We start from the raw sequence: 42,393 nt of genomic DNA, 5'->3' as shown, positions 1-42,393 counted from the left end.
CCCCTAACTCCTGCTTTAGCCTGACGTTTGGGAAATGGGTAAGAATTATGAATTATGAATTATAAGTTATGAATAATGAATTATGAGTTATGAATTATGAATTATGAGTTATGAATTGTATATTCATAATTCAGCATTAATAATCCATTAATTTCTCATTCAGCATTCATAATTCATAATTCATAATTTCTATGGTTTCCACCCAGCAAGCAAATTTGGGTAGGCAACAGGTTGAGGAAAGATATTTTTAAAAGCTAACTGTCGCTGTTGCGGCTTTTCACTAGCCATGTTCCAGAGGGTTTCATAGAAAAAGAAGGAAACTCCAGCAAACTTGCGTTCTCTCACTTTTTGTACTTGAGTCTGTATTTGTCGCAAGGGAACGTATTTGCCTTTCAATCCAGTAATAATTCCAATACTTACAGGAATGTGACTTCGGGCTGTTTTGACTTCTGGGTATTCTAATTCGCTAACAAAGACATTTAGGTCATTGCGATAGACTTGGATAACTAAATCTTCAACTAGCCCCATCCTTTCCCAACGCGCCCAATCTGCTAGGAAAAATTCGTAAGAGAAGCGTTGGGGATTTGGTGCTACTGAAACCAAGCATTTTTTCTTAGCTGCTTTGATAGCTGTAAAAACGCGTTTCATGTAGTCAGTAATTTTATTTGCTCTCCACTGTACCCATTCAGGGTCTTTTGAATTTTCTGGAGGAGCTTTTCCATTATGCTCTTTTTTGTACAATGCCACTGTATAGGGATCGTATCCCAATTCCGATGGTAAGCCAAAGTGATCGTCGAATTGAATGCCGTCAATATCATAGTTTTTAACGACTTCAACGATTAAATCTTGTGTAAATTGTTGCACCTCTGGAAGAAAGGGATTTAACCAAACTCGGTCATGGGTGCCTTCTTTCCAAATCTTGCTGCCATCTCGACGACTTGTAAGCCACTGCGGACGATTTTTGGCTAATTGTGAATCGGCTGGTGCCATAAAGCCAAACTCAAACCAGGGAATGACTGTTAAGCCTTTTCTATGACCGCCTTCAACAACTTCCTCGAGCATATCTCGACCTTGCAGTCCGGGGACTGGGTCTAGCGATCGCCCAATAACTTTTTGTGCTACCTTACTCGGATACAGGGTGTAACCCCAATTCCAAATAGTAGGATACACCGTATTGAAGTTTAAGTTTTTCAGAGTTTGCAGAGCACCTTGAAGCCGATTGCGATCGAACAACACGTCACTATCTATATTAGTTAACCAAACACCACGTAACTCAAATCTCTGCGAACGAAAATTATTTTGAGCGGATGCGGGAACTGACAACATCACCACCGTTACGACACTTAAAGCAACTAAGACTGAAAATAGTCCTCGGTTTATGCGAGACGACTTTAACCGTATAAATACTGTATTACACGAGTTAATTAAAAAGTTGTTTCTCATTGATTTTCTACTAACCATTATTTTTTTATCAATTGTTAAGTTTTGTTCCTATTACGAAATCCCTTATTTCTGTTGTGTATTTTAAGCTTGTAACAACATAAATTTGAATCAGTGTATGAGGTTAACACCTGTGCTTATTTTTTTTAAACCTTAGGAAGATTTACGCTTTTATAACGTTATTTTTCATACAAAATATTCAGTGCTTACCTAAATGTGGTTGAGATATTTTACTGGTAAATTTAGCTTATTAAAACACAATTTGGAACAGTCAATGATCGGCTTAGCTCATTCACAAGACAATAAAGTAAACGTTACAGTTCCCATTCAGAGGCTTGTTAGAGCAATTCAGGTTTCTCAAGGAGAGTTTTTATTGCTCTTAGCCTGCTGTCACTCCACTGTCAAGCAGACACAAATACTCCATTTATTAAAAGAATTTTGCCCGACAGAAATTAAAGAAATCGCTCTTCCACCTGCTTCTGAAACATTTTATACAACTGTGACCGAGCTACTTGGTTCTGCTCGACCTCAAGCTTTGATAGTCAAAGGTTTAGAATCGGTGGTTGCGATCGATCAACTACTAGTTTCAACAAACATAATGCGAGACGAGTTGCGAAAACGGTTTCAATACCCCTTGGTGCTGTGGGTTAATGATGAAATTTTACAAAAGCTCGTTTGGCTTGCGCCGGATCTGAAAAATTGGGCAGCTTGCACCATTAGATTCGATCTACCTGACGAGCAGTAACCGAGAAACTGTAGGGAATTGGTTGGTTGGCTGGGCTGTAATTGATAACTGAAAAACGTAAGGAACAAATAGCAAGTTCCCTTGCGTCCATAGCGATATCTGGTTGAGAAGATAAACAATACTGCTATCTCCAAGAGCGCTGCTGTGAGATGTCTGGATTTTCAACTGATAGCTACCAGTTATTAGTTTGCGCTTTTTGACTAATAACCACATAAAAGCAAGTAGGCGTTACGTGAAACGTCTCGACAATGATTATTGCTCGAATACTACCATGAGACACATCCCTAAAATTTATAATACCATGAAACAAGGGCAGATTGTAACTGCCTTAGTATTATCTAGTATTTTGTCTGTTGGAGGAGCGATCGCAGTGCCTGAAGGTGTAACTGCGTCTCCAGCAAAGGTTTCTGTAGCAAAATCAAATAAATCTCTAAAGCAAAATACTAAAAATAACGACCTGCCAACTTCAGTAGCTTCCGCAGTTAAGCGAGATGTCGCCAGTAAAAATCGCATCCCTATTAAAAATCTAGAAATCATTGATTACAGCCCGCGTATTTGGCGTAATGGATGCCTGGATTTACCCACCTCTAATGAACTTTGCACCCAAGCCAGAGTCCCTGGTTGGCAAGTCATCCTTTCTGATGGCAACCAAAACTGGACTTACCACACCAATAGCACCGGGCGTAACATCCGTTTGGCAAAGCAAGTTCAAAGTAAATTGCCAAATTCTGTCAAAAATGCCGTTCTACAAACTGCATCCAGACGCTTGGAATTACCAGTTGAGGAATTGGCAATTGTTCAAGTTGACAAAAGAACTTGGGACAATGGTTGTTTGAATTTAGCAAGGTCAGGTGAAACCTGTGCTCAAGCTGTAGTACCTGGTTGGCGTTTAGTTGTGAATGCAGCAGAACAAAGGTTGGTTTATCATACCAATACAACAGGTTCTGTTGTTAGGCTCAATCAAAGGGAAAGCAACATCGCAGGTGTGAGATTACCTCAAAGAGTCAGCAATGTTGTGTTGGAAGCTGCGTCGAATTATACAGGATTGGCAATTTCTCAACTACGCATTGTTAACGCCGAACAAGTGATGACTGATGGTTGTTTGAATCTGCCTCGTCCTGGTGAGACTTGTACCGAAGTTGGTATAAGAGCTTGGAAAGTGAGCGTAGCAACTGGTAGAGAAACTTTAGTATTCCATGCTCATCCCAATGGAGGAGAAGTTAGGCTAGACAACCAACAGTACAGTGAAACACCCAATGTTAATCTACCAAGACGTCTTGCTGAGAGAATTTTAGTGAGAGCATCAGAGCGTTCTGGATTACCAGTTTCACAGTTGCGGATAGTTGAAGTTGATAGACAGCAGTGGCCTGATAGTTGTTTGGGTATACCAGACCCGCTTGCTTTGTGTGCAGCAACTATTGTACCTGGTTGGAGAGTCACTGTGAGTGATGGTCAACAGGTTTTGATTTACCGTGTTGGGGAATCTGGTACTGCAATCTTTGATGAAAGAGCGAGCGCAATTGCTAATAACAATGGATTTCAACCCGTTCCAATACCACGCAGTGAATTGCCAAGACCGTTGGAACGCGGTATTGTTTTCCGACAAATTGCGACTGGTGGTATCGCTGGTAGAACCTATGAAACAGTTTTACTGGATGACGGGAGTTTAATTCGCGTTCGGATTGGTGATGCGAATGACTCCGAACGTAGCGTCCATCGCATTCCTTTGGAACAGGTACGGAGGTTTCAGCAGTTACTCAGGCAAGAAAGGGATGTGTTCAATAATTTGGACTATCCAGCAACTAGAGGTGGTGCTGATTACATTACTTATACTTTGACTAGCCCTAGGGGTTCTGTACGGTATAGTGACATCTCTCAAAACAGTTTGCCTGAAGATTTACGGCTTGTAGTTAGGGCTTGGACTCAGATGAATCGGGTTTACTGATTTTTTGCTACTTCGTTGCGTATCCCTCGTTCCCAGGCTGAGCCTGGGAATGCATCTTTTGAGGCTCTGCCTCAACTAGATCGGGCAGGAGTCCCAGACTGAATTCTGTACTCGAATCAGTGTGGGAGGAATGCCCGGTTTAAATTGTTGCGTCCTTCGACTGAATTCCAACTTGATTGAGAACTTGGAGGAGGACAGCGACAATTTAAACAATCTCCGGGGTTTGGGTCTGACACGTAGAAAAAAGAGCCAGCCTTGGGTTGGTTAATCTGTCTTCATAGTCGCGTACCTGTAGTAATAAGGCTGGCTCTTTTTTCAGGGGACAATGAAAGGGCTACGACACATAAACGCGTACTCCTTCTTACAAGCGTTACTGAGGACGGAGAAAATTGACCGATGCGTGACCAATTGTGGTCATAGATAGATCTTTTTTTGTTTTACCAGTATTTGTAAAACCACCTATCCACCCGTAAACGACATTCTTGTTGTCAGTAGTTTTAACGTAATCGCCAGACCTAAACCCAAAGGGCGTAATTGTTCCGCCAAGACGTGTTAATACACCCCCTTTTGAACGGTTTTCTTGATACAGTTTTCGTCTGAACAACTTCGGGCGAGTCATCACCAAGAATGGTGCAGGAGTTATCACGCACTCGCCCACCCAATGATGCCCGTAGGTATTAGTAGTATGAAATTTCTTGTACTCTATGAAAGCGCTTGATGCAAGGGCAATAGCGTCATTTGCATGAGTCTCAGGAGTTTGGTTAGACTTGTCTAGTTTATCTTTTACAAGCCCTAATTGGTTGCGGTATTTTTCAGTATCCCGTGAATCAACCTCCACTACTGGGGCAATGCTAGAAGCTTGCTTTCTGAACCATTCTTGCCCAACGGTCACAGGTGAAATGCCTTTACCATTTTTCTTGGTATTGCCTCCACAGGCTTCGTCTCTAATTTCTGAAATGGGAAGGATTTGTGACATTTCTGTGAGAATCCTCAGCTCCATTTCTCTGTTAGCTCTTACACTAGGTGGGAGCTTGTTTTGTCTGCGATTAGAGAATCTTTTCTGGCGATGGTTCCTCAGCTTAAAAGGTTTCTTGCGGTCAATTCTTTGACCTCTGCGAGTGCGTCTTAGTTCGGCACGCTTTGCCATCTTTCCGGTTACTGACTGACGGTCTTTACTATTCTTTTTAGATTTATAAAAACCAGGCAGACAAACGTGAAAAATGGCAATGGTTGCTAGCTTACTTTGAAAAGCTAAACCTGTAAACGCTTTCCCCCTATCAGTTCCTGCTACTACTTCTTGTGTTTTGTAGCCAGATGGTTCGCATAACAATTGAACGTAAAATACCCCTACTTGATTGCGCTTACCAACTGCTTTTCCAGACTGAATCCATTTACGCCCTCTCGCTGGTGTCGTTGGCATTAAGGGCAAGCCATTTGGTGACACAACTGGGACGCGAGTTACTACTTGATTTTTCTTTTTTGGCTTCATGGAGATAACCCAATTGCTTGTATTTATTACCTTCGTAAGTCCCTTTGCTCATTCCAGTAGGCGTATTTCTCTTTTCCACAAGAGCCAGCTATGTCATCCGAACTAGGGAAATATTCGGAGGTAGCAAACTACTGAAACTCAGAACCTGGTCATAACGAGATTTTGTCTCTCCCAAGTGAGCGTAACCAACTGTTACCCCTGCCTATTGGAAGCCTGAACCAAGTTCAGGTTTTCGGCAAGCCCACACTGTACCCCGAAGGCTGTCAGTGTGGGTAGTTGACGCCTAGAGGGTAGGGTGGGCTATACTGCACGTTTAAGGTTGATTGGCTTTAGCCCTACCTACTTGACTGGAGGCGGAGCCTCCGGTCAGGCATTCCCAGGCGGAGCCTGGGAACGAGAATGCTGAGTATGCAAAATACGGTTAATCTATCAAATATGTAAAGAATTAAGTAGAATCGGGTAACATAATATATTAATAGTTAATAATACTTGAAAAAATGAGCAACCAATCTGGACACGTTCATTACAGTTGGGTACAGACTTATAATTATGACAATATAGCTGCGGTACCGCAACAGGTACAAGCGAACGAATCAACGTTTTATTACTTTGCTTATGGTTCGTGTATGTGTCCTGTTGATTTAAAACGCTCTCTTGGTGAAAAAACGCATCCCTATGCGATCGGTCCTGGTATATTAGAGGGATATCGATTGGGGTTTTATCGCGTGTCTCCAACTCGCAATTGCGGTGTTTTGGATGTGGTAAAAGACTCTAAAACTAGTGTTAGAGGTGTGCTTTATCAATTACCTTGGCGCTTGAGCGATCGCTTGGATAAGCGAGAAGATGTACCACAAGGTGGTTACCGTCACGAATATGTGGATATTCACTGTGAAGGAAAAGTATACAAAAATGTCCGTACCTATGTTGTCGTTGATAAGCTTTCAGAAGAAGTTGCTCCTAACGACTGGTATTTTAATATCGTCCTCCGGGGTGCTGTCACTTGCGGCTTACCAGAAGAGTATTGCTGGAGTCTCTTTCACCATATGTATAAATTACAACAACGCCATCAAGGACGGTGCAGCGATCGCTTAGCGTTATGAAACTAAGAGTTCTCTGATTTTTCAGCACCATGAGTGTAGATGCCAAGTCCAGACAAAACTTCAGCTAAAGTATTTGCCTCGACAGGTTTGAGTAAATAAAAGTCAATGCCCAAGTCATAAGCACGAGGCAAATCCCGATTGCCAAAAGCAGTCAGAGCTATAATGGGTAAATCATTAAATTGTGGTTGTTTTTTTACCCATTTAAGCAAATCCAAACCTGACATACCGGGAAGTCTTAAATCCAGAACAATCAAAACGGGTAGGGGGTACACTGCTCGTTCTTGATATGGTTCAGATCCCTGCAAATAACAGATTGCATCTTCTGCTGTTTTGACAACATGAAGAGCAAATTCTTCTTGATTAATCTGACCAAATGCTCTTTGAAGGAGAAATTGGTCAGACAATTCGTCTTCTACAACTAAAACAGTCTTTTTCTGTAATGTTATCCCTGCCATTGACCGCTCACCTTAATACCTTCTCAGTAAAGGTTGCCACATTTTGTTGCTAATCGGCTCTAGCATAGGGTGATCGATTGAGGGTAACCCAATAAGTTCCAATTGCCTGGATCATTTCTAGTAAAGTATTGAAGTCAATAGGCTTAGTCAAATAAGAATTAGCTCCGAGAGCATACGCACGATCTATATCTACTTGTTCCTCAGAAGATGTCAAGACTACTACCGGCAAGTGCTTGACTGTTGATTCTCTCAGCCAACCAAGAACTTCAAAACCAGAAAGTCGGGGGAGTTTGAGATCTAGTAACATGAGCACGGGTAAGGGATAGCGCAAGCGATCCTCATAAGGCGCTTCTCCACTTAAATAAAGCACTGCCTGTTCCCCATCGTTAACCACTTCTAGAGCGATCGGCAAATTAGCTTTACGTACAGCTCTTTGCAATCTAAAAACATCAGCCGGTTCATCTTCCACAAGTAAAATTGTGACATTATTTGGACTGTTCACTGTTTCACCGCCTTAAATTTAACCCAAAAACGACTTCCTTGGTTGGGTACTGAATCCACTCCAGCCCATCCTCCCAAGCGTTCTGCACCTTTCCGCACAATAGCCAATCCAATTCCCGTTCCTGAGAAAATTTCCCAACTGTGCAGCCGCTCAAAAACTCCAAAAATCCGCTCCTGATACTGCGGCTCAATTCCAATTCCGTTATCTTCAATCCACAAGCGCACTCGTTCACCTTCCTCTTCTGCCCAAATACGTATTTGAGGTTTGACCCCAACCGCCACAAATTTAGCAGCATTTGATAATAAGTTAACAACTATTTGAAGTACAGTACCATGGTGACCGATGACAGCAGGTAATGGTTGTTCAACTTTGAGATTGGCTTCTCGTTTGCGTAGCTCCGATGTTAACAGGGTTTTAGCGTCTTCAACTACCTGTAGCAAATTGACTGGAACCAGTTTAATTTCTTCACGGCTCAAACGACTATAAGTGAGTAAATCGTGAACTAAAGCGCTCATGCGTTCCGTACCAGTAAAAATACTTTGGATGTAACTTTTTCCTACTTCATCCAGTCCATCCCCGTAATCTTCTAGTAAAGCTAAAGCATAACCCTGTATTCCCCTCAAAGGTGCTTTCAAATCGTGAGCAACAGTGTACGAGAAAGCTTCGAGATCCTCATTGGCTTTTTCAAGTTGAGCAGTACGTTCTTCAACCCGACGCTCTAGAGTTTCATTCAGTTCGCGGATTTTTTCCTCAGCTTTTTTGCGCTCGGTAATATCTGTTGCAATGCCACATACTGCATAAGGTGTATTCCCATCCAACAGAGGGAATTTTATAGAGATATAAGTGTGCAACCCATCATCTTGCGGGATAATTTCTTCCCGCTCAATCGGCTTTTTTAAGGCAAGTACCTCTCGGTCATTCTCCAGCACCGCCTTAGCAACATCAGAGGGAAAAAAATCATAGTCTGTCTTACCTCGCATCTGTTCTCGTGAAACATGAAACAACCGCTCAAAAGTTCGATTGACTGTAATAAACTTTCCCTCAGTATCTTTGAGAAAAATGACTGCTGTTGTTTCATCCAAAATAGCTTGCATGCGGGATTCACTCTCTTTCAATGCTGCTTCTGTACGCTGACGTTCGGCTATTTCCTGAGTTAGGAGAGCGTTCGTTTCTCGAAGTGCTGCAGTACGCTGCAAAACTTGAATTTCTAACTTATCATTAGCTCTTTGCAGTGCCTTATCAGCTGCTTGGCGTTGAAGATCAATTTTATGTAGTAAATTAGCATTCCACCAAATAACAGTCACCAAGATAAGAACCATGAGCACGGCGTAGATTGAAGTTCCAAATGCTGGTTGAAAAAGACCTATGCGTTCGGAGAAAATTCTGAACCACCCTAAGACCAATGGAATTACAATTGCCGTGGGTATAAGATGACGCGCAATAACTCCCCCAATACTTTCAGATGTTATAACGCGCACTAATCCTTGTTGGGGGTAAATAAAGAGAATGCCCAAGTTCAGCATAAGGAAGCAGATGGGTGTGTGTACTGCCATCTGCGTATACATTTTCAGATTAATAATTGGTTGGACTTGATAAAGATAAGCGACAAACCCTTGAGCCGCAATGAGACTGTTCAACAAAGCGAAAACTTGAGCAGTACGTCTCTGGCGTACAAATGCCTTGCTCTCTGTTGTTCCTCCAGCGAGCCATAAAGCAATGCCTACCAAAACAAAGCTAAAGGCAGTGAGTGGTGACATTCTTCCTGGATGAGATGTGGCGACTGCACTATGAGCTTCAGTAAAGAGCAACTGGTCAATACCCAGATCGCATCCAAACAAATACTCACTAAGTGTACTTAGTCCGATAAGGAATACGATGAAGCTGCATAGACGAGAAATAAGACGCAGTTTCCGAGATGTTGGTTGTGCCAATGGAAATAATGAAGTTCCAGCTAAGACAAATCCCAAAGCAGTGTTCGTCTTCATAGTCACTAAACCAGGTAGAACACTTTTTAAAACAGCTATGTCTAAAACCCAACCTATTAGTACCAAACACCCAACGCTAACAACTAAAGCACCTGCAACCCTTACAAAACCTCGACTGGGGGCAGCCAGAAGTGAAGTCAGTTGACCAATCAAGTTCTTCCTCTCCTTTCTTTACCCAACACTATCCCCCACATATGTACAAGGTGTGGCAATTCTACTGCAATATCATCTATCTTAGGTAGAAAAAATTATTTATGTGTATCATTCGTATTTTTAAAACGTAAATCTATATAATTACCGTATTTTTTCACCTGGATGACTTGTAATGGTGTAATTTTTAATAGACTGCTCTGAAATGAACAGTATATTTACTCATTGACATTGTCAAGTCACTTGTTGGAGAAAATAAAAATATGGCTCATGCTTGCTGCGGTCCCGGCTACGCTTCTCCAGAAGTAGCAATGAAAGCAGAACGCGAAAAAATTCTCTATACCATCGCACTGTATACAGGTACGGGAATTGAAGAACCAGATTACTTGGCAACTATAGACGTCGATCCAGATTCTTCTACGTATTCTCAAGTTATTCATCGCTTACCAATGCCTTATATTGGAGATGAATTGCATCATTTTGGTTGGAACACTTGTAGTTCATGCCACAATGACACAAGTAAATCGCGTCGGTTTTTGGTGATCCCAGGTATACGTTCTAGCAGAATTTACATTGTTGACACGGCAGATGCCAAAGCACCCGAAATCCATAAAGTCATTGAACCTGAAGAAATTCGCGAAAAAACTAACCTCACTGCTCCCCATACGGTACACTGCTTAGCCGATGGTCATGTTATGGTTTCCATGCTTGGCGATCGCGAAGGTAACGGTCCTGGTGGTTTTCTATTGCTAGATGAAAACTTTGACATTGCAGGTTCATATTTGTTACAAATTGACTGTGACACTGAAAACGGGGGATTAAGAATCAACGAGAATTTCTACGTTGATTTTGGTCAAGAACCCGCAGGTCCGTCTCGCGCCCACGAAATGCGCTATCCGGGTGGCGATAGCACCTCTGATATTTGGGTTTAGTTTGAAAAGGGATGGGTAAGGATGCCCATCCCACAAGAAAAAATTGGGATATTTTTTTTGCTTATCTAATTCTCAAATTCTCTAATTGAAGATTAACAGCGTTGTTATATGCGCGATCGTTTATTACCTGTGGTGACAGCATATTTGACTTAACAGCACTCCGAACAATATCTTCAGCGCTAACTTGTTTGACTTGGTAAGCCATAATCAGAGCACCGTAACCAGGAATGCCTTGGTCTTTAAGGTATCCTTGATAAGCTAAGTGAACGAGATTGAAAGGTTCTATCTGAGTAGCGGATGGTGATGTACCGCTTAACACATTGGTATTTGCCGCCCTGTTTTCGGCTTTAACAATAGGTGCAACTGTGGTAGATAGCAGTAACAGGGATAAGCTACCAAGAATGATACTTTTCATAACAAAGCCAAGGTTGATCTGATGGTTTCATTTTGTCAACCTGTGATAAAAATCCCTTCCATCTCTAGCTAGCTATTGCTAGCTAATCCAACTGGTAGACTTTTTGGAAGTACGTATTCTTTTGGAGAGAAATTTGGTCACGCTTCTTCTCTATGTAAAGGTAGAAGATTACTCCCTTTCTGCCTAAAAATTACCTAATTTAAATGAACCACAAAGACGCAAAGAGCAAGGGAGTCATAATATGTCCGCTTATATACCCTAAATAAAACTCACGCAAAGACGCAAAGGCGCTAAGAAGAAGAGCGGTAAATTGGCGCGTGGTTGTGAGATGATCGGAATCAGAGTGATAGCAGTTAAATAGAGTTTTTTATAAGGCATGGTTGTCATTCCTAGTTAGGAGTTTTCGTTGAGGAGGTGGAGGTTGAACATGAGCGAGCATCTTCAACTAACCACTTCAAATGCGATCGCCATTGCTGCAAGTTTCTTTGTATCCACACCACGCACGTTCGCCGCAAGCTGCACCCCTTCAACATTAATCCCCCCACGAGTACCTGCATCTAAGTCTTCGAGCAGTTTATCTGTAACATCTAAGAATTCGTCATTATTTGCAGAGAGCGGTCCGCGTGTGGTGTTTCCTCTTGTGGCGATTTCTTTAAGAACTTTGAGTGAAGTTCGCAGTGGAGATGTACTAGCAATAATAAGTGCTTCTGTAATTCCTAATGGTTCACCGATAGTCAGTTTAAAGCCATCATTCTCTCCGGGAATTATTTGCTTGTCTCTTGCTGGTAATAAAGCCGCATCTTCAGATGCTGACCAATCATTGGGAAATATGACAGCCATCTCGCCTGCGGCGTCAATGACGAGAATGCTGATGTAAAGCGGAACAGATTCTTTGTTTTCTACTTCAAAAATAACTTGCGTAGCGAGTGGTAATTTGGGAATTTCTCCATCTTTGATATTAATTGGTTTTGCAGGAGTTGCTGTGCTTGCACCTAATGTTTTTGTAAAACCACGAGTAGGAAGGGTTTCACTGACAATTTTTTTGCTACTAGCTATTGTCACCAATGTAGCTCTATTGGCTAAGGAAATACTTGCAATTAACAAATCCGCTCGTCCAATTTTGCGGAGTTTTGATACTGCACGTAAACGCTCAAATTCATCTGCGGCGCTTTGACTGATGGGAACAATTAAAAGTTCTGCTAATAATTCTTCTGTGCGAAACAAAAGCTCTTGTGCCCTTAATAAACTTTCACCGGTTTCTGCTTTAAGCAGATACTCAATGCGTCCGCGCAGCATTTCTGCTTTTGTAATTATGGTAATTCCCACCTCTTAATTTTCAACAGCATTTAACCGGGCAATAACATTTGTATTGCCAGCATAGAGGTGGGTTAGAGTATCAGTATCAAGCAAATACATTGACGTTCCAATTACTCATCAACTTTCATGACTGCTGCCGTTGCTGCTTGTAGTTGTAGTCAGTATCGTAGTCAATTGTACCAAACAGTTCAATCACTTTGAGTTGCTTGCGACGCTGTATGTATTCGTGCAGTGCTAATTCAACTACATCCCGTTCATTTTCTTGATTTCCAACAGCTAGGGCTTCTTGAATGAGAGCCTCATTGATGGGAATATTGATAGCCATGTCAACTCAGAGAGAAACGTAATACTCTAATTATAGATTAGCTGTTTCTAATAAATTAACGCGCAGAAGGCTGAAATCAGAAGCGCATTTGGCAGTGCAGCTCCATATTGAAATTAGGTTGTATTCCCTAACTCCTACGAACTTTACTGTAATGAGATGTGTTTTTTAAGACGAAGCTTATCTTTGAGGGCTTCCAGTCACGCCATCCGACCAGGTCGATCGAGTTTGGCATTTACATTTGAGTTATACGCGATCGTACTGGGAAGAGTTTTGTCCAAAAGTTTTACAAACTCCATTGCATCACGAACCTACTCGTGGAGGCTTATCCGAGTAGTTGAGCAAATTTTGGGCTTTCTCGTTTGGATGGTGAATGCAGGATGATATGGCATATTTCAAATCAGTAGATACAAGATATTATGAAGAAGTTAACAGAAGTAGCTCTGTGATTGGGAGTCAAAGTATGCAAGCAATCCTTTTAAGCCGTGAAGAGGTTGCACGACGTGCAAAGCAACTGTATGAAAGTGAAATCCGCAAACAAGTGGAGGTAGAAGAAAACATCGGCAAGATGGTGATTATCGACATTGAGACAGGTGACTACGAAGTTGATGAAACTGGGCTGAAAGCGGCACGCAATCTGAGCGCAAAGCATCCGTATGCCCGACTTTTTGGCATTTGTATTGGTTACAATGTGGCTGCTTCGTTGGGTGGTGTAATGGAGCGTGTCAGTAAGTGATTTCTGGTATTGTGACGGATAGACATGCGATCGTTGCGTTAACATTTCTTCTCCCAAGTGGCTCAACTTTCCCGATTGAGTTCGTGATAGACACAGGCTTTACTGACTATCTATGTTTGCCACCTGAAGCAGTTCCCTTGCTGGGGTTGCCGTTCTTGTACGATCTCCCTGTAAACTTGGCAGACAACAGCGAAGTCCTAGAGCGCCGATTTAGTAGAAGATATTGACAAATCAGGCATACTGTGTGTAGCAGGACAAGTCACATAGGTAGAGCAAATGTATTGGTTTGATAGCATTGAGAGCCAAGCATTTCATCTGCAAGTCTATTGCAATCAATATCAGTAGAGTTGCATCTTGCACTTCTGGGCACAAACTCCGACAACGTAAAAATATGAGCGATAATGCTACATTCTTGTGGGCAGCTTTTATCGCGCTGAGTCGCGGGATTGAACTTGATACTAAGTCATAAAATAACATCAATTTTCCTGATAGCATTCTGGTGAGTAGACATATCCAGATTTCCCTAAAATTGCCTAACCATTATAATTACCCACCTTCAGACTTCAACCAAAACCGAAAAATCAATATATAGCTAAGGCGATCGCACCATTCTATACAAGAACCGGGTTTTTCAAAATTTTTGTTTCTAACCCGGTTTCTTTAACCTTCAAGGATAAACCAAATTTTTGATGCTTTCAAGCTTTTGCTTTTGCGATAAGCTGAGTACAGCTTGCGCCGAAGCGATCGCAACTTATTCTATAGTGTTAGTGGCTTGAGCAGGGGTGCGATCGTTATACTCTGGTGAGAATTGTCGGGACACGTAATCAATGCTTCCCTTACAAGAAGAACGATCGCGTAACCATAGCAGATTGTTACTCGTAGTGTGTCCACATACTCAAGACAGTCACTATTCGTTCTTTTTCAAGAACTTCATATACAAGCCGATGTTTGATGTTAATGCGCCTTGAATATGCTCCTTGCAAATCTCCTTTCAACTTTTCGTAAGAAGGAGGATTTTCATAGGGATTTTGCTCCAAAATTGCCAGAAGCTCTTCCGTTTTGGACTTGAGTCCTGCTGTGGCTATCTTCTTCGCATCTTTCTGTGCTCGTTTGGTGAAGCGTAATTCCCAGACTACCAATCAAGCTTCTCCTTAGTGACACATTCCTCAACAGGAGTATTCATCCCTTCTAGGAGATCCTCTCGCATACTAGGCACTTGAAGTAAATATAATGTTTCCTGAATTGCATTCCAGTCTTCAAGAGAAATGAGTACCGCTTGATTTTGATTACCAGTGATAATGACTGGTGTGTGAGATTGTACACTATCGTTAATGACAGCATCAAGGTGCTGTTGCGCGTCATTGACATGAATTACGTCCATGTTTTAAACCTCTTTTTAAAGTATTGTATTAGCGTAAACCATCGTTTTCTATAAATGAGGGAGGTATCAAGAGTTCCACCGAACAAAAGCCATTAGCTCAACTACTAAGGTTGCTCACCCGGTAAATTGTCAGGATCGATGCCGAGCGATCGCAAATACTGCGCTAACTTTTCTGCCCGTAATTGTTCCTGTTGTGCCCGTAATTGTTCTTGTTGTGCAAGTTCTTCTGCATCCACAGGTGTATCGTCTGAGCTGGCTAGTTGATCTGTTGTTGGTAAGCCTATTTTGAGATTGGGTGATAGCATAACCGTTATTTGGCTAGCGTTTGGCTTTTCTATTATAGATGACTAAACTAATGTAAAAACTCTCTCACAGATTTTACTGCTCCTTTATCCATATCCGACTCTCCCAGAATTAGACGTTCGGGCTTGATATCACGGTGAATAATTCCTCGGCTGTGGACAAAGCTGAGAACATACAATAGACTCTTGAGTATTTCCCTCACCCCAGTCTCGCTGACTACACCAGAAGTTTCAAGCATCTGAGTTAGGTTTTCCCTTGAATATATTCCTGAACTAAATAAAACAGACATTGTTCGGAAAAATACACATATAAATTTGGAATAAACTTTGGAAAAACCGATAGTTAATACAGTGCGATCGCATTAACTACTATACTTTGAAATAAACATATCTCAATACTTTATTAAGAACGCTCGCCCTATGCCTTACAGTAAATTCACTCTTAGCAAAGCTGTGGAAGATTTTCAACTAACAATCGTTGAAGGGGGTCGCTTCCTACCAGAAATTCCCCCAGTTACTCCGACTTCTCTACTTCAAGATATTCTTAAAGAAACACTCCCCTGGGCGATAGCAGTCAGTAGTGAGAAAGCTCGTTCTGAAGGCATTATCAATCCCGTATTGCTGGAAGTTAAACGCCAACTTCAAGGACAGATTAGCGTTTTTTCTGGCGAAGAATTCAATGTAGAACCAGAAGCTGAACTTACGGGCTTTGTTGATTTTCTCATCAGTCGTTCCTCAGAACAGCTATATATTAAAGCCCCTGCGGTTGTTCTTGTAGAAGCCAAGAAGGAAGACTTAAAACCAGCCCTAGGGCAATGCCTTGCAGAAATGGTTGCTGCTCAACGCTTTAACAAAAAAAAGCAACAACCTATCTTAACAATTTACGGAACGGTGAGTAGTGGTACAGTTTGGCGGTTTCTTAAGTTAGAAGGGCAACGCGTGTTTATTGACCTGACAGATTACCCCCTCCCGCCAGTTGAGCAAATTTTGGGCTTTCTCGTTTGGATGGTGAGTGCAGGATGATCGGTTAAAATTTCGTTACGATAGAAACATCAAGGGGAAGACAGCAAAACCTCTGCGTGTTGCAGACAGTACCACTAACTGAGTGCCATGCAAATTCAGTCCAGCTAATTTCAACGATGTGAGTATGCCATCATTAGTCTGCGATAAGCTTTATGGCAAATCTAAAATTTGATCGCGACACATCAATCTGAGAAAAATTGGAAAGAGTTTTTGGATGTTTCTCGAAGTAAGAAAGCTCGCGTAACGGTATCCTGTCTCTAGAAAAAGTAGGGGCGCAAGGCTTTGCGCCCCTACATTGAACCCAACAATGCCTATGCTTACGTCGGTAGAGGGGCTGCTAGCCTTTTCTTGGAACAATATCAAGCCGCCAAGACAGATTTGGACAAAGCCTTAGAAATCACTCCTAATATAGCCTGTGCCCATTTTTTCCGAGGTTTAACCAACTACTTTTTAAAAGACAAGCAGGGAGCGATCGCGGATTTACAGAAAGCATCCGCACTGTTTAAACTTGAAGGAGAACTAGAATTCGCTCAAAAAGCCGACAACGCGATTCAGAAAATACAGGATAGTTAAGGCGATCGTACCACTCTATACAACAACCGGGTTTTCAAAGTTTTTGTTTCTAACCCGGTTTCTTTAACCTTCAAGCACAAACCAAATTTTTGATACCCTCAAGCTTTTATTTATAGCGATATCAAATTTTAGAACAAACAAGAAGCATGACACATCTAGTGTGTTCTCGCTTGATATTTACCCACCTTTATTTAAAGTTTTGTAAACCTGCATACCTCCATAGTGCCCAGAAATATATTAATTTGTATAAGAAAAAATAGTATAAACACTCATGACAAAGCCGAAAAAAGTCCCTGTGTTGGCTTCTCGCGCTGTAACTTTATTTGTCTTCCTACTCTTGCTATCAAAATCAACAGCTGCAAGCGTGGGAAATTATGGGTTGAGAATTGCACAACAGCCAGCAACAATCAGCCAAAATGCAACTCGTGCAGCAGCACAAAAAGCCTTGGATGAAGGTATGGCTTTTTACAAGCAAGGAACAGTAAGATCGCTGAAACGGGCAATTGTTAAATGGGAAGAAGCGCTAAAATTATGGCAACAAGTGGGGGATAAAGATACCCTGTTGTTACAGTATTCCTTGGGTAAGGAACGTAGCTTTTTGTGGGTGGTGAGTCCCAATTCTCTCGACACCTACTCTCTTCCTAAAAAACAAGAGATAGAGAAAAGCGCTGTTAATTTATTTTGCCTCATTAGCTATAACAGTTCTAAACCACCTTCTGTCACAAATAAAGAAAATCCCTGTGCTCGTATCAAAACTCGGCGAATTGATGTCGCAGCAAAGGAACTCAGTCAACTCATCCTTGCACCCGTAAAGGATAAATTGGGAACAAAACGCCTAGTTATTGTCGCGGATGGAGCTTTGCAATATGTTCCCTTTGCAGCGTTGGCTGACTTAACACCCCAACAACCTAACTTACAGGGTAAGAGGGAGAAAGATAAAGTCTTCTCTCCTAACCAGGTTGGGGCTGAGAAAGAGGTTAGTCTTTCCCAAGACACACAAAAAGATACTTTCTGTGTCGGTGGCGGTATTAGTACCTGTCAAAATCATGATTCACCGCAGAACAAGTTAGATTACCAACCGCTATTTGTGAACCACGAAATTGTCAATCTTCCTTCTGCTTCAACTATCGCCATTCAACGCCAAGAACTCGCTACACGCAAGGCTAAATAGTATAATTACGACGATGAGCAACTGCACAAATATTCCATCATCAGGAGTATTTCGTCCGCAGAAGGCTGAAATTAGAAGCGCATTTGCGGTGCAACTCCATATTGAAATTAGGTTGTATTCCCTAGCTCTCGACGAGATCCTCTCGCATACCAGGCACTTGAAGTAAATATAATGTTTCCTGAATTGCATTCCAGTCTTCAAGAGAAATGAGTACTGCTTGATTTTGATTACCAGTGATAATGACTGGTGTGTGAGATTTTACAAAGAGCGTTAATGACAGCATCAAGGTGCTGTTGCGCGTCATTGACATGAATTACGTCCATGTTTTAAACCTCTTTTTAAAGTATTGTATTAGCGTAAACCATCGTTTTCTATAAATGAGGGAGGTATCAAGAGTTCCACTGAACAAAAGCCATTAGCTCAACTACTCAGGTTGCTCACCCGGTAAATTGTCAGGATCGATGCCGAGCGATCGCAAATACTGCGCTAACTTCTCTGCCCGTAATTGTTCCTGTTGTGCCCGTAATTGTTCTTGTTGTGCAAGTTCTTCTGCTGTCAAATAGCGATCGCCCTGTTCGTTGTACCAAAACAATAGCTCCTGTGGAATGCCACCCATTACCATTCGGTGTCGTCCAATTCCCAAGCGCACTTCACTCATCCAGTACGGTTCACCTATTTGTAGCTGATAGTGCCCATCTACCAACTTATAGACTTCAAACGGTTGATGTTGGTCGCGTCGCCAATACTCGGGATTGTAAATTACGTAGTACAACACACCCAGCTTCTCATAGATCTCTAGCTTCTCATCGTATTCACCCCCTGGTGTGTGGGATACTATCTCCAATGTGAGTATTGGAACGACTTCCTTCTCTTCCCAGACTGCGTAACTTCGGCGCGATTTTCCGGACTTTTTGCGTTCTACCCCCAAACTCAGAAAGCCATCTGGCACCACAGGCACTTTCGGACTGACTCCTGTTGTGTGATACACTGCCATATCTACACCAAAGAACCAATCCATGCGATTCGCCCAAATCATCGACAGCAAAAACAGTAAAACGTTAGGCAGAAAATTTTGGTCTTCGTTATCCACAGGTGTATCGTCTGAACTGGCTAGTTGATCTGTTGTTGGTAAGCCTACTTTGAGATTGGGTGATAGCATAACCGTTATTTGGCTAGCGTTTGGTTTTTTTATTATAGATGACTAAACGAATCGGCAATAAAAATTTTCCGATATCATTGATACCTAGTACTTGCCCAAAAAGGATTCTGGCTTCTACATCTACTTCAATACTGGCTGTATATCCCTTGTAAATCATCATAATTATAATAGTAATTAATTGTAATGTGTAACTGAGTCTCTAAGGTTCAATTCCTGCCTTAAGTAAAAACTCTCTCGTTGGTCTGGCTGAGTTGACTGTTGCAAAGTATTCGGTTGAAAAGCTTTGCCGTTTCCTTTGATCCGGAAATTTTTGGCATCTTGCAATCGTGTAAATTTCGGTATGGTTGCTGGTGATGTAGCCGTTTGAGCATTGGTGTTCAGCCAAGGATGTAACGCGATCGCACTGGTGAGACCTGCAATAAATAGTGCAGTTACTTTTTTACTGATGAGCTTGTTGTTCATGGTTCAGCTTGTGATTTTTTAATCTAGAGGTATGAAAACTTTGCTTTTGACAAGTCAATATACTTCTAGATTTCTACCGGGTATGCAGTTTTGCTAAAACTTCAAGTGGGAAGTAGGTCGTCACTGGTCACTGGTCACTATTGGCGATACCTTTTGCTTCCAAACGTTCTTTTTTATCTCGATCCATAACGCTATTCCTCTTTATCCAAGTCACACTTGCTCAGTCGCTTTTTACAATTCTCAATTACATTGTCTGGTATGGCTTTAAACTTTGAGCACAGATTATTGTGACTCACCAACGAGGGTAAATGCAGCCCAAGTGCTAGGGTGAGGATGCTGTTTCATGGTTGTTAGCATTGCTTGGCGTAGTGCTTTGGCTTTATCAGGATTTTTCTGTAACTGACGGTAAAATACGCTCATTAACAGTGCAGAAGGGCTATCTGGTATTGACCACAAAGTAACGATGACACTGGGCGCACCTGCAGTAATTAAGGCGCGAGATAAGCCAATGACACCATCACCTGTGATTGTACCTTGTGCAGTATCGCAGGCACTCAAGACAACCAGTTCGGCATTTATCTTTAAATCCAAAATCTCATTGGCGGTGAGCAAACCGTCATCTTTACCATCAGGGGCGAGGGCGACAGCACCAGGGACACCCAAACCTTTAAAATCATCAAGTAAACCGTGAGTAGCAAGATGAATGATTTTGGCTTGGGGTAATCTTTGGATAAAAGCGGCTTTGGTGGCGTCTTTACCTGTAATGGCTTTGGTGTTGAAAAGTTGAGCAATTTCTTTTGCTTCTGTTTCTGCACCAGGTAAGTTGTCTAACTGTTTTGGTGGTTCGCCAATTTTGGGAGAAACGCTGGGCATGATAGGATTGCCAACAACTACGGCTTGATTACCGGAAACCCGTTGCCGTTGTTGGCGAGTTAAATCTAATACTTGAATAGCTGGGGCAGTCAGGATAGTGTGTTTTTCAATTAGGTACTTACCTTGCTCATCTTGTAACGCGGGAAAGGGGACAAGGAAGAGAGATGATTGCGGTACAAATGTGACTCGCGCATCAGGATTTTTCGGTAGGAGGTCGGCAATTGGTTTAATGAGTAGTTCGTGAAGTTGTTTAAAGCGGTTTTTGGCTTTAGGTGTATTGGGGTTGTAAGTTACCTCAATACCACGACCTCTCACACCTATTAACTCTCGGCTATCGATGACTAATTCATTTAAAGTTGTATTATCTTTTTGCCATAAGGGTTTGAGGTCAGCTTTGCGGAAGGTGACTTCACCATTCGGTTTAATGACCCAAATATAGAGTTCTGATTCCTTTGCTTCTTGTTTACCTTGAACCTGAAATTCATCATAAATAATTGAATATTCAACGAGAGTGGTATTTTGTGCTTTAGCTATTTGTTTAATTTGAGCAATTGTTGGTTCTATGGAAGAGGAAACATCACTATTAGGAGAGAGACGACTAACCAGTAAATCCACAAAAGCCCTTGCGCGTCCACTTTCCGCTACTTCTAAGGCTATATCAGTTTGCTTTTGAGCGATCAGCACTTGTTGTAAGGTACGATAAGTGCTTGCTTGTTCCTCAAAAATGGAAATTTTAAAATCATCCCGATTACCTAGTCTACCCCGTTGAGACTTCCAAACCTCAATCCCTTGTTTTAGAACTTTTTGGGCTTCTGCAAAATTGCCAGATTTGAACAAAGCAAGTCCGAGATTAGTTAGCGCTACACCTTCACCATTGCGATCGCTGATTTGTTTGGCGATTGCTAAACGCTGTTGGTAGAACTCAATGGCTTTTTGATAGTTCCCCAGGGAACGGTAAGTATTTCCCAGACCAGTAAGCACAATACCTTCACCATCACGATGGCCGATTTGTTTGGCGATAGCTAAACTTTGTTGAAACAAGCCAATGGCTTTTTGATAGTCCCCCAGGGAACCGTAAGCATTTGCCAGATTACCCAGCGCACTACCTTCATCTTGACGATCACTGATTTGTTGGAAAATCGCTAAATGTTGTTGGAACAAGTCAATGGCTTTTTGATAGTCTCCTAGGGAAGCGTAAGCAACTCCCAAATAACCCAGCGCACCACCTTCTCCATCACGATTACTGATTTGTTGGAAAATTGCTAAGCTTTGTTGGTGAAACTCAATAGCTTTGTGATAGTTCCCTAGGGAACGGTAAGCAGCTCCCAGATTACCTAGAGCACGACCTTCACCATTGCGATCGCTAATTTGTTTGGCAATTGCTAAACTTTGTTGGTAGAAGTCAATGGCTTTTTGATAGTTTCCTAAGGAACCGTAAGCAGTTCCTAGATTATTCAGAGCATTTCCTTCACCATTGCGATCCCTGATTTGTTTGGCAATTGCTAAACGTTGTTGGTGGAACTCAATAGCTTTGTGATAGTTCCCTAGGGAATCGTAAGCAACTCCCAAATTACCCAGTGCTTTTCCTTCACCATTGCGATCCCTGATTTGTTTGGCGATCGCTAAACTTTGTTGGTGGAACTCAATGGCTTTTTGATAGTTCCCCAGGGAATTGTAAGCAACTCCCAGATTACCCAGCCTGCGACCAACACCTGCAAGATCGCCAATTTGTTTGGCAATTGCTAAACTTTGTTGGAACAAGTCAATAGCTTTGTGATAGTCACCTAGGGAATTGTAAGCAGTTACCAGATTATTCAAAGCATTTCCTTCACCATTGCGATCCCTGATTTGTTTGGAGAACGCTAAACTTTGTTGGTGAAACTCAATAGCTTTGTGATAGTTCCCTAGGGAATCGTAAGCATTTCCCAGATTATACAGCGTATTTCCTTCACCAAAGTGATCGCCAATTTGTTTGGAGATCGCTAAACTTTGTTGGTGGAACTCAATAGCTTTTCTATAGTTCCCTAGGGAATCGTAAGCAACTCCCAAATTACCCAGTGCTTTTCCTTCACCATTGCGATCCCTGATTTGTTTGGCGATCGCTAAACTTTGTTGGTGGAACTCAATGGCTTTTTGATAGTTCCCCAGGGAATTGTAAGCAACTCCCAGATTACCCAGCCTGCGACCAACACCTGCAAGATCGCCAATTTGTTTGGCAATTGCTAAACTTTGTTGGAACAAGTCAATAGCTTTGTGATAGTCACCTAGGGAATTGTAAGCAGTTCCCAGATTATTCAAAGCATTTCCTTCACCATTGCGATCCCTGATTTGTTTGGCGATCGCTAAACTTTGTTGGTAGAACTCAATGGCTTTTTGATAGTTCCCTAAAGAATGGTAAACAATTCCCAAATTACGCAGCGCACTACCTTCACCATTGCGATCCCTGATTTGTTTGGCGATCGCTAAACTTTGTTGGTGGAACTCAATGGCTTTTTGATAGTTCCCCAGGGAATTGTAAGCAACTCCCAGATTACCCAGCCTGCGACCAACACCTGCAAGATCGCCAATTTGTTTGGCAATTGCTAAACTTTGTTGGAACAAGTCAATAGCTTTGTGATAGTCACCTAGGGAATTGTAAGCAGTTACCAGATTATTCAAAGCATTTCCTTCACCATTGCGATCCCTGATTTGTTTGGAGAACGCTAAACTTTGTTGGTGAAACTCAATAGCTTTGTGATAGTTCCCTAGGGAATCGTAAGCATTTCCCAGATTATACAGCGTATTTCCTTCACCAAAGTGATCGCCAATTTGTTTGGAGATCGCTAAACTTTGTTGGTGGAACTCAATAGCTTTTCTATAGTTCCCTAGGGAATCGTAAGCAACTCCCAAATTACCCAGTGCTTTTCCTTCACCATTGCGATCCCTGATTTGTTTGGCGATCGCTAAACTTTGTTGGTGGAACTCAATGGCTTTTTGATAGTTCCCTAGGGAACGGTAAGCAGCTCCCAGATTACCTAGAGCACGACCTTCACCAACACGATACTTAATTTGTCGGTATATTTGCAGTGCTTGTCCCCAAGATAGCAAAGCCGCTTTAAATTGACCTTTTTGAAACTGCTGATTACCTTGATTAAGCAGTCTATCTGCTTTCGCCTTTCGCGCCTCTGGTGTTTGCGCCAGTGCTCCTAACTCTCCTGGTGATGTTGGAAAGGTTAAAGTTATCGGTATTGAAGCAGTGGCTATAACTAGGGCGAGGAAACTCAAACCAATGTTCTGGAAACGCATACTAAAGGATGAAGTGTGAAGTATTAAGGATGAAGTTTAAACTACACAAAGAATTATGTGCTTTCAATAACAAAATTATTAAAGGTCATGCAAAGACGCAAAGAAAGACGCAACTTTTTTAATAAGTAATTCAGTGGACTCGATCTAACTTGGCGTAGCAAGGGTAAAAAGGATAAGCTTCCCATACCGAGAAAATAGCCAGTCATAACAACGCTACAGACATGACGCTTCACAAAGATTTCCTCTAAATTGGGGTGTTAGAGATTCTTATCTCTCAAAGTGAAGGGGGTATGCATCACAACCCACTACTAAAGCTGTTCCGACCTGCAATGCATCTGGTAGCTTCATATCAAGGCAACACGGCAGAGTTACCTAAAAGAATCATATACTAATGCTCCCCATCCCGTACTGGGTATTTATCAGTTCCTTCCCGATCTAACCTCCGAAAAACTGCATACCCCCAATTCGCCCAGAGTTAAGAACTTATAACAACAGAAATAGTGAGGAGATGAGACATTGAACAACTAACGTACTCTACTAATCGCCGACCAAGGATATTTTCGGCTTAAAAGGGGAATTCGGTCATCCCAACCGATGATTCCCCGGCGGCGAAATTGTTTGTCATCAGGTTGGTCTGGCTGAGTTGACTGTTGCAAATTATTCGGTTGAAAAGCTTTGCCATTTCCTTTGAGCCGGAAATTTTTGGCATCTTGCAACCGTGTAAATTTCGGTGTGGTTGCTGGTGATGAATCCGTTTGAGCATTAACGTTCAGCCAAGGATGTAACGCGATCGCACTGGTGAGACCTGCAATAAATAGTGCAGTTACTTTTTTACTGATGAGCTTGTTGTTCATGGTTCAGCTTGTGATTTTTTAATCTAGAGGTATGAAAACTTTGCTTTTGACAAGTCAATATACTTCCAGAGTTCTACCGGGTATGCAGTTTTGCTAAAACTTCAACTGGGAAGTAGGTCGTCATTGGTCACTGGTCACTGGTCACTATTGGCGATACCTTACCTCTATGCTAGTATCGAGCCTGTGCTGGCAATTACCTGTCCAATTTCTTGAGGAGTTGCACCTGTAGCCAATATTGCTCGTATCAGTAATTCAATAGACACTGAAGTATCACCATTTTCAGCCTTGGCAATACGTGGTTGACTGGAGTGAATTTTGTCTGCTAGTTCAGCCTGCGTCATCAGCTTTTATCGTCGCTCTTTTAGCGTGCGACTCAGGGCTAATCTCATCTCAACTATAGCAACATGGCAAGTTGTTCAGCAGATGAGCATTGAGAGAGAACTATTATAGCGGTTTTCACTTGAATAAAGTACGGTTTTATCCGCGTTCATCTGCTACAGCCTGCGGTTCTATAACTTTTTTATGTATTGTACTCAATTGAAAACTGCTATATCTAGCTTCTAAATCTTGCAAAATCATCTGAATATTGTCTTTTAACATAGATAAATCACGCTCAATAATTCCCCAAACATCATCATAATCTACCCGCACATATCTCTTGCTTCGCTCCTCGCTACCGAACCAAACACTCGTATATTCTACGCGCCGTACTTAGCCGCAATTTTTAGAATTTCTTCCCGAAAAGGTAATAGTATTTCTTCAATTCCCATAGCCCTAACTTCTGTAGATTTTCTTGAATTTTTCATTTTTGGCAAACTGCATTGTTTCAGCACATTGTGAGGCAGAATTCAGTTTAGCTCTCGATAGCAAGAGTAGGAACACAAATAAAGCAACAGCGCGAGAAGCCAACGCAGGGAGTTTCTTATGCTTTATCATGGGTGTTTATACTAAAATTTTTCATATACGAAACAGTATATCTCTAGTTGCTATGGGGGTATGCAAATCGTCGCCCTTGTCTTCCTTGTCGCCCTTGTCCCCCTTGTCTCCCTGAATGCAACTCCATATAATTTAGCGATCGCAAGTTCTTGCATACCCTCCCACACCGCCAGAGCTATAAATAACCAGAAAATCCAAAATATAAAATCCATAATCAAAAACCTATGTCTTTTATCAAACGCCGTCAATTTCTGCAATTTACAGGTTCTGCATTGGCGACAATTGGTTTAAGCCAGTTAGATATGATGCAGCAGGGGGATAGATACGCTCAAGTCCTCGCTCAAAATTCTAAGCGCAAACTGGCTCTCCTGGTGGGAATTGACGAATACAAAAATGGTATTTCTCCACTGGAAGGTTGCGCTAATGATGTCCTGTTACAAAAAGAGTTGCTGGTTCATCGCTTTAGTTTTAATCCCAATGATATTCGTACACTTACCAACGCTCAAGCTACACGCCAAAATATCCTGAATGAGTTTGAAAAACACTTAATCGAGCAAGCAAAACCTGGTGATGTGGTTGTGTTCCACTTTTCCGGACACGGTTCGCGAGTAGTCGATCCAGATAAAGATAACGAAGATGGACTCAACAGCACGCTTGTTCCGGTTGATTCCAGTTTACCCCAAGGATATCTTTCTCAAGGTGGTATCGTGCCAGATATCATGGGTCACACGCTGTTTTTACTCATGTATGCATTAAAAACAGATAACGTCACTTTTGTTTTAGATTGTTGCCATTCTGGTGGTGCAACACGGGGGAATTTTGTAGTCCGTTCCCGTTCTGGAGGTGAGAAGTTCCAAGCTACGCCAAAAGAATTTGAATATCAGCGCCAATGGTTGAAACGGCTGAATCTGGAAAAATCAGAATATATCAGGTTGCGCCGTCAAAATGTTGCGAAAGGGGTTGTGTTGGCTTCGGCTAAACGCGATCAGCTTGCGGTTGATGCTTCTTTCAGTGGTTTTTTTGCAGGAGCCTTTACTTATGCTTTGACTCAGTCTCTATGGCAAAAAACAGCCAATGAGCCTGTAAAAAATGTATTTTCTGATGTCAGTCGCACTACCGCACGTCTGGCATACAATAATTCTGCCATTCAAAATCCAGAATTAGAAGCCAACCTCAAAGAAGGTTTTAATCCACCTCTTTATTTTACTCCTTTTTCAAAATCCTATGCTGATGCAGTCGTAACTGAAATTAAAGGTAATGAAGTACAGTTGTGGTTGGGTGGTGTAGATCCCCAGTCTCTTGATGCCTTTGATAAAAAGAATGCTGTGTTTAGTATTATTGATGCCAACGGTAAAGAAGGAGGCACTATCCAATTAGAATCTCGTCGGGGCTTGGTTGCAAAAGGTAAATTAACGTCAGCTTTACAGAGAAACATACCATTAACACCGGGAACGCTTTTACAAGAACGTCTTCGTGGCATTCCCAGTGACATAACATTAAAAATTGGACTGGATGACTTTTTCGATCGCAATACTACACTCCAGGCAAAGCAAGCTTTACAAGCACTCAATCGCATTGTGCCTTTACCATTAAGGCAACAAGAGGTGCAATATATTTTTGGTCGCATGACTCAAGAAAGATACGAACAATTCCAAAAAATGCAAACACTAAATATCCCTGCTGTAGGGAGTCTTGGTTTATTTTTGCCATCTCTTGACCAAATCATTCCTAATTCTTTTGCCGATGCAAATGAAACTGTCACTACAGCAGTAGAGCGTTTAAAATCCAAATTTAAATCATTATTAGCAGCGCGAATTGTCAAGCAAATGCTAAGCAATACCAATACATCTCGGTTAAAAGTGACTGCTTCGATGAACATTGCTAAAAGCCAAAAAATTGTCAGCGAAACTTTTACAGTTCGGGGTGGTATTACAAAACAACTTGCAAAACCCGTCAATATTATAGATGGTGTTCCTAAATTACCTCTTGGTACGCAAGTAGCTTTCCAAGTTGAAAATCAAGACTCTATTCCTCTTTACCTCAGCATTTTAGTTATCGATGCTGCGGGTGACATGGCAGTTATCTTTCCTGATAATCAACTTGTTTCAGTAGAAAATGCAGTATTGCTACCACCCGGTGAAAAGCGAACTATTCCTGACAATGATGAGATGACGCTTACTATCAGCGAACCATTAGGAATGACTGAAGCACTGATTATCACCAGCACATCGCCATTGCGAGAATCCCTCAAAGCACTCCAAAGAATTGCAACGGAACAGAATAGTCCCAAACGAGGGGCATTCTCTACAAATGACGAGTTTTTGGATGTCACAGAGAAATTACTATCAGATTTAGACACAGCTACTCGTAGCGGGACAAATGCTAGAGATACACAGTTACCACCTGGAGTGCGGGGTGTGGATACAACGAAACTCGCAGCCATGTCTGTAACTTTAGAAGTGGTGAGGTAACAATAGAAATAGTGAGGAGATGAGAAAATGAACAACTAGCAATGACTCAGTTAAAATACTGGACATTAGTCACACTTGATGGGACAGGCGATCGCAAAACTAGAGAACTCGAAAACGCCAAGTCTTTTTTTGCTGATAACTTCGCGGATGTCACCAATCTCAATGAAATTGCAGATACAGCAATACAACAACGATTGCTAGAATTCTCTCGCGATGCTTTCAGTCAACAAAGCTTGCTAGCCAAGCGCTGTTTGCTCTGTTTTATTTCCTGGCTAATTGAACAAGCGTGCTTACAGCTTGCAAGACAATTTGGTGAGTTTCACGGTTTTACACATCGCGATTTATTGCCTTATGTTCTTGATGATGATGGTAGCTTACAGCCATCAACCACCTATCAATCCTTTGCTAGAGAAATTTTACAAAGTTTCGATAGTAAAAAAAGCCATCTCAGTACTTGGGTAAGTCAAAAAGTCAAGCAGCACAAACAACTCAATAGATTCTTCTTAGAGTGCGGGTTGTACCTTGTAAGCGACTGGGCTATTCTCAACGATACCCGACCCCAACAATTACCAAAGATTTTTCATGAATTCTATTCTCTCACATTAGGAGAAATCGAGCAAGCACAAAAAATTCTTGAAGCATACCACAGCATATACCGTAGCGATCGCTGGCAACAACGTGCCAAAGGAGCGAGAGGTAAGTGCAATCCACCCACCGCTCAACAATTACAACAAATGGCTAAAATTCTAGAGATAAAAGGACTTCATTACTTATCTGCTGAAACTGTGATGCTACAGTTACAAACTCTTGCAGACAAACTGCGACAGTACCGAACTCATGTACGAAGTGGTTTATTTCCCACGGAATCTTTAGATGCACATTTAAATGAAAATTACGCTCTAATTGAGCAAGTTGCTGCTCCCGAAACAGCTAATATAATGACAGACACTGATGACACAGCAAATTTTTTAAAATCCTATCGACAACAAATGTTAGCTTGTTTGGATAAAGCGTTAGATGAGGTGATAAAATTCCGAGTAAAAAAGTTTCAGAGACAACACGAAGAACAGGCTATTAAATTCCTGCAAGCGTTGCACTTATTTCATTGTCAGCGATTAACCATGAGTCAAATTGCCAAACAATTAGGATTAGAAGCTCAATATAAAGTCACTCGATTGTTAAAACTCAAAGAATTTCGTGCTGATGTAGGACAGAAGACATTAGAGAAATTACGAGACTGTGTTATGAACTTGGCAAAAGAATACACGACAGTTGAAAGTTTGGTGGCTTTAGAAAAGCAAATTGCTGAAGCACTTGATGAACAAATGAAGAATTTGATCGAACAAGCAGAAATAGAATCTGCCAGTATGCAAAGCCATTTAGAAATGAGTTTATTATCTAAAAGGCTATGTCATAATTTAGAAACTGAACAAATCAAAATAATTAACACGAGCGCTACCATGAACTAAACGTACAAAAAATACTTTAACAACTTCTTCAAACTTCAACCTTTGATAATTACCTCTTCCCTTATTTCTCTAAGAAAATAGTTATGAATAGTTTACCCATGTCTCTTGAATTTGAACGTTTATCAGTAGAAGCTATTGTTCTTGAGTCCCATGAAATAACGCAAGCGATAGAACGAAGTAGCAAAATCCCCAGTCATGGGCGTCAATGGCAAACTTACTTAAACAGTTTAGCGTTGTTTGTCTTTAAAAAATGGTTAGAAGAACGCGATGATAACCTAATGGTAGATTATTCCCGATGTACCATTGCCAAACCAGGGCTAGCAAACCTAATTCCTACCGTTACTAATTTACAAGTTGGTAAATTTAGAGTGGGCTTAATAACCCTTGGTAGTTCCTTTGAAGAACAAGTGTATTTACCAAGAGCGATTGTAGAATTAAGCGAATTTATCCCCCATTTTTATGTATTAGTAGAAGTTTTAGAAGAACAAGAGTGTGGGGTAGTTCGAGGGTTTATCTCCTACTTAGAATTGCTAGCAAATATCAATGCCTCACCTGCAATATATTATCCGCAAGCAGATTGGAATTATCCAATCCCTTTAACTTGGTTTGACAACGATCCCAACCGCTTATTATTGTATTTACGTGCTTTAGAACCAGAAAGAATTTCTTTACCAACTGTATCAGCTAACCCCAAGCCAACATTATCCAGCATAGACAGTCAATTAGTCTCCCTACTCCCGCAATTACAAACGCCAGAAAGAGAATTGTGGGAGATTTTAACATGGGAACAGGGAAGCGTCGTTTTAACCACTCCAGAATTAATTGATTGGATATACAACCTGCAAACCAACAATGAAGTAGAAAGACAAATTGCTTCTCTACAAAAGCATTTATTTGACTTGATAAAAATAATAACACAACCAGCAATCAATGTAGGGCGCTGGTTATGGGATGAATTAGATGAAATCGGACAGCAGCTCTCGTGGACATTATTACCAAGATTTAGAGAAGCTGGAGCAATGCGAAGCCCCACAGAAGAATTTGCAGCAATTCAATCGCAACTACAAGCACAAGGTATAGAAATATCATTGGTAGCCAGAAGTGGATACCAAAATTTTTTGTTAGCAGGAGTCTCCTTAAGATTATATGCAGTTACATGGAATTCATCCACAGGAGATGACCCAAATACATGGAGCTTGCTATTGATTTTAGCCACGCCTTTACCAAATGCTCTACCTGAAAATTTGAAGTTACGAGTGAGCGACCAAACTGGTATTTTGGTAGAAGAGGAACTGAGTCCACAACAGCGCGGCTCGTATTTATATACTCGTGTCGTTGGCGGATGGGACGAAAAGTTTATTGTGACTGCAAGTTTAGGCGATGGTATAGAGCTAACTTTACCACCATTCGCCTTCGATTTGACGAAATAGAGCGATCGCAGAAACTACATACCCCCTAGAGGGTGAGAAATAAGAGACACTGAAAAACTAACAAAACTCTTCTTTCCTCTGCGTCCTCTGCGTCCTCTGCGGTTCAATAAATTAGTTTTTAACCGCAGAGGCGCAGAGAGCGCAGAGAGAAGAGCAGAGGTCGAGCGCAAATAATAAGTAACTAATGAATAACTTTTATCTCAAAATTCAAAAAGTTGATAGAACTTGTTTATTTGAACTGTCGTGGGGTAAGAATCAGCACATCACTGCTGCACTGTTTTATCCTGAAGACATTATATTATCCCACAATGAATGGCATAAAATTTATTGTAATTTCTACAGCAATCAATTGCGTGGAAAAGTCGTAAATAAAGGAATTATTGCACCACCTCCTGTAGATTTGCAAGCAAAATTAGTCCAAGCAGAGGCAAAATTTTTATATGAATTTCATCAATGGTTACGCAGTAAAGAATTGCACGACATTCGGATAAAGCTCAGTAAGCAAGCATTGGAACAGATTAACAAGAGCGTCAAAGATAATTCTTTAAACACCATTGATATTTTTATCAGTTGTAATTGTTCCGAATTAGAGCATTTACCTTGGGAAGCATGGGAGATTAGCACTGAATTCGCACCTGGTAACCTCCGCATTGTGCGTCAACCGCTCAATATCCGTCAAGAAGGTGCTAACTTAAATAAAAAAAGCCCCAGAAAAGCTAGATTTTTAGCTATCTTTGGAGACGAAACTGGTTTAAGCTTTGAAGAAGAATTACGATCTGTAGAATCCCTCAAAAAACAAGCCTCAGTTGAAGTCCTTCGTTGGAAACCAAACCAAGATATTAATGAATTCAAAAATGAAATCGTTACACTTCTAACAACTCAAAACTGGGATATAGTTTTTTTTGCAGGTCACAGTAATGAAACTACTTTCACTGGCGGTCAACTATCCATCGCCCCCAATGTTACTATTGCTTTAAGTGAAATCGAAAAACCTTTAAGTACCGCGATCGCAAATGGCTTACAATTCGCTCTTTTTAATTCTTGTGATGGCTTAAGTATAGCTAACAAACTCATTGATTTGGGTTTAAGCCAAGTAGCAATTATGCGAGAAAAGGTACATAACCGTGTAGCAGGAGAATTTTTTGTTCAATTTTTGAATGCAATTAAAGAATATAAAGATGTCCACGAAGCATTATTAGCAGCAACTGATTACCTCAAAACTGAAAAAAATCTTACTTATCCCAGTGCTTACCTGATTCCTTCCTTATTTCGTCATCCTAATGCGGAATTATTCCGCTTAAAACCATTTGGCATTCAGCATCAAATTATAAACTGGTTACCAACACGTCGTGAAACTCTAGCATTAGGAACATTAGTTATTTTAAGTCTTCTCCCACCCGTACAAGAAGCTTTACTAGACTTCCAAGTTGGAATGCAAGCTGTTTATCGCAATGTTACTAAACAATTACCGTCAGAAACCTCTCCACCAGTTTTACTCATCCATATCGATGAAGCATCACTGAATGAAGCAGGTACTAAAGCTCATAAATTTAATCCAATAGACCGTAGTTACTTTGCAAAAATCATCGATAAATTAACAACAATTCCTGCTAAAGTTGTTGGTGTTGATTATCTTTTTGATAGAGTAACAGATGACGATACAATCTTAGCTACGTCTGTGAAAAACTCTATCAACAAAAATGGGACTTGGTTTATATTTGGAGCCCAAGTTAAGAATAATCAAGAGCAAGGTGTACATAAGAGCGTTGCTAATCTCAATCAAGCCTTACAAGGTTATGTTGACAAATCTCCTGGGTATTTATCATTAGTCAGTAGAAGTACAGATTGTATACAAAGCTGTCCTTTTACTTACTTAACAGCATTAGTGGCTTTGCTCAATCAAGAAAAAACAACCCAAAATCTACTACAACCACAATTATCAAGAAATAATGATTTACGTACAGATTTAATTAAGGATTTGGGAAAACTTCCAGAAAATTCATCCCTTACGCAAAAATTACAAAAATTACGTCTTTCACGATTCACAAACTTTTCTGAGTCTTTGGGTCAACTTTGGCTGTATCCAATTATAGACTATTCCCTACCACCCAATCAAGTTTATCAGGTTATTAATGCCAAAGATTTTCTCCGAAAAGATAATACGACTCTCAACCAAGACAAGTTAAAACAGCAAGTTGTACTCATAGGCGCTGGTGGATATGAAGAAGCTGGATTATCAAAGTTTCACAGCGATACTTTTCCGTTACCAATGGGAGTCGCTTATTGGCGATCGCAAAATTCTTCCAGTCGTTTTCTTCAAGATTTTACAGGGGTAGAAATCAATGCTTACATGATTCAAAATTTGCTCAAACAACACCTCATCATTCCAATTCCCGACATGTGGATGATTGGTATTGCTGCATTTTTGGGAAAATATGTACAATTGTTGCTGGCTCAACATCAGCATACCAAACGCCGTTGTTCTTTATTTATGACTTCACTTGCGGGTGGGACTGGAATTTATGCGTTGATATCGATGCAAATGTATGTATCAGCAAGCCTTTTAGTACCTTTATTTTTACCATCCGCGACATTTTGGATTTATGCATTATTCGGATTGAGGAATCACAATGATAAATAAGAGCGCTAGAATTCGCTTTTTGACGTGGGTTGGTTTAGCATTAATAGCAGTTGTTCCTGCTTTGCTAATCACACCAGAAATAACCATAGGTCAAACAAGAACATACGTATCCTCTTGGTCAGATGTGTTTCATTGGTTGGTAAAACGGAAAAAACAACGTCCTATTTCACGCGATCCGAAACGAAGTTTATGCCTTGTGACTCCTAATGAAAAAATTTATAGTACTCAGCCGCTTTTTCTATGGAAGGGTAATTTAAAGAAAATAGCTGTGTCAAAGGTACGCAGCGATAATAATTTTTGGAGTTTATCTGATGTTGAGCAAAAAAATTTAGCAATCTATACAGGCGAAACACTACAACCGGGAAGTAGCTATGAGTGGAAAGGCTTCCTCGGTGATAATCCTACTATATTCTCAACTTTTCAAATCATGGACGAGCAAGAACGCCAGGTAATAACTAATGAACTCAAAATTTTGGAAAAACAACTGCAAGCAAAAAAAGCAGATGAGCAAACAGTCGATCTTGAAAAAGCACAATTTTTCGCTGATAAAGAATTATGGTCTGATGTATTGCAGCAAGTGTATTCCGTTCCCAAAGCTTCTGGCGAGTTATTGCAAATAAGAAAAGATGTGCCAGAAAAGTTATGTAATCTGTAAATATCTCCAGAAATTACTTCCTTTCCGCCTGAGGATTACTTATTTAAATGAACCACAAAGACGCAAAGAGCACGAAGACAAGAGGAAAAGCAGATTGGTAATCTTATAGAGAAGGGAGTAATTGTGAAACCAAAGATTGTTTTGTAGTGCTCTTGTTTTGACTATAATACATTTTTGGTAATCTTCTAGCGGGAAGGGAGTAGTTCGAGGCTCGGTATCAAGCAAATACATTTACGTTACGTTGCGATCGCAGTTCTAGAGCGCCGGTACAGTAATGCCATCTACCTGGTTTCTTTGAATTTGGACAACGAAAAACTCGTACTTTCAGGCACAGAAACAGGGTTTTTTATGCCCAATTCTGATTTCTGAACCGGCGCTCTAGTAAGCTTGACAAGAGAAACACAGTCAAATTTTTGCATAGGCTTATTGGCTCTGGAGGTAGATACAGATGGTTCATCTCATTGGGGAGTCAAAGCAGTGTTGAGACAGTTATCAAAATCAAAGCCTTGGGGTAGGAGAACTACCAGATGGATGTCATTGTCAATGGCGATCGTCATTGCAGTGGGTGTGGTGGCGAGCATTCCTCTGTCAGTCGTTGGGCAAAATCAACCACAACTCTCAGCAGAACAACAAGCATCTCTAGAGGAAGCCAACCGGCTCAATCAACAAGCGGATGAATTGTACAACAAAGGTAAATACGATGCGGCTATACCTTTAGCAGAGCGTGCGCTGGCAATGAGAGAGAAAGTGCTGGGAAAGGAACATCCGGATGTCGCCACTTCTATAAACAATTTGGCTCTTCTTTACCGAGAACAGGGGAACTATCAACAAGCTGAACCTTTGTATAAACGCTCTCTGGCAATTTTTGAGAAAGCACTGGGTCAGGAACATCCTCTTGTCGCCAGTTCTATTAACAATTTGGCTTTACTGTACCTTGCACAGGGGAACTATCAACAAGCTGAACCTTTGTCTAAACGCTCTCTGGCAATTTTTGAGAAAGCACTAGGTCAGGAACATCCCAGTGTTGCCACTTCTATTAACAATTTGGCTAATCTGTACCGACAACAGGGGAACTATCAACAAGCTGAACCTTTGTCTAAACGCTCTCTGGCAATTAGAGAGAAAGCACTGGGTCAGGAACATCCGGATGTCGCCGCTTCTGTTAACAATTTGGCTTTACTGTACCTTGCACAGGGGAATATTGCTCATGGCATTGATTTAATACAACGTGGGCTAGAAATTGAAGAAAAGAACCTAGCATTCATCTTTGCTCTTGGCTCTGAACAGCGCAAACAAAGTTACATAAACACTTTTACACATACAACTGATACTACCATTTCTCTCGCGCTCCAAAAAGCTCGCAATAACCCCAGAGCAACCCAACTCGCACTCACCACTGTACTGCGCCGCAAAGGACGAGTGTTGGATGCAGTGGCTAACAGTGTTCAAATTCTACGTTCTCAATTGACGAATCAGCCTGAACTCAAACAGTTATTTGATGAGTGGTCAAGTGTTCTACAGCAGCAATCCGCACTCGTATATGGAGAAAAAACAACGCCCCAACTCTATAAAGATAGATTTGAGCAACTCGAAGCTCAAAGACAAAAGTTGGAAGAAGCCATAAGTACTCAAAGTGCAGAATTTCTCAACGCCATTCAACCAGTAGAGTTAGCAGCAATCCAAGCGAAGATACCCAAGGATGCAGCTTTGGTAGAAATAGTACAGTACGGACTATTCAACGCCAAAGCTAAAAAGCCCAATGAACAATGGGGCGCTCCACGCTATGCAGCAGTAGTGGTACGCTCCTCTGGAGAACCGAAGTGGGTAGACTTGGGAGAAGCTTCAGTTATTAACAAGTCGATCGCATCTTTACGAATTGCTTTGAGCGCAGAAGGCGATCGCGCTGGTGGAATCATATCAAAACCAAATGCTCAAAAAAAAGATGTTCCCTCAGTGCAACAACTCGCTCGCACCTTGGATAAACAAGTCATGGAACCAATTCGTCCACTGCTGGGGGAAGCAAAGCACCTCATTATTTCTCCCGATGGACAACTGACACTGATTCCCTTTGAAGCACTCGTTGATGAGAAAGGTCAGTACTTGATTCAACGCTACGCATTTTCCTACCTCACCACCGGACGGGATTTACTGCGCTTTCAATCAACAGCTAAGAGCAATTCTTCTCCCGTCGTGTTTGCGGATATTGACTACGATAAACAGCAGACCATCGCCGCTACATCAAAATCTACCACTAGGGGTGGGACTCACCGACGTTCCAACGACCTCGCCAGTAGTCTGCGCTTTGGAAGACTAAATAACACCCAAGAAGAAGCACAACAAATCAAGGCAATTTTTCCGACTACAACAATATTATCTGGTAGCCAAGCCACAGAAGCAGCCATCAAGCAGCTCTCTGCTCCCAGTATCTTACATTTGGCAACTCATGGCTTCTTTCTCACTGACCAACAAATCAAACCTAAATTTAATAATTTTGATTTACAAACACCTGTTGCATTCTCAGGAGAAAACCCCCTACTGCGTTCTGGTTTGGCTTTGGCTGGTTTTAACAATCGCCAAACAGTTTCAAAGGATGCTGATGATGGCGCACTTACATCATTAGAAGTGGCGGGACTAGATTTACGTGGGACACAGTTAGTGGTGCTATCTGCATGCGAAACGGGATTGGGTGATATTAGAGTTGGGGATGGGCTTTATGGCTTGCGTCGTGCTTTGACAATCGCTGGTTCTCAAAGCCAAGTATTAAGTCTGTGGAAAGTGGACGATGCTGGTACCAAAGACTTGATGGTGAAATATTATCAAAAACTCAAAGCAGGTAAAGGTAGACATGAAGCACTGAGAGAAGCACAATTGTCCATGCTGGCGACCCCAAAATACCAACACCCAAATTACTGGGCGAGCTTTGTTGCTTCTGGAGATTGGACTCCACTTTACAACAAATAAACTATTGCATAAAATGCCACTGTTCTCATTTTTGATGATTCTTGTAAATCAATGCATCCGGCACTTTGCGTAGTGGTTTCTCAAAATTAGCATACTCACCAGTCAACATCAAGAAAAATATATTGTGATGAAATTCAAGTTCATCTGAAAGTTGTTGAACCAGGTTGGAATTTTTCTGTGGCGTATCTACTTCACCCCAAAAACCTACTTTTCGCTTTACCCCTAGAATGTAAAGTGCCTTTTCAGGAAAATGCTCCACTGTCTTCTGAACTAAATAAACTGTTTTAATCTGGGTATAACCTGATAGCTGTTGATATAAACTATTTAATTGTGCTTGTGATAAACCATGAGGCTGAAATTTATCGTTAGTTTGTATACATTCCCGTTCTTGCTGCGCTTTCAACATTTTATCGTAATGTTTTTCTGCACGCTGTTTGTATAATTGCGCTGCATTTGTATCACCTTTTTGCATTAAAAAGGAATAAATTATTTGGCAACCATCAACGACTATATGTATGTCCCGATCCATTGCCTTTTCAATATATTTTATACCGCTTGGATTTTGTTGATTCAGTAAGACTTGCCCCATTAAATAATTAGCCGATATATCATTGGAATCTATATCTAAAAGTTCTTTTAATAATGGGAATGCTACTGACTCTCCTTTAAACTCTAAAGTCAATTTAACTCGTTGCCAAGATTCTTCAGTATTTAATTTGTCTTCTTTGGATTTGCTCTCTAATTTTTTAAGTGTAGCAAGTGACTCCTGAAATTGTGCGTACTTCTGTCGCCAAGGTGTTGTCATTTGGTCGTACCAAATTTGATTAAAATGCTCTAGAAGCTTATCTAAAGCCGTTCCTAAAACTTCTCTAGCCGCACTCACTTTCATTGTAACGGGTAAAGATATTTCTTCCAAATTTTTAGGAAGACATTGCAAAGCATTCAAGCGATCGCGCAAACATGGATGAGTGTCATCATTATTTGTTTTTCTTGCCAAAGCTTGTGTCAAATACAAGCTGCTTTCTGTAGAAGGAATTTCCTTCAGAAACGCTGATTTCATCTCTGTAAACACTATTTTAGGCGCATCAATCTCTGTTTGGACCCGCTTATACACACTAGAGAAAAAAGGATTTTCTAAAAATCTAGCTTTAATGTCAACATTAATCAACGCTTCAGCGACATTTTTAGCTCCTGTTAACTCTGCAGCACATCTATCGGCTTCATATTCGTCCATACGTGCGAGTACAAACGAATAAGCATTAAAAAACGGCACGTACCATTTCAAAAACCGTTCAAAAATAAACCACGATGTTTCATTCCCACCAGCCCCCAGTCCTTCGGCAATTCGATACCATGTTAAACGCTGACGATAAATCCAACCAGCGAAGCGACTGTGATTTCCCGATAAATGTCCAAGTTCATGTGCTAGCACTGCGCGAAACTGTTCTGTTGTAAGTGCTAACATTAAAGGCAAGCCAATAATCAGGTAATTTTGCTGCCATCCCAACAAACCCAAACGGGGTCTTTGCATAACAGCAGCATTGAAATCATCCACAAGCAAAATTTGATGAAAACACGGTGCTTGTAATTTGGATGATAATTCATCAACGAAAGCATATAAACCAGGTAAATCTTTACGTTTTACATACAAACCTGTAGGTGCTGGAAAAGATACCCATAAAGAACGCACCAAAATCAACCCAAATGCCAGTAGAAAAATAATTGCTTTTATCGCATTAGCATTGAATGACCTAGTATTCAGCATCAACCAAACAATACCTACTAACAAAGTTAATGTTGCAGCGAGTATCGCAAAAATATAGGCGTAACCTAGCGTTGCTAGTAATGCTACGCGCAATTTATATCCGCTTGGTTGCTTGCGTGCAAAAACTTCCAATTTCTGTATAAGTATATCAAACTGCTTTTGATTTAAAGTCATTTTTATGCTGAAGCCCGATCGAACTCCAACATAGCTGATGCGCTGTTCCTCTGGCTTGCGTAAAACTCACAAAAGTAAATATTTTCTTTTGCTTGCGATCGCGGATTAAGATATTGGGGTCTATGCGTAAGCCCTGTGTAAATTTACTAAATTCCTCTAGAATACTATACACTAAAGAGTTAGAAAACCGCAGATGCACGCAGATACACGCGGATGAACTTGTATTTCATCCGGACAAGAGCTGCTATTACATACAAGAAACAATGAAAGCGTATAAAATAACACTGGTTAACCGCAACAACTTTACTCTTGAGGTAACGGGCGATCGATACATATTGGATGCAGTAGAAGCCGCAGGATTGCGATTACCTGTGGGCTGTCGATATGGCGCTTGCATCACTTGTGCAGCACGTTTGATTGAGGGTGAGGTTGAGCAGTGTCAAGCAATTGCTCTCAAACCAGCACAAGAAGCGATGGGCTACGTGCTTCTTTGCATTGCCTACCCTCGTTCGGATTGCAAGTTTGAAGTCGGAGTGGAGTCTCAATATAAACTTTATGTGAATCCGTTTAAAGGTTTTCGTCAGTAGGTCAATTTTTACTTGAAAAGTCGGACTCATTATGAGTATGATTTATCAGGAGATTTACGAAGGAGCCGCTTTACTCATGTTAGCTAATAAAGAAGGACAACGAGTTCCAAATGTAACGTTCCGTTTACGTCAAGACCACAATTGGGTGAATCTTACTACGAATGACTTGTTTGCAGGTAAAACTGTCATCGTCTTTTCCCTTCCAGGAGCATTTACACCGACTTGCTCCTCAACTCATGTCCCCGGTTACAACCAATTGGCAAGAATTTTTAAAGAAAATGGGGTAGATGATATCATCTGCATCTCCGTAAATGACGCCTTTGTGATGAATGAATGGGCAAAAGACCAACAGGCTCAAAACATCACGTTTATCGCTGATGGCAATGGCGAATTTACAGATGGTATGGGAATGCTGGTCGATAAATCCGACTTGGGCTTCGGGAAGCGGTCTTGGCGCTATTCCATGTTGGTGAAAAATGGCATCATCGAAAAGATGTTCATAGAGCCAGAAGAACCAGGCGATCCCTTTAAAGTATCTGATGCTGAGACAATGCTAAGATACATCAACCCTCGCGCCGCGAAACCCCAGTTGGTTTCCTTGTTTACAAGAGTCGGTTGTCCTTACTGTGCTCGCGCCAAAGACATGCTATCTGGACGTAGCATTGATTATGAAGAAATCGTTTTGGGTAAAGATGTGACAGCTCGTACATTACAAGCTGTGACAGGTGCATCAACTGTTCCCCAAGTGTTTGTGGATGGCAAATTGATTGGTGGTTCCGAAGCACTAGCTGATTACTTAAGTGCTAGATAAGTTTTAAATCCGCATCTACAACCCCTCGATCCCCCTCGAGACCTCTCGTTCCCAGGCTCAGCCTGGGAATGACTCGCGGGAGGCTCCGCCTCCAGTATTCTATCCAACTACGCGAGGCAGAGTCTCTTGTGCTGCATTCCCAGCCAGAGGCTGGGAACGAGAAGTGAGTGTTTTCACCTTAAAGACTGACGCATCATAGTGCTTATCATATCTACGAAGAAGGTAAGTACTATGAGAACAATTAAAGTCGTCAGCAAACCTTTATAGTCAAAACTACTGAGTTGCTCTGTCAAAAGACGACCCAAACCGCCAGCACCGACAAAACCAACAATGACTGTCGCACGAACGCAAACTTCCCAACGATAAAGGATATAGGCAAGGAAGCGGGGAAAAGTTAGGGGGATCGTTCCGTAGAGAAAGATTTGGGAATGACTAGCACCATTAGCTTGTAGCGATCGCAATGGTCTATCATCTAAATTCTCTATAACCTCCGCCATCAAACGCCCCAAGATACCCAAGTTGTGGATAGCCAGAGCGATCGCACCTGGTAAAATTCCAGGAAACATGACAAACAGAAGGATTAAAGCCCAAATAGGTTCGGGAACAGCACGAGCAAACAGGAGTAAGAAACGAGTCAAGGGGAGGACAAGAGAACGAAAAGACTTCACCCCCATTTTCCTGGCTGCAAAAAAGGAAAGCAATATGCCACCACTACCTGCACCTGTGGTAGCCAAAACGGACATAGCCAAAGTTTGTGCTGAAAGGGTAAACATTTGATTGAGCAGAGAAATGTCAGGAGGAAATAGATTCTGAAAAACTTCTGTCAGTAGTTGTGCGGTACGTGGTGACCAAAGTTTTGTAAAGTCAGCTTTAACATACCAGAACGAGAAGATTAATAGAATAAGAGCACCCACCAATGAACAAGCCACCACCGGATCTCGTTCTTGAACTAGCTTTTGCCGTTGCTTGAGATGCAGAAAATTTAAATCCAAACGACTGGGAACACCCAAACGCTGACGCAACCAACCACTTAAAAAATCCGTGCTACCACTTAGAAATAGCAAAGCAAACAAGAAAGTCCACATTTGCTGGTAACGGAGTGATTGGAGACTGAGAAGAATTTGATAACCCAATCCACCCGCACCAATAATACCCAACACAGCAGCAGAACGAATCGAACATTCAAAACGATAAAAACTGTAGGAAAGTAGATTGGGAAAAGCTTGAGGAATCAAACTGTAAGTAAAAGCCTTGAGAGGAGAAACACCACTGTTAAGTAATGCCAATAAAGGAGCACGAGGAGTTTCATCTAAAATTTCAGAAAACACCTTAGCAGTGATAGCACCAAAAGGAACTGCGATCGCCAAAACAGCAACCAGTGGATCGAGACCAAAAATATTCAAAAAAAACAAACCCCAAACCAATTCGTGAATCGCTCTAGGAATTGCTAGAATTGCCCGTACAACTAACCAAGGAACTGGAAAACCTCTTAAAGAAACAGACCTCCACCAAACCTCACACGATAAAATACCACCTACAAACCCAATGAAAACACTCAAAAACGTGCCACACATAGCATAGGCAAAAGTTTTCAGAGTAGCATCCCAAGTCAACAATAAAAATTCCCAACTCAATTCCGGTGAAAACGCCGCCAAGAGAAAGCGGACAACAAGATTCCAGCCTCCCGCATTAATTAAATCTTGCTGAAACACCCCAGCAACGTGTAAAGACCAAACCAATAAAACAACAAACAGTAAACACTTTGTCATTTGTTAGTTGTTAGTTGTTAGTTGTTAGTTTTTAGTTGTTAGTTGTTAGTTGTTAGTTGTTAGTTGTTAGTTGTTAGTTGTTAGTTGTTAGTTGTTAGTTGTTAGTTG

Annotated in this window: 38 protein-coding genes and 2 pseudogenes; 17 read left to right on the top strand and 23 right to left on the bottom strand. The window is 41.3% G+C overall.

Annotated features, from left to right (window positions below; all coding sequences use genetic code 11):
- Positions 1-189 precede the first annotated feature (189 nt).
- Positions 190-1,443 (bottom strand): glycoside hydrolase family 10 protein, encoded by a 1,254-nt coding sequence (locus F7734_RS37405; protein WP_155749518.1) that lies wholly within the window; start codon positions 1,441-1,443, stop codon positions 190-192.
- 271 nt (positions 1,444-1,714) lie between these two features.
- On the opposite strand from F7734_RS37405, the gene F7734_RS37400 reads away from it, so the two are divergent.
- A complete protein-coding gene (locus F7734_RS37400; protein ID WP_155749524.1) occupies positions 1,715-2,185 on the top strand; it encodes a hypothetical protein in 471 nt (156 codons plus the stop codon).
- On the opposite strand, the gene F7734_RS37395 is transcribed toward F7734_RS37400, so the two are convergent.
- The gene (locus tag F7734_RS37395) at positions 2,168-2,398 is read right to left on the bottom strand and encodes a hypothetical protein (RefSeq protein WP_155749517.1); all 231 of its coding nucleotides are present in this window, start codon (positions 2,396-2,398) and stop codon (positions 2,168-2,170) included. The two genes, F7734_RS37400 and F7734_RS37395, sit on opposite strands and share 18 nt — an antisense overlap.
- An 88-nt stretch (positions 2,399-2,486) precedes the next feature.
- Between F7734_RS37395 and F7734_RS37390 the strand changes: the two genes are divergently transcribed.
- A complete protein-coding gene (locus tag F7734_RS37390) occupies positions 2,487-4,130 on the top strand; it encodes a hypothetical protein (protein ID WP_243147304.1) in 1,644 nt (547 codons plus the stop codon).
- Between the two features lie 370 nt (positions 4,131-4,500).
- Here the strand turns inward: F7734_RS37390 and F7734_RS37385 are convergent, their stop codons facing one another.
- Complete coding sequence (locus F7734_RS37385) at positions 4,501-5,619, bottom strand: RRXRR domain-containing protein (protein ID WP_243147303.1); 1,119 nt, start codon at positions 5,617-5,619, stop codon at positions 4,501-4,503.
- Positions 5,620-6,116: 497 nt separating this feature from the next.
- On the opposite strand from F7734_RS37385, the gene F7734_RS37380 reads away from it, so the two are divergent.
- Entirely contained in the window at positions 6,117-6,719 is a 603-nt protein-coding gene (locus tag F7734_RS37380; protein ID WP_155749515.1) for a gamma-glutamylcyclotransferase, read from the top strand.
- A gap of 2 nt (positions 6,720-6,721) precedes the next feature.
- Here the strand turns inward: F7734_RS37380 and F7734_RS37375 are convergent, their stop codons facing one another.
- From F7734_RS37375 to F7734_RS37365, 3 genes are read right to left on the bottom strand one after another with little or no spacing between them, the layout of a single operon-like run.
- Entirely contained in the window at positions 6,722-7,174 is a 453-nt protein-coding gene (locus F7734_RS37375; protein WP_155749514.1) for a response regulator, read from the bottom strand.
- Positions 7,175-7,223: 49 nt separating this feature from the next.
- The gene (locus F7734_RS37370; protein ID WP_166482395.1) at positions 7,224-7,676 is read right to left on the bottom strand and encodes a response regulator; all 453 of its coding nucleotides are present in this window, start codon (positions 7,674-7,676) and stop codon (positions 7,224-7,226) included.
- A complete protein-coding gene (locus tag F7734_RS37365; protein WP_155749513.1) occupies positions 7,673-9,814 on the bottom strand; it encodes an ATP-binding protein in 2,142 nt (713 codons plus the stop codon). Before F7734_RS37365 ends, F7734_RS37370 begins: the two co-directional genes overlap by 4 nt.
- Positions 9,815-10,074: 260 nt before the next feature.
- Between F7734_RS37365 and F7734_RS37360 the strand changes: the two genes are divergently transcribed.
- Positions 10,075-10,743: a selenium-binding protein SBP56-related protein gene (locus F7734_RS37360; RefSeq protein ID WP_155749512.1), complete on the top strand. Its 669-nt coding sequence runs from the start codon at positions 10,075-10,077 to the stop codon at positions 10,741-10,743.
- A gap of 61 nt (positions 10,744-10,804) precedes the next feature.
- Here the strand turns inward: F7734_RS37360 and F7734_RS37355 are convergent, their stop codons facing one another.
- The 3 genes from F7734_RS37355 to F7734_RS37345 all read right to left on the bottom strand — a co-directional run bounded on the left by F7734_RS37355 (position 10,805) and on the right by F7734_RS37345 (position 12,800).
- On the bottom strand, positions 10,805-11,158 hold the full coding sequence (locus F7734_RS37355; RefSeq protein ID WP_155749511.1) for a hypothetical protein: 354 nt from the start codon (positions 11,156-11,158) through the stop codon (positions 10,805-10,807).
- Between the two features lie 441 nt (positions 11,159-11,599).
- Positions 11,600-12,484, bottom strand: a complete 885-nt coding sequence (locus F7734_RS37350; RefSeq protein ID WP_347566349.1) for a DUF4384 domain-containing protein — start codon at positions 12,482-12,484, stop codon at positions 11,600-11,602.
- A 115-nt stretch (positions 12,485-12,599) separates the two neighbouring features.
- Positions 12,600-12,800, bottom strand: a complete 201-nt coding sequence (locus F7734_RS37345; RefSeq protein WP_155749510.1) for a type II toxin-antitoxin system VapB family antitoxin — start codon at positions 12,798-12,800, stop codon at positions 12,600-12,602.
- A 460-nt stretch (positions 12,801-13,260) separates the two neighbouring features.
- Here F7734_RS37345 and F7734_RS37340 point away from each other — a divergent pair, with 460 nt between their 5' ends.
- Both F7734_RS37340 and F7734_RS37335 read left to right on the top strand, forming a co-directional pair.
- Complete coding sequence (locus F7734_RS37340) at positions 13,261-13,533, top strand: hypothetical protein (protein WP_155749522.1); 273 nt, start codon at positions 13,261-13,263, stop codon at positions 13,531-13,533.
- Positions 13,534-13,544: 11 nt separating this feature from the next.
- On the top strand, positions 13,545-13,760 hold the full coding sequence (locus F7734_RS37335; RefSeq protein ID WP_207714304.1) for a hypothetical protein: 216 nt from the start codon (positions 13,545-13,547) through the stop codon (positions 13,758-13,760).
- A 645-nt stretch (positions 13,761-14,405) separates the two neighbouring features.
- Here F7734_RS37335 and F7734_RS37330 read toward each other — a convergent pair.
- The 4 genes and pseudogenes from F7734_RS37330 to F7734_RS37315 all read right to left on the bottom strand — a co-directional run.
- Entirely contained in the window at positions 14,406-14,672 is a 267-nt protein-coding gene (locus F7734_RS37330; protein WP_155749509.1) for a Txe/YoeB family addiction module toxin, read from the bottom strand.
- A complete protein-coding gene (locus F7734_RS37325; RefSeq protein ID WP_155749508.1) occupies positions 14,666-14,914 on the bottom strand; it encodes a type II toxin-antitoxin system Phd/YefM family antitoxin in 249 nt (82 codons plus the stop codon). Before F7734_RS37325 ends, F7734_RS37330 begins: the two co-directional genes overlap by 7 nt.
- A 104-nt stretch (positions 14,915-15,018) precedes the next feature.
- On the bottom strand, positions 15,019-15,219 hold the full coding sequence (locus F7734_RS37320) for a hypothetical protein (RefSeq protein ID WP_155749507.1): 201 nt from the start codon (positions 15,217-15,219) through the stop codon (positions 15,019-15,021).
- Between the two features lie 45 nt (positions 15,220-15,264).
- A pseudogene (locus F7734_RS37315) lies at positions 15,265-15,538 on the bottom strand (serine/threonine protein kinase); the annotation flags it as partial.
- 98 nt (positions 15,539-15,636) lie between these two features.
- On the opposite strand from F7734_RS37315, the gene F7734_RS37310 reads away from it, so the two are divergent.
- From F7734_RS37310 to F7734_RS37300, 3 genes are all read left to right on the top strand, one after another.
- Entirely contained in the window at positions 15,637-16,239 is a 603-nt protein-coding gene (locus F7734_RS37310; protein WP_155749506.1) for a hypothetical protein, read from the top strand.
- Between the two features lie 282 nt (positions 16,240-16,521).
- On the top strand, positions 16,522-16,812 hold the full coding sequence (locus F7734_RS37305) for a hypothetical protein (protein WP_155749505.1): 291 nt from the start codon (positions 16,522-16,524) through the stop codon (positions 16,810-16,812).
- Between the two features lie 271 nt (positions 16,813-17,083).
- Positions 17,084-17,983 carry a CHAT domain-containing protein gene (locus tag F7734_RS37300; RefSeq protein ID WP_207714303.1) on the top strand — a complete coding sequence of 300 codons (900 nt, stop codon included), beginning with the start codon at positions 17,084-17,086 and terminating at the stop codon, positions 17,981-17,983.
- Between the two features lie 121 nt (positions 17,984-18,104).
- Here the strand turns inward: F7734_RS37300 and F7734_RS37295 are convergent, their stop codons facing one another.
- From F7734_RS37295 to F7734_RS37260, 8 genes and pseudogenes are all read right to left on the bottom strand, one after another.
- Positions 18,105-18,293, bottom strand: a complete 189-nt coding sequence (locus tag F7734_RS37295; protein ID WP_155749504.1) for a type II toxin-antitoxin system Phd/YefM family antitoxin — start codon at positions 18,291-18,293, stop codon at positions 18,105-18,107.
- A 114-nt stretch (positions 18,294-18,407) separates the two neighbouring features.
- A complete protein-coding gene (locus F7734_RS37290) occupies positions 18,408-19,142 on the bottom strand; it encodes a Uma2 family endonuclease (RefSeq protein ID WP_155749503.1) in 735 nt (244 codons plus the stop codon).
- 70 nt (positions 19,143-19,212) lie between these two features.
- Positions 19,213-19,302: pseudogene (locus tag F7734_RS37285) on the bottom strand (toxin-antitoxin system HicB family antitoxin); the annotation flags it as partial.
- Positions 19,303-19,316: 14 nt separating this feature from the next.
- The gene (locus F7734_RS37280; RefSeq protein WP_207714302.1) at positions 19,317-19,604 is read right to left on the bottom strand and encodes a hypothetical protein; all 288 of its coding nucleotides are present in this window, start codon (positions 19,602-19,604) and stop codon (positions 19,317-19,319) included.
- Between the two features lie 282 nt (positions 19,605-19,886).
- The gene (locus F7734_RS37275; protein ID WP_155749502.1) at positions 19,887-23,762 is read right to left on the bottom strand and encodes a tetratricopeptide repeat protein; all 3,876 of its coding nucleotides are present in this window, start codon (positions 23,760-23,762) and stop codon (positions 19,887-19,889) included.
- 524 nt (positions 23,763-24,286) lie between these two features.
- On the bottom strand, positions 24,287-24,616 hold the full coding sequence (locus F7734_RS37270; RefSeq protein ID WP_207714301.1) for a hypothetical protein: 330 nt from the start codon (positions 24,614-24,616) through the stop codon (positions 24,287-24,289).
- Positions 24,617-24,780: 164 nt separating this feature from the next.
- Complete coding sequence (locus F7734_RS37265) at positions 24,781-24,957, bottom strand: helix-turn-helix transcriptional regulator (protein WP_243147302.1); 177 nt, start codon at positions 24,955-24,957, stop codon at positions 24,781-24,783.
- 136 nt (positions 24,958-25,093) lie between these two features.
- A complete protein-coding gene (locus F7734_RS37260; protein ID WP_155749501.1) occupies positions 25,094-25,267 on the bottom strand; it encodes a hypothetical protein in 174 nt (57 codons plus the stop codon).
- 509 nt (positions 25,268-25,776) lie between these two features.
- On the opposite strand from F7734_RS37260, the gene F7734_RS37250 reads away from it, so the two are divergent.
- The 6 genes from F7734_RS37250 (at position 25,777) to F7734_RS37225 (ending at position 37,179) form a co-directional block, all read left to right on the top strand.
- Positions 25,777-28,023, top strand: coding sequence for a caspase family protein (locus tag F7734_RS37250; RefSeq protein WP_155749500.1), 2,247 nt, complete (start codon positions 25,777-25,779; stop codon positions 28,021-28,023).
- Between the two features lie 41 nt (positions 28,024-28,064).
- Positions 28,065-29,492 carry a hypothetical protein gene (locus F7734_RS37245; protein WP_155749499.1) on the top strand — a complete coding sequence of 476 codons (1,428 nt, stop codon included), beginning with the start codon at positions 28,065-28,067 and terminating at the stop codon, positions 29,490-29,492.
- A gap of 83 nt (positions 29,493-29,575) precedes the next feature.
- Positions 29,576-30,922 (top strand): DUF1822 family protein, encoded by a 1,347-nt coding sequence (locus F7734_RS37240; protein ID WP_243147301.1) that lies wholly within the window; start codon positions 29,576-29,578, stop codon positions 30,920-30,922.
- Between the two features lie 184 nt (positions 30,923-31,106).
- Entirely contained in the window at positions 31,107-33,563 is a 2,457-nt protein-coding gene (locus F7734_RS37235; protein WP_155749498.1) for a CHASE2 domain-containing protein, read from the top strand.
- Complete coding sequence (locus F7734_RS37230) at positions 33,553-34,218, top strand: hypothetical protein (protein WP_155749497.1); 666 nt, start codon at positions 33,553-33,555, stop codon at positions 34,216-34,218. Before F7734_RS37235 ends, F7734_RS37230 begins: the two co-directional genes overlap by 11 nt.
- A gap of 387 nt (positions 34,219-34,605) precedes the next feature.
- Positions 34,606-37,179, top strand: a complete 2,574-nt coding sequence (locus F7734_RS37225; protein ID WP_243147300.1) for a CHAT domain-containing tetratricopeptide repeat protein — start codon at positions 34,606-34,608, stop codon at positions 37,177-37,179.
- Between the two features lie 25 nt (positions 37,180-37,204).
- Here the strand turns inward: F7734_RS37225 and F7734_RS37220 are convergent, their stop codons facing one another.
- Positions 37,205-39,118: a M48 family metallopeptidase gene (locus F7734_RS37220; protein ID WP_155749496.1), complete on the bottom strand. Its 1,914-nt coding sequence runs from the start codon at positions 39,116-39,118 to the stop codon at positions 37,205-37,207.
- Between the two features lie 263 nt (positions 39,119-39,381).
- Here F7734_RS37220 and F7734_RS37215 point away from each other — a divergent pair, with 263 nt between their 5' ends.
- A complete protein-coding gene (locus F7734_RS37215; RefSeq protein WP_155749495.1) occupies positions 39,382-39,705 on the top strand; it encodes a 2Fe-2S iron-sulfur cluster-binding protein in 324 nt (107 codons plus the stop codon).
- Positions 39,706-39,781: 76 nt separating this feature from the next.
- Positions 39,782-40,516, top strand: coding sequence for a glutathione peroxidase (locus F7734_RS37210; RefSeq protein WP_155749519.1), 735 nt, complete (start codon positions 39,782-39,784; stop codon positions 40,514-40,516).
- 173 nt (positions 40,517-40,689) lie between these two features.
- On the opposite strand, the gene F7734_RS37205 is transcribed toward F7734_RS37210, so the two are convergent.
- Positions 40,690-42,285, bottom strand: coding sequence for an ABC transporter permease subunit (locus F7734_RS37205; RefSeq protein WP_155749494.1), 1,596 nt, complete (start codon positions 42,283-42,285; stop codon positions 40,690-40,692).
- Positions 42,286-42,393 lie beyond the last annotated feature (108 nt).

The sequence above is a fragment of the Scytonema sp. UIC 10036 genome, from assembly GCF_009725235.1.
Note: the sequence above shows the minus strand (reverse complement) of the source record. Positions and strands in the feature narration are given on the sequence as shown.

Bases quoted from the DNA above. Each gene is read 5' to 3' on its own strand.
- F7734_RS37395 (WP_155749517.1), bottom strand. From the start codon at position 2,398: ATGTGGTTATTAGTCAAAAAGCGCAAACTAATAACTGGTAGCTATCAG.
- F7734_RS37375 (WP_155749514.1), bottom strand. From the start codon at position 7,174: ATGGCAGGGATAACATTACAGAAAAAGACTGTTTTAGTTGTAGAAGAC.
- F7734_RS37340 (WP_155749522.1), top strand. From the start codon at position 13,261: ATGCAAGCAATCCTTTTAAGCCGTGAAGAGGTTGCACGACGTGCAAAG.
- F7734_RS37385 (WP_243147303.1), bottom strand. From the start codon at position 5,619: ATGAAGCCAAAAAAGAAAAATCAAGTAGTAACTCGCGTCCCAGTTGTG.
- F7734_RS37220 (WP_155749496.1), bottom strand. From the start codon at position 39,118: ATGACTTTAAATCAAAAGCAGTTTGATATACTTATACAGAAATTGGAA.
- F7734_RS37240 (WP_243147301.1), top strand. From the start codon at position 29,576: ATGAATAGTTTACCCATGTCTCTTGAATTTGAACGTTTATCAGTAGAA.
- F7734_RS37360 (WP_155749512.1), top strand. From the start codon at position 10,075: ATGGCTCATGCTTGCTGCGGTCCCGGCTACGCTTCTCCAGAAGTAGCA.
- F7734_RS37205 (WP_155749494.1), bottom strand. From the start codon at position 42,285: ATGACAAAGTGTTTACTGTTTGTTGTTTTATTGGTTTGGTCTTTACAC.
- F7734_RS37280 (WP_207714302.1), bottom strand. From the start codon at position 19,604: ATGAACAACAAGCTCATCAGTAAAAAAGTAACTGCACTATTTATTGCA.
- F7734_RS37215 (WP_155749495.1), top strand. From the start codon at position 39,382: ATGAAAGCGTATAAAATAACACTGGTTAACCGCAACAACTTTACTCTT.
- F7734_RS37310 (WP_155749506.1), top strand. From the start codon at position 15,637: ATGCCTTACAGTAAATTCACTCTTAGCAAAGCTGTGGAAGATTTTCAA.
- F7734_RS37380 (WP_155749515.1), top strand. From the start codon at position 6,117: ATGAGCAACCAATCTGGACACGTTCATTACAGTTGGGTACAGACTTAT.
- F7734_RS37405 (WP_155749518.1), bottom strand. From the start codon at position 1,443: ATGAGAAACAACTTTTTAATTAACTCGTGTAATACAGTATTTATACGG.
- F7734_RS37290 (WP_155749503.1), bottom strand. From the start codon at position 19,142: ATGCTATCACCCAATCTCAAAGTAGGCTTACCAACAACAGATCAACTA.
- F7734_RS37265 (WP_243147302.1), bottom strand. From the start codon at position 24,957: ATGACGCAGGCTGAACTAGCAGACAAAATTCACTCCAGTCAACCACGT.
- F7734_RS37230 (WP_155749497.1), top strand. From the start codon at position 33,553: ATGATAAATAAGAGCGCTAGAATTCGCTTTTTGACGTGGGTTGGTTTA.
- F7734_RS37250 (WP_155749500.1), top strand. From the start codon at position 25,777: ATGTCTTTTATCAAACGCCGTCAATTTCTGCAATTTACAGGTTCTGCA.
- F7734_RS37400 (WP_155749524.1), top strand. From the start codon at position 1,715: ATGATCGGCTTAGCTCATTCACAAGACAATAAAGTAAACGTTACAGTT.
- F7734_RS37390 (WP_243147304.1), top strand. From the start codon at position 2,487: ATGAAACAAGGGCAGATTGTAACTGCCTTAGTATTATCTAGTATTTTG.
- F7734_RS37245 (WP_155749499.1), top strand. From the start codon at position 28,065: ATGACTCAGTTAAAATACTGGACATTAGTCACACTTGATGGGACAGGC.
- F7734_RS37325 (WP_155749508.1), bottom strand. From the start codon at position 14,914: ATGGACGTAATTCATGTCAATGACGCGCAACAGCACCTTGATGCTGTC.
- F7734_RS37235 (WP_155749498.1), top strand. From the start codon at position 31,107: ATGAATAACTTTTATCTCAAAATTCAAAAAGTTGATAGAACTTGTTTA.
- F7734_RS37345 (WP_155749510.1), bottom strand. From the start codon at position 12,800: ATGGCTATCAATATTCCCATCAATGAGGCTCTCATTCAAGAAGCCCTA.
- F7734_RS37300 (WP_207714303.1), top strand. From the start codon at position 17,084: ATGACAAAGCCGAAAAAAGTCCCTGTGTTGGCTTCTCGCGCTGTAACT.
- F7734_RS37355 (WP_155749511.1), bottom strand. From the start codon at position 11,158: ATGAAAAGTATCATTCTTGGTAGCTTATCCCTGTTACTGCTATCTACC.
- F7734_RS37270 (WP_207714301.1), bottom strand. From the start codon at position 24,616: ATGAACAACAAGCTCATCAGTAAAAAAGTAACTGCACTATTTATTGCA.
- F7734_RS37295 (WP_155749504.1), bottom strand. From the start codon at position 18,293: ATGTCAATGACGCGCAACAGCACCTTGATGCTGTCATTAACGCTCTTT.
- F7734_RS37320 (WP_155749507.1), bottom strand. From the start codon at position 15,219: ATGCTATCACCCAATCTCAAAATAGGCTTACCAACAACAGATCAACTA.
- F7734_RS37275 (WP_155749502.1), bottom strand. From the start codon at position 23,762: ATGCGTTTCCAGAACATTGGTTTGAGTTTCCTCGCCCTAGTTATAGCC.
- F7734_RS37210 (WP_155749519.1), top strand. From the start codon at position 39,782: ATGTTAGCTAATAAAGAAGGACAACGAGTTCCAAATGTAACGTTCCGT.